This window comes from Streptomyces sp. NPDC047981 (genome assembly GCF_040653315.1).
GTDB lineage: Bacteria > Actinomycetota > Actinomycetes > Streptomycetales > Streptomycetaceae > Streptomyces.
Genome location: NZ_JBEZNQ010000065.1, coordinates 1 through 44,959, shown reverse-complemented (window position 1 = coordinate 44,959; position 44,959 = coordinate 1). Strand labels below are relative to the sequence as shown.

48 protein-coding genes and 1 tRNA gene are annotated in these 44,959 nt (G+C 69.2%); 22 read left to right on the top strand and 27 right to left on the bottom strand.

The window, feature by feature from the left end; genetic code table 11:
* Positions 1 to 150: 150 nt before the first annotated feature.
* Complete coding sequence (gene hppD / locus AB0E14_RS29955) at positions 151 to 1,296, bottom strand: 4-hydroxyphenylpyruvate dioxygenase (RefSeq protein ID WP_362425017.1); 1,146 nt, start codon at positions 1,294 to 1,296, stop codon at positions 151 to 153.
* Positions 1,297 to 1,417: 121 nt separating this feature from the next.
* Between hppD and AB0E14_RS29950 the strand changes: the two genes are divergently transcribed.
* From AB0E14_RS29950 to AB0E14_RS29935, 4 genes are all read left to right on the top strand, one after another.
* On the top strand, positions 1,418 to 1,894 hold the full coding sequence (locus AB0E14_RS29950; RefSeq protein WP_362011812.1) for an Lrp/AsnC family transcriptional regulator: 477 nt from the start codon (positions 1,418 to 1,420) through the stop codon (positions 1,892 to 1,894).
* Positions 1,895 to 1,979: 85 nt separating this feature from the next.
* Positions 1,980 to 2,606 (top strand): winged helix-turn-helix domain-containing protein, encoded by a 627-nt coding sequence (locus AB0E14_RS29945; protein ID WP_362425013.1) that lies wholly within the window; start codon positions 1,980 to 1,982, stop codon positions 2,604 to 2,606.
* A 44-nt stretch (positions 2,607 to 2,650) separates the two neighbouring features.
* Positions 2,651 to 2,854: a hypothetical protein gene (locus tag AB0E14_RS29940; RefSeq protein ID WP_362425010.1), complete on the top strand. Its 204-nt coding sequence runs from the start codon at positions 2,651 to 2,653 to the stop codon at positions 2,852 to 2,854.
* Positions 2,851 to 4,227, top strand: a complete 1,377-nt coding sequence (locus AB0E14_RS29935) for an MFS transporter (protein ID WP_362425007.1) — start codon at positions 2,851 to 2,853, stop codon at positions 4,225 to 4,227. Before AB0E14_RS29940 ends, AB0E14_RS29935 begins: the two co-directional genes overlap by 4 nt.
* Here the strand turns inward: AB0E14_RS29935 and AB0E14_RS29930 are convergent.
* On the bottom strand, positions 4,160 to 4,951 hold the full coding sequence (locus tag AB0E14_RS29930) for a S16 family serine protease (RefSeq protein WP_362425004.1): 792 nt from the start codon (positions 4,949 to 4,951) through the stop codon (positions 4,160 to 4,162). The two genes, AB0E14_RS29935 and AB0E14_RS29930, sit on opposite strands and share 68 nt — an antisense overlap.
* 9 nt (positions 4,952 to 4,960) lie before the next feature.
* A complete protein-coding gene (locus tag AB0E14_RS29925; RefSeq protein ID WP_362425001.1) occupies positions 4,961 to 6,109 on the bottom strand; it encodes a hypothetical protein in 1,149 nt (382 codons plus the stop codon).
* Positions 6,110 to 6,291: 182 nt separating this feature from the next.
* Here AB0E14_RS29925 and AB0E14_RS29920 point away from each other — a divergent pair, with 182 nt between their 5' ends.
* Entirely contained in the window at positions 6,292 to 7,260 is a 969-nt protein-coding gene (locus AB0E14_RS29920) for a winged helix-turn-helix domain-containing protein (protein WP_362424998.1), read from the top strand.
* A 77-nt stretch (positions 7,261 to 7,337) separates the two neighbouring features.
* Here the strand turns inward: AB0E14_RS29920 and AB0E14_RS29915 are convergent, their stop codons facing one another.
* The 5 genes from AB0E14_RS29915 to AB0E14_RS29895 form a co-directional block, all read right to left on the bottom strand.
* Positions 7,338 to 7,979 carry a helix-turn-helix domain-containing protein gene (locus AB0E14_RS29915; RefSeq protein ID WP_260229619.1) on the bottom strand — a complete coding sequence of 214 codons (642 nt, stop codon included), beginning with the start codon at positions 7,977 to 7,979 and terminating at the stop codon, positions 7,338 to 7,340.
* Between the two features lie 437 nt (positions 7,980 to 8,416).
* A complete protein-coding gene (locus AB0E14_RS29910) occupies positions 8,417 to 10,207 on the bottom strand; it encodes a DEAD/DEAH box helicase (protein ID WP_362424994.1) in 1,791 nt (596 codons plus the stop codon).
* Between the two features lie 121 nt (positions 10,208 to 10,328).
* On the bottom strand, positions 10,329 to 10,700 hold the full coding sequence (locus AB0E14_RS29905) for a Fic family protein (RefSeq protein WP_362424991.1): 372 nt from the start codon (positions 10,698 to 10,700) through the stop codon (positions 10,329 to 10,331).
* Positions 10,697 to 10,894, bottom strand: coding sequence for an Arc family DNA-binding protein (locus AB0E14_RS29900; RefSeq protein ID WP_362424988.1), 198 nt, complete (start codon positions 10,892 to 10,894; stop codon positions 10,697 to 10,699). The genes AB0E14_RS29905 and AB0E14_RS29900 overlap by 4 nt, the downstream gene beginning before the upstream one ends.
* A gap of 32 nt (positions 10,895 to 10,926) precedes the next feature.
* Positions 10,927 to 12,378, bottom strand: a complete 1,452-nt coding sequence (locus AB0E14_RS29895) for an MFS transporter (protein WP_362424985.1) — start codon at positions 12,376 to 12,378, stop codon at positions 10,927 to 10,929.
* 169 nt (positions 12,379 to 12,547) lie between these two features.
* Here AB0E14_RS29895 and AB0E14_RS29890 point away from each other — a divergent pair.
* A tRNA-Cys gene (locus tag AB0E14_RS29890) sits at positions 12,548 to 12,622 on the top strand.
* Between the two features lie 309 nt (positions 12,623 to 12,931).
* The gene (locus tag AB0E14_RS29885) at positions 12,932 to 13,894 is read left to right on the top strand and encodes a site-specific integrase (RefSeq protein ID WP_362424982.1); all 963 of its coding nucleotides are present in this window, start codon (positions 12,932 to 12,934) and stop codon (positions 13,892 to 13,894) included.
* An 83-nt stretch (positions 13,895 to 13,977) separates the two neighbouring features.
* Here AB0E14_RS29885 and AB0E14_RS29880 read toward each other — a convergent pair whose 3' ends face one another.
* Positions 13,978 to 14,397 carry a hypothetical protein gene (locus tag AB0E14_RS29880; protein WP_362424978.1) on the bottom strand — a complete coding sequence of 140 codons (420 nt, stop codon included), beginning with the start codon at positions 14,395 to 14,397 and terminating at the stop codon, positions 13,978 to 13,980.
* A gap of 226 nt (positions 14,398 to 14,623) precedes the next feature.
* Here AB0E14_RS29880 and AB0E14_RS29875 point away from each other — a divergent pair, with 226 nt between their 5' ends.
* From AB0E14_RS29875 to AB0E14_RS29855, 5 genes are all read left to right on the top strand, one after another.
* Complete coding sequence (locus AB0E14_RS29875) at positions 14,624 to 14,869, top strand: hypothetical protein (RefSeq protein WP_362424975.1); 246 nt, start codon at positions 14,624 to 14,626, stop codon at positions 14,867 to 14,869.
* A complete protein-coding gene (locus tag AB0E14_RS29870) occupies positions 14,838 to 15,362 on the top strand; it encodes a DUF6879 family protein (protein WP_362424972.1) in 525 nt (174 codons plus the stop codon). Before AB0E14_RS29875 ends, AB0E14_RS29870 begins: the two co-directional genes overlap by 32 nt.
* Before the next feature lie 27 nt (positions 15,363 to 15,389).
* Complete coding sequence (locus AB0E14_RS29865) at positions 15,390 to 16,241, top strand: helix-turn-helix transcriptional regulator (RefSeq protein ID WP_362424969.1); 852 nt, start codon at positions 15,390 to 15,392, stop codon at positions 16,239 to 16,241.
* A gap of 294 nt (positions 16,242 to 16,535) precedes the next feature.
* Positions 16,536 to 16,820 carry a hypothetical protein gene (locus AB0E14_RS29860; RefSeq protein WP_362424966.1) on the top strand — a complete coding sequence of 95 codons (285 nt, stop codon included), beginning with the start codon at positions 16,536 to 16,538 and terminating at the stop codon, positions 16,818 to 16,820.
* Positions 16,821 to 17,185: 365 nt separating this feature from the next.
* A complete protein-coding gene (locus AB0E14_RS29855; RefSeq protein WP_362424963.1) occupies positions 17,186 to 17,419 on the top strand; it encodes a hypothetical protein in 234 nt (77 codons plus the stop codon).
* A 209-nt stretch (positions 17,420 to 17,628) separates the two neighbouring features.
* Here AB0E14_RS29855 and AB0E14_RS29850 read toward each other — a convergent pair whose 3' ends face one another.
* On the bottom strand, positions 17,629 to 18,096 hold the full coding sequence (locus AB0E14_RS29850) for an HNH endonuclease (RefSeq protein WP_362424960.1): 468 nt from the start codon (positions 18,094 to 18,096) through the stop codon (positions 17,629 to 17,631).
* A gap of 148 nt (positions 18,097 to 18,244) precedes the next feature.
* Between AB0E14_RS29850 and AB0E14_RS29845 the strand changes: the two genes are divergently transcribed.
* The 5 genes from AB0E14_RS29845 (at position 18,245) to AB0E14_RS29825 (ending at position 21,453) form a co-directional block, all read left to right on the top strand.
* Positions 18,245 to 18,703 (top strand): hypothetical protein, encoded by a 459-nt coding sequence (locus tag AB0E14_RS29845; protein WP_362424956.1) that lies wholly within the window; start codon positions 18,245 to 18,247, stop codon positions 18,701 to 18,703.
* 475 nt (positions 18,704 to 19,178) lie between these two features.
* Positions 19,179 to 19,742 carry a hypothetical protein gene (locus AB0E14_RS29840; protein WP_362424953.1) on the top strand — a complete coding sequence of 188 codons (564 nt, stop codon included), beginning with the start codon at positions 19,179 to 19,181 and terminating at the stop codon, positions 19,740 to 19,742.
* An 88-nt stretch (positions 19,743 to 19,830) separates the two neighbouring features.
* Entirely contained in the window at positions 19,831 to 20,064 is a 234-nt protein-coding gene (locus tag AB0E14_RS29835) for a hypothetical protein (RefSeq protein WP_362424950.1), read from the top strand.
* Positions 20,061 to 20,372: a hypothetical protein gene (locus AB0E14_RS29830; protein ID WP_362424947.1), complete on the top strand. Its 312-nt coding sequence runs from the start codon at positions 20,061 to 20,063 to the stop codon at positions 20,370 to 20,372. The genes AB0E14_RS29835 and AB0E14_RS29830 overlap by 4 nt, the downstream gene beginning before the upstream one ends.
* 430 nt (positions 20,373 to 20,802) lie before the next feature.
* On the top strand, positions 20,803 to 21,453 hold the full coding sequence (locus AB0E14_RS29825; protein ID WP_362424944.1) for a hypothetical protein: 651 nt from the start codon (positions 20,803 to 20,805) through the stop codon (positions 21,451 to 21,453).
* Positions 21,454 to 21,638: 185 nt separating this feature from the next.
* Here the strand turns inward: AB0E14_RS29825 and AB0E14_RS29820 are convergent, their stop codons facing one another.
* The 3 genes from AB0E14_RS29820 to AB0E14_RS29810 form a co-directional block, all read right to left on the bottom strand.
* On the bottom strand, positions 21,639 to 21,989 hold the full coding sequence (locus AB0E14_RS29820; protein WP_362424941.1) for a hypothetical protein: 351 nt from the start codon (positions 21,987 to 21,989) through the stop codon (positions 21,639 to 21,641).
* Between the two features lie 61 nt (positions 21,990 to 22,050).
* Positions 22,051 to 22,203: a hypothetical protein gene (locus AB0E14_RS29815; protein ID WP_362424938.1), complete on the bottom strand. Its 153-nt coding sequence runs from the start codon at positions 22,201 to 22,203 to the stop codon at positions 22,051 to 22,053.
* 60 nt (positions 22,204 to 22,263) lie between these two features.
* On the bottom strand, positions 22,264 to 23,661 hold the full coding sequence (locus AB0E14_RS29810; protein WP_362424935.1) for a hypothetical protein: 1,398 nt from the start codon (positions 23,659 to 23,661) through the stop codon (positions 22,264 to 22,266).
* A 901-nt stretch (positions 23,662 to 24,562) separates the two neighbouring features.
* Between AB0E14_RS29810 and AB0E14_RS29805 the strand changes: the two genes are divergently transcribed.
* The 4 genes from AB0E14_RS29805 (at position 24,563) to AB0E14_RS29790 (ending at position 26,578) form a co-directional block, all read left to right on the top strand.
* The gene (locus tag AB0E14_RS29805; RefSeq protein ID WP_362424932.1) at positions 24,563 to 24,856 is read left to right on the top strand and encodes a hypothetical protein; all 294 of its coding nucleotides are present in this window, start codon (positions 24,563 to 24,565) and stop codon (positions 24,854 to 24,856) included.
* A gap of 88 nt (positions 24,857 to 24,944) precedes the next feature.
* Positions 24,945 to 25,202, top strand: a complete 258-nt coding sequence (locus AB0E14_RS29800; RefSeq protein ID WP_362424929.1) for a hypothetical protein — start codon at positions 24,945 to 24,947, stop codon at positions 25,200 to 25,202.
* A 31-nt stretch (positions 25,203 to 25,233) separates the two neighbouring features.
* Complete coding sequence (locus AB0E14_RS29795; protein WP_362424926.1) at positions 25,234 to 25,812, top strand: hypothetical protein; 579 nt, start codon at positions 25,234 to 25,236, stop codon at positions 25,810 to 25,812.
* A 379-nt stretch (positions 25,813 to 26,191) separates the two neighbouring features.
* Positions 26,192 to 26,578 carry a hypothetical protein gene (locus tag AB0E14_RS29790; protein WP_362424923.1) on the top strand — a complete coding sequence of 129 codons (387 nt, stop codon included), beginning with the start codon at positions 26,192 to 26,194 and terminating at the stop codon, positions 26,576 to 26,578.
* A gap of 68 nt (positions 26,579 to 26,646) precedes the next feature.
* Here AB0E14_RS29790 and AB0E14_RS29785 read toward each other — a convergent pair whose 3' ends face one another.
* The 14 genes from AB0E14_RS29785 to AB0E14_RS29720 form a co-directional block, all read right to left on the bottom strand.
* Positions 26,647 to 27,306 carry a hypothetical protein gene (locus AB0E14_RS29785; protein ID WP_362424920.1) on the bottom strand — a complete coding sequence of 220 codons (660 nt, stop codon included), beginning with the start codon at positions 27,304 to 27,306 and terminating at the stop codon, positions 26,647 to 26,649.
* Between the two features lie 4 nt (positions 27,307 to 27,310).
* Positions 27,311 to 27,943, bottom strand: coding sequence for a hypothetical protein (locus AB0E14_RS29780; protein WP_362424917.1), 633 nt, complete (start codon positions 27,941 to 27,943; stop codon positions 27,311 to 27,313).
* A 47-nt stretch (positions 27,944 to 27,990) separates the two neighbouring features.
* Positions 27,991 to 30,333, bottom strand: a complete 2,343-nt coding sequence (locus tag AB0E14_RS29775) for a hypothetical protein (protein ID WP_362424914.1) — start codon at positions 30,331 to 30,333, stop codon at positions 27,991 to 27,993.
* Between the two features lie 10 nt (positions 30,334 to 30,343).
* Entirely contained in the window at positions 30,344 to 30,709 is a 366-nt protein-coding gene (locus tag AB0E14_RS29770; RefSeq protein WP_362424911.1) for a hypothetical protein, read from the bottom strand.
* 158 nt (positions 30,710 to 30,867) lie between these two features.
* Positions 30,868 to 33,150, bottom strand: coding sequence for a molybdopterin cofactor-binding domain-containing protein (locus AB0E14_RS29765; RefSeq protein WP_362425021.1), 2,283 nt, complete (start codon positions 33,148 to 33,150; stop codon positions 30,868 to 30,870).
* Positions 33,151 to 33,185: 35 nt separating this feature from the next.
* On the bottom strand, positions 33,186 to 34,730 hold the full coding sequence (locus AB0E14_RS29760) for a 2Fe-2S iron-sulfur cluster-binding protein (RefSeq protein WP_362424908.1): 1,545 nt from the start codon (positions 34,728 to 34,730) through the stop codon (positions 33,186 to 33,188).
* Entirely contained in the window at positions 34,727 to 35,602 is an 876-nt protein-coding gene (locus AB0E14_RS29755) for an FAD binding domain-containing protein (RefSeq protein ID WP_362424905.1), read from the bottom strand. Before AB0E14_RS29755 ends, AB0E14_RS29760 begins: the two co-directional genes overlap by 4 nt.
* 225 nt (positions 35,603 to 35,827) lie before the next feature.
* The gene (locus AB0E14_RS29750) at positions 35,828 to 37,453 is read right to left on the bottom strand and encodes a beta-N-acetylhexosaminidase (protein WP_362424902.1); all 1,626 of its coding nucleotides are present in this window, start codon (positions 37,451 to 37,453) and stop codon (positions 35,828 to 35,830) included.
* 4 nt (positions 37,454 to 37,457) lie between these two features.
* Positions 37,458 to 38,309, bottom strand: a complete 852-nt coding sequence (locus tag AB0E14_RS29745; RefSeq protein ID WP_362424899.1) for a carbohydrate ABC transporter permease — start codon at positions 38,307 to 38,309, stop codon at positions 37,458 to 37,460.
* A complete protein-coding gene (locus tag AB0E14_RS29740; RefSeq protein WP_362424896.1) occupies positions 38,306 to 39,265 on the bottom strand; it encodes a sugar ABC transporter permease in 960 nt (319 codons plus the stop codon). Before AB0E14_RS29740 ends, AB0E14_RS29745 begins: the two co-directional genes overlap by 4 nt.
* A 5-nt stretch (positions 39,266 to 39,270) precedes the next feature.
* Complete coding sequence (locus AB0E14_RS29735) at positions 39,271 to 40,575, bottom strand: extracellular solute-binding protein (RefSeq protein WP_362424892.1); 1,305 nt, start codon at positions 40,573 to 40,575, stop codon at positions 39,271 to 39,273.
* A gap of 272 nt (positions 40,576 to 40,847) precedes the next feature.
* Positions 40,848 to 41,138 carry a DUF3039 domain-containing protein gene (locus AB0E14_RS29730; RefSeq protein ID WP_318106551.1) on the bottom strand — a complete coding sequence of 97 codons (291 nt, stop codon included), beginning with the start codon at positions 41,136 to 41,138 and terminating at the stop codon, positions 40,848 to 40,850.
* A 15-nt stretch (positions 41,139 to 41,153) separates the two neighbouring features.
* Positions 41,154 to 42,401 carry a transposase gene (locus tag AB0E14_RS29725; RefSeq protein WP_362424888.1) on the bottom strand — a complete coding sequence of 416 codons (1,248 nt, stop codon included), beginning with the start codon at positions 42,399 to 42,401 and terminating at the stop codon, positions 41,154 to 41,156.
* Positions 42,402 to 42,511: 110 nt separating this feature from the next.
* Positions 42,512 to 43,072, bottom strand: a complete 561-nt coding sequence (locus AB0E14_RS29720; protein WP_362424886.1) for a YqgE/AlgH family protein — start codon at positions 43,070 to 43,072, stop codon at positions 42,512 to 42,514.
* A 264-nt stretch (positions 43,073 to 43,336) separates the two neighbouring features.
* Between AB0E14_RS29720 and murA the strand changes: the two genes are divergently transcribed.
* The gene (gene murA / locus AB0E14_RS29715) at positions 43,337 to 44,677 is read left to right on the top strand and encodes a UDP-N-acetylglucosamine 1-carboxyvinyltransferase (protein ID WP_362424882.1); all 1,341 of its coding nucleotides are present in this window, start codon (positions 43,337 to 43,339) and stop codon (positions 44,675 to 44,677) included.
* Positions 44,678 to 44,959: the final 282 nt, after the last annotated feature.

The following is a 44,959-nucleotide window of genomic DNA, read 5'->3' as shown; positions in this document are numbered from 1 at the left end:
GGATCGGGATGCCGGTGGGGCAGTCCCAGTCGACGGCCCAGAACGTCTTCCTGCGGCCGCGCGGCCGGCACTGCTGCCACTTCTCCATGTGAGAGAGGCCGGCGGGGTGCGGGGTGTCCCCGGCCCGCCGGCTCTCGCGGAACTGCGGAACTACAGGTTGCCGCGCTTCTCCTGCTCGCGCTCGATCGCCTCGAAGAGGGCCTTGAAGTTGCCCTTGCCGAAGCCCATGGAGCCGTGGCGCTCGATCATCTCGAAGAAGACGGTCGGGCGGTCCTGGACCGGCTTGGTGAAGATCTGCAGCAGGTAGCCGTCCTCGTCGCGGTCGACGAGGATCTTCAGCTCGCGCAGGGTCTCCACGGGCACGCGGGTCTCGCCCGCCCACTCGCCGAGGGTGTCGTAGTACGAGTCCGGGGTGTCGAGGAACTGGACGCCCGCGGCGCGCATGGAGCGCACGGTCGCGACGATGTCGTTGGTGGCCAGGGCGATGTGCTGGACGCCCGCGCCGCCGTAGAACTCCAGGTACTCGTCGATCTGCGACTTCTTCTTCGCGATCGCCGGCTCGTTGATCGGGAACTTCACCTTGAGGGTGCCGTCGGCCACGACCTTGGACATCAGCGCCGAGTACTCGGTCGCGATGTCGTCGCCCACGAACTCCTTCATGTTCGTGAAGCCCATGACCTTGTTGTAGAAGCCGACCCAGTCGTTCATCTTGCCGAGCTCGACGTTGCCGACGCAGTGGTCGATGGCCTGGAAGGTGCGCTTGGCCGGCGGCTCGACGATCGGGGCGGCGGCAACGAAGCCCGGCAGGTAGGGGCCGTCGTAGCCGGAGCGCTCGACGAGGGTGTGGCGGGTCTTGCCGTACGTGGCGATGGCCGCGAGGACGACGGTGCCGTGCTCGTCCTTGACCTCGTGCGGCTCGGTGATGCCGGTGGCGCCGTGCTCGACGGCGTAGGCGTACGCGGCGCGGGCGTCGGGCACCTCGATCGCCAGGTCGACGACGCCGTCGCCGTGCTCGGCGACGTGCTCGGCGAGGAAGCGGCCCCAGTCGGTGGAGACCTTGATGACGGAGGTGAACACGAAGCGGGCGGCGCCGTTCGTCAGGACGTAACTCGCGGTCTCGCGGCTGCCGTTCTCCGGTCCGGAGTAGGCGACGAGCTTCATGCCGAAGGCGGTCGAGTAGTAGTGCGCGGCCTGCTTGGCGTTGCCGACGGCGAAGACGACCGCGTCCATTCCCTTCACGGGGAAGGGGTCGGCCTGCCGCGCGGTGGAGGGCGTGTGATCGATGGTCTCAGTCATGGGGGCAGAGTCCCGCCGATCGGCAAGCTGCGCAATAGTTCGCCGGAGCACTGGTCAATATGCACAGCACAGGGCCAGTATGAGCGGAAGAGTTGTACAGGATGACCATGAGGAGGTCGCCGTGGCGATCGATCATCTGGACGGCCGGCTGATCGTGCTCCTCGCACGCGAACCGAGGATCGGGGTCCTGGAGGCCTCACGCCGGCTCGGGGTGGCGCGCGGCACCGTACAGGCGCGGATGGACCGCCTCCAGGCGAACGGGGTGATCCGCGGTTTCGGCCCCCAGGTGGACCCGGCGGCGCTGGGGTACCCGGTGACGGCGTTCGCGACCCTGGAGATCAAGCAGGGGCAGGGGGCGGACGTGCGGGGGCACCTGGCGACCGTGCCCGAGGTGCTCGAACTGCACACGACGACCGGCCACGGCGACATGCTCTGCCGGCTGGTCGCCCGCTCCAACGCGGACCTCCAGCGGGTGATCGACCGGGTGGTCGGCTTCGAGGGGATCGTGCGGGCGTCGACGGCGATCGTGATGGAGAACCCGGTGCCGCTGCGGATCATCCCGCTGGTGGAGCAGGCGGCGGAGGACGGGGCGGAGTAGGCCGCTCACCTCACCCCGCAGGGTTGCAAAGAAGTGGTTGCAAAAACTCCTTGCAACCACTTCTTTGCATGTCTACGCTCATGTCATGCCCGAGCCCGAGCCCAAGAAGCAGCCCGACGAGCAGCAGCCCGCACCCCAGCCCGAGAAGCTCGACGTCCGTTCGCTCGACCCCCGCTCCCTGCGGGGGCTCGCCCACCCCCTGCGCATCCAGCTGCTGCGCAGCCTGCGCGCCCACGGCTCCGCCACCGCCTCTCAACTGGCCGAACGACTGGGCGAGTCCAGCGGAGCGACCAGCTACCACCTGCGCCAGCTCGCCGCCCACGGCTTCGTCGAGGACGACCCGACGCGGGGCAAGGGCCGGGAGCGCTGGTGGAAGTCCGCCCAGCAGGGCACGACGTTCGACGAGTCGCTGTACCGGAACCGGGACCCCGAGGTGCAGGGCGCGGTGGCGGTCTACCTGCACGAGATCGCGACCATCCACACCCAGGAGCTGAACACCTACCTCGGCACCCGGCACGAGTGGGACGAGGAGTGGCTCGGCGCCTCCGACATGAGCGACTTCACGCTGCGCCTCCCGCCCGCCGTACTGCGCGAACTCGACGAGAAGCTCCACGCACTCATCGAGAGCTACCGCACCTCCCCCGCCGCCGAGGACCCGGAAGCCCGTCGCGTACGCGTGCATCTGCACGCGTTCCCGCAGTCCGAGCACTGACACCAGCGGCCCACGCACCCACAGCCGGAAGGGATCACGAAGCCATGCACGCCGACGTCCACCTCCTGCTCCACGACCTCCGAGCCGCCGAACTCCACGACACCGCTACCGAATCCGGCAAGCACGCCCTCCCGGGCACCCCGATGCGCACCCGACTCGGCTGGACCCTGGTCGAGTTGGGGCTCCGCCTCGCCGTTCCCGGCGGCGGGCCGGTCACGGTCCGCCCGGCAGCCACCGTCGCCGCGTGAGCGGACGGGGGGAGCACCTGCAATCGTCCGGCCCGACGACCGACCGGGCGCCCCTGGCCACCGTCCTGGTCGCCAACGCCGTCTCCATCACCGGCAATTCGCTCACCCTCATCGGCGTCCCGTGGTTCGCGCTCGACACCACGGGCAGCCCCGGCAAGGCGGGTCTCGTCGCGTTCTGCGCGGCCGTCCCCGTCGTCGTCTCCGCGATCGTCGGCGGCCCGGTCATCGACCGGATCGGGCGCCGGCGGATCAGCGTCGCCTCCGACCTCGTCTGCGCGCTGGCGCTCGCCGCGATCCCGCTCCTGCACCGGGCGGGCCTGCTCCAGTTCTGGATGCTGTGCGCACTGATGGCCGTGACCGGCCTCTTCCACGCGCCCGGCGAGACCGCCCGCTCCGTCCTCGTCCCCACCCTGGCCCGGCGCGCCGGGACCCCGCTCACCCGCGCCGCGAGCCTCTACGACGCCGTGTCCAGGGGCGCCCGGATGACCGGCGCCGCCCTTGCGGGCCTGCTGGTCGCCTTCCTGGGCGCCGACGCCGTCCTGTACCTCGACGCCGTCACCTTCGGACTCTCCGCCCTGCTGGTCCTCGTCGGGCTGCGGGGCGTGCCGGAAGCCGATCCACTGTCCGCCCCGGCGCCGTTCTCCCTGGCCGGCTACCGCGCCGACCTCCGGGAGGGCTACACCTTCGTGCTGCGCTCCCGGCTGATCCTCGGCATCCTCGTCATGGTGATGGTCACCAACGGCCTGAACCAGGGCTGGAGTTCGGTGCTCCTTCCGGTCCATGCCAGGGAGAACCTCGGCGGTCCGGCCGCCCTCGGCCTGCTGGTCGCCGTGTTCGGCGGCTGCGCGCTGCTCGGCGCGCTCTTCTACGGGGCGGTGGGGCACCGTTTCCCGCGGCGCACCGTCTTCGCGGCGGGCTTCCTGCTGTGCGGCGCCCCTCCGTACGTCGCGGCCGCGCTCACCGACACCACGGCGCCACTGCTCGTGGTCCTCGCGGCGGGCGGCTTCGGGGCGGGGGTGCTCAACCCGATCCTGGCGACGGTGGCGTACGAGACGGTCCCGGACGAGCTGCGCAGCCGGGTCTCCGGGGTGAACACGGCCGCGGTGCTCCTGGCCACCCCGCTCGGCGGCCTGGTGGCGGGACAGCTGGTCGAGGGGGCCGGGCTGACGACGGCGCTCGTCGCCTTCGGTGGGATCTACTTCCTGGCCACCCTCGCCCCGATGGTCTTCCCGTCCTGGCGCGGCATGGACGCCCGTCCGGCCCCGCCCGGGAAGCGGGTCTCGCGGGAGGAGGAGGGGAAGGAGGTCAGCAGCTCGGAACCTTCGCGTCCTGCCCCTGCTCCAGCGCCCGGAGCGAGTCCACCGCCTCGCTGAGCGTGGTGACGGGGACGAGCCGCATCCCCTTGGGCAGCTCGGCCTGCGCGTCGGAGCACTCCGCCTGCGGTACGAGGAAGACGCTCGCCCCGTCGCGTGCCGCGGCCTGGGTCTTGAGCGAGACGCCGCCGACGGCGCCGACCCCGCCCTTCGGGTCGATCGTCCCCGTACCTGCGATGGTCCGCCCGCCGGTGAGCCGGCCGCCGGCCTGGGCGTCGAGCTTGTCGACGATCCCCAGGGAGAACATGAAGCCGGCGCTCGGCCCGCCGATGTCGGCGAGGTGGAGGGTGACCTTCACGTCCTTCGGGTCGAGCTTCAGATAGTTCAGGGCGGCCACCGTGGCGGCGTCCTGCGACTCCTTCATCTCACCGAGGTTGTGCTTCTCTACCTCGGCGTCCGACTTGCCGGGCGGGTAGACGGAGTCGCGGGGCAGCACGGCCTGGTCGGTCCGGAACCAGGCGTCCGCGATGTCGGCGAAGTCGTTGTCCACGCTCGGCCCGGTGGCCACGATCGTGGTCATCAGGAGCTTGCCCTCGGTCTCCTGCACGGGTGCGCCGCTGATCGTGATCACCGGCCGCCCGTCGACCGCGCCGAGCACGTCGGCGGTGGTTCCGGGCGAGGCGATGGCGAACGGCAGCGGCGCGAGCCCGACGACGGCGAAGAGCGCGGCGACGGGCAGGGCGCAGAGCGCGAGCGCACGGTGACGCGAGAGACTGGTGAGCACTCCCCCAATCTACTGGTCGGCCCCGACCGGCAGCCGACCCCCGAAGAACCCCCGCACCTGGCGACGCACCGCGCGCACGGCTGCCCCCGCCCCGACAGCGCCGACCAGCCGGACGCGGTCGGCCTCGGTCACGAGACCGGCGGCCCGGAGCTGGGGCACGAGGGCGGCATGGTCGCTGAAGACCTGGTGGTTCGCGTCGTCGAGCTGCCGCCTGCGGATCCGCAGGCCCGGGTGGGCGAGCAGCGCGCCCCAGGAGCGGTCGAGCCGCGCGTCACGGAAGCCGTCGGTGCCGAGCAGGAGCAGCGGCCGGTCGACCCCGTCGCTGGCCACCGGGAAGAGCGTGCCGTCGACCTGGTCCAGATAGCCCTCCAGGTTCACGGCGGCGGCGATCCGCCGGTCGTCGTGGAGGGCCTGCGCGGCCGTCGTGCCACCGGCGGAGTGCCCGTAGATCCCGACCCGCCCGAGGTCGAGGGCGCGTCCGAGCGGTCCTTCCAGGGTTCCGAGCCGGGCGAGGACGAACCGTAGGTCGGCGAGCCTGGTCTCGATCATGGTGCGGAACTGCGTGGCGTCGGGCGGGCGGACGAACACCGTCTCCCGCACCTTCCCGCGCCCCGGCCGCGCGCTCGGGAACTCCACCTGGCCGGCGTCGCCGGGGTGGTCGACACTCACGACGACCCAGCCGTGGCTGGCCAGCTCCTCGGCGAGGAAGGTGCCCATCGTGCGGGCCTCGCCGCCTCCGGGGCTGTAGAGCAGCACGGGCCGTCGGCCGGGCGCCACGGGGGCGCCCGGGTGGGTGTGGGTGAGGGTGGCGGCCCAGTCGACACCGGCGGACGGCAGCCCGTGGACGACGTGCGCGAGGAAGCCGAAGACCGGGGCCTCGCCCGGGGTCAGCTGCGGCGCGCGCGGGTATCCGCGCACGGTACGAGCGGGGTGGCGGACGGTGACCATGACCTCCCGTACGCCGATCTCGGGCACCCAGGGGTCGTTGCGGGACGGATCGACGAGGTGGAGCGTGGTGGCGCCGACGGGGTACGGGCCGGTGGGTGCGGGCAGCCGCAGGACGAGGTCGCGCGGGGCGGCTGCGTGGGCGGCGGCCGGAGGGAGGGCGGCGAGGGCTGCGGCGAGCAGTCCGGCGCGGGTGACGGTCCTTCGGGTCACGTGGGCACTTGAGGTCGCTCGGGTCGTTGGGGTAGCTCGGGTCGCTCGGGTCACTCGTGGCGATGTCATGCGGAGAGGCTGGCGCCGGGCGGTCGCCCCGGGCGAAGGTTGAGGCCCTGACCGAAAGGCTTGTGCGGTGATGCGGCGTGATGCGGCGGTGATGCAGTGGTGATGGCGCGTTGGTGATCCGAATCCGTTTCACGGCGGAGGACTTCGCCCGAGTCCGGTTCGCCGCGCGGCCGGCCCCGCTGCCGGAGCTGTACGCGGCCTTCCAGATGGTGTTCGGCGGCGGCGAGGAACTGCTCTTCGGCCGCTGGCGACGTCGGGTGCTGCGCTCCCTCCCCGACTCCGCGGCACCGCTCGGGGAGCTCGTCCCGGCGGGCGACCCTCCGCTGTTCCTGGACGTTCTGGGGGAGACCCTGGCCGACGGCCTCGACCTGGTGGAGGCCGCCCGGCCGGAGCTGGTGCGGTCGGAGCTGGAACGGGTCCACGCGGGCCGCCCGGCTCCGGGGTGGATCCGCGAGCTCCACGCCGGCGGGACGGGCGCACGGCGGGTGCTGCGCCACGCGCACCAGGCTGCCTTCGAGGCGGTCGTGGCACCGGCGTGGCCGCTGGTGCAGGACCTGCACCGGGCGGAGTTCACGCGCTACGCGCTCGCCGTCGCCGCACACGGTGTGGGCAGGGCCCTGCAGGATCTGGTCCCGGGCACGCGGGTGCGGGAGGCGACCTGGGAATGGCCGGCTCCGCGGGCGGCGGCCACGCGGGAGATCGCGCTGGACGGCCGGGGCCTCGTCCTCCTGCCGACCTTCCACTGGACGGGCGGGCCGCTGGTCCAGAACCTGCCGGACCGGCCCGTGGTGGTGACGTACGCGGCGGGCCCGGGCCTGCCGCTCACCCCGGACGCGGCGCCCGGCACGGACGCGGCCCTCGCGGCGGTCCTCGGCCGCACCCGCCTGGAACTCCTCCGTGCCCTCGCCGACGCCCACACGACGACGACCCTGGCCCGCCGCCTGGGCATCAGCAACGCCACGGCCTCGGCCCACGCCTCCGCGCTGCGCGGGGCGGGCCTGATCACGACGGTGCGGGCGGGCCGCGCGGTGGAACACCGCAGAACGCCCCTCGGCACGCTCGTGGCCGGAGAGGGCGGCTGACGGCGGAGGCGGGCCCCGGGGGCACCGCAGGGCGACCCCGCCCGCCTCACCGCGCCGGGCGCGGGCGCGGACGTGCCCTAGCGCAAGGCGTCGGCGACTTCCCTGGCGGCGTCGACGACGCGCGGGCCGACGCGCTCGGGGACCGCGTCCGCGAGCATGACGACGCCCACGCTGCCCTCGATGCCGGTGATGCCGACCAGCGGCGCCGCGGCCCCGCTCGCGCCCGCCTCCAGCTCGCCGTGGGTCAGCGTGAACCCGGGCTCGATGAGGCTGCCCTGCCGGGCCGCGAGGATGGCGCGGCCGGCCGCACCCCGGTCCAGCGGGTGCCGGAAGCCCGCGCGGTAGGCCACGTGGTAGTCGGTCCAGGTGGGTTCGACGACGGCGACCGCCAACGCCTCCGCCCCGTCGACGAGGGTGAGGTGGGCGGTGGCGCCTATGTCCTCGGCCAGCGAACGCAGCGCGGGCAGCGCTGCCTCGCGTACGAGCGGATGGACCTGGCGGCCGAGCCGCAGCACGCCGAGACCCACCCGGGCACGACCACCGAGGTCGCGTCGGACGAGGGCGTGCTGTTCGAGTGTGGCGAGCAGACGGTAGACGACGGTCCTGTTGACCCCGAGTCGGTTGGACAACTCGGTGACGGTCAGGCCGTGGTCGGTGTCGGCGAGCAGCTTGAGGACCCTGAGGCCCCGGTCGAGCGTCTGGGAGGTTTCCGCGGTCACGACGCCCTCTCCTTCGGAGTGAGTGACGGCGGTCCTTCAAACGAGAGCTGCGACACCGGTCCCGCGGCGACGCACGTCAGAGGCCGCCGGCAGGCCATGCGCACCGGCTGCGCTCCGCGGCGGCGCTGCCACGGGGCGTTTGCATTGCGGGGACAGTAGCGAGCCACTCCGCTCAGCGGAAGACCTCGTCCAGAATCCGGGCGCGGACGCCCCGACTAGGGCGGGTTCGGGGCGTACGTAGGCCCGTCGGGGGACTTCGGAGGACAAGATCGGCTTTGTCGTGCGTGCGATTCAGGCCAAGGGAGTGCGGGCGCGCGTCTCGTACGTACGGACAGGACGCGACGGCGAGGAGATACGGGAACACCACCAGAACCGGACCCGACGAGGCCACGCCCCCGCCACCACGCCCCCACCCACTCAGGCGGACGCCGCAGCGGTCACCGCATCCGGGTGGCCCACTCCTGCACCTTCTTGATCCGCTCGCGGAGCTGCCCGGCCGTGGCCTCGGCGCTCGGCGGGCCGCCGCAGACGCGCCGCAGCTCGGTGTGGATCACGCCGTGGGGCTTGCCGCTCTGGTGGACGTACGCGCCGACCATCGTGTTGAGCTGCTTCCGCAGCTCGAGGAGCTCCTTGTGGGAGACGACGGGCCGCCGCTCGGCCGGCAGCTCGAGGAGATCGGCCTCGGTGTCGGGCTTCTTGCGGCTGTGCGCGATCTGCCGGGCCTGCCGCTTCTGCAGCAGGAGCTGAACCTGGTCCGGCTCCAGCAGGCCCGGGATGCCGAGGTAGTCCTGCTCCTCCTCGCTGCCCGGGTGGGCCTGCATGCCGAACTCGGCGCCGTCGTAGAGGACGCGGTCGAAGACGGCGTCGGACTCCAGCGCCTCGAAGGGCAGCATGTCCTGCTCGCCGGTGTCCTCGTCCTGCTGCTTCTCGGCCTCCGCCATCTCCTTCTCGGACTCGGCGTACGGGTCCTCCTCGCCGTCCTTCTTCGGCTTGTCGAGGACGTGGTCGCGCTCGACCTCCATCTCGTTGGCGAAGCCGAGGAGGTTCGGGATCGTCGGAAGGAACACGGAGGCGGTCTCGCCACGTCTGCGCGAACGTACGAAGCGTCCGACGGCCTGGGCGAAGAAGAGCGGGGTCGAGATCGTCGTCGCGTACACACCCACCGCGAGCCGGGGGACGTCGACGCCCTCGGACACCATGCGGACGGCGACCATCCAGCGCTCGTTGTTCTCGCTGAACTCGTCGATCCGCTTGGAGGCGGCGGCCTCGTCGGAGAGGACGACGGTGGCCTTGGTGCCGGTGATCTCGCGGATCAGCTTGGCGTAGGCGCGGGCGGAGTCCTGGTCGGAGGCGATGACGAGGCCGCCGGCGTCGGGGATGCCCTTCCTTACCTCCGTCAGCCGCTGGTCGGCCGCGCGCAGGACGTTCGGCATCCAGTCGCCGCGCGGGTCGAGGGCGGTGCGCCAGGCCTGGGAGATGGCGTCCTTGGTCATGGGCTCGCCGAGGCGGGCGGCGATCTCGTCACCGGCCTTGGTGCGCCAGCGCATGTTGCCGCTGTAGGAGAGGAAGATGACGGGCCGGACGACCCCGTCGCCGAGGGCGTTCCCGTATCCGTAGGTGTAGTCGGCGGAGGACCGCCGGATGCCGTCGTTCCCCTCCTCGTACGTGACGAAGGGGATGGGGTTGGTGTCGGACCGGAAGGGCGTACCGGTCAGCGCGAGGCGCCGGGTCGCCGGGTCGAAGGCCTCCAGGCAGGCCTCGCCCCAGGACTTGGAGTCACCGGCGTGGTGGATCTCGTCGAGGATGACGAGGGTCTTGCGCTGCTCGCACCGGTTGCGGTGGAGCATGGGGCGCACGCCGACACCGGCGTAGGTGATGGCGACGCCGTGGTACTCCTTGCTGAGCGGCCCGGCGCTGTAGTCGGGGTCGAGCTTGATCCCTATCCGCGCGGCGGCCGCGGCCCACTGCTTCTTCAGGTGCTCGGTGGGGGCGACGACCGTGACCTGCTGCACGACGTGGTGGTGCAGCAGCCAGGACGCGAGGGTCAGCGCGAAGGTGGTCTTGCCTGCGCCGGGCGTCGCGACCGCGAGAAAGTCGCGCGGCTGCTCCTGGATGTACTTCTCCATCGCGCCCTGCTGCCAGGCACGCAGCTTGTTCGCGGTACCCCAGGGGGCCCGGCCGGGGAAGGCGGGAGAGAGGTGATGGGAGGAGGTGGCGGTGGTAGTCACGGTCTCCGGTTCGACGCTCGTCCAGATATGACAACCGGGCCACCTTACCGGTGTGACCGAAGCACCCAGAGGCAGACAAGGCCGTGACCTCGCCCGGTGCGGCGAGCGTCACAGCCTCGTCTCAGCGGGCGAACGTCGGCAGCTGTGCGGCGATCTTGGGGACGTCCAGTGCCCCTTGACACACGTCCAGGACGAACGCCTCAGCTTCGTCGACGTTGAAGCCGGGGTCCAGTGGATGCCCATTGATGTGCAGGAACACCCAGGTGGCATACCAGGCGATGCGCTTGTTCCCGTCCACCAGGCCATGGTTGCGGGCCAGGGACTCCATCAGGGCCGCGGCCTTCTGCCAGACGTCGGGGTAGGCGTCCTGACCGAACACGCTCGACTGCGGGCGCGCCAGAGCGGAGTCGAGGAGGCCGTAGTCACGCACCTCGTTCGCGCCCAGGCGCTCGGCGAGGTTCAGGAGCTCCGGCAGCGTGAGGTAGTACGTCACGCAAGCCTCCGGTTCAGCTCCCCGCTGGCCTTCAGCACGTGCTCGGCCGCCTCGTTGAAGAGCCGGGAGTGCTCGTTGATCGCCCGGATCACGGCGTCGTGCGCAAAGGACTGCATGCTGCGCCCCTCCGCCTCGGCGCGCTCACGCAGCGCGTCCAGCTCTTCCTCGGTGAACCTGACGTTGAGACCAGCCATGCACACATGGTACCGCGTGGTACCACACGGTGTCATCGCCTTTCCGACACCCTCAGCCGCGTAGCGACCCACGCCCCCGCCAGCGCCACCCCCGCCATCGGCAGGAACACGGCCGCGAAGGCCATGGGGTGGCCGGCGCCGCCCGTGGTGACCGCGTGTCCCACCGCGCCCCCGCCCAGTGCGGCGAACGCCGCGCCGCCCGCCGCGAGCAGCAGCACGTTGGAGAGGCCGTCCGAGATCTGGAGGGCGGCGGAGTTCGCGCCCGCCTCCTCCGGCGCGGAGAGCTTCAGGAGCAGCACGCTCGTGGAGGAGATCACCAGGCCCATGCCCAGGCAGCCCCACGCCCAGGCGAGGGCGACGATCCAGGCGGGCATCCAGGGGACGAGGACGGTCGGCGCGGTCGCGATGGCCGCCGCGACGAGCACCATGCCGACGACGACCGACCGCTCCCGGTACGGCTCCATCCACGGCCGGGCCTGGAGCCACGAACCGAGCGCCCAGGTCAGGCCGCCGAGGGCGAGCGAGAGACCGGCAAGGGTGGGGCTGAGGCCGCGCTGGGTGACGAGCATGAGCGGTACGAAGGACTCCGCCGCGATGAAGGACCCCGCCGCGATCCCGCGCAGCAGCACCACGGACGGCAGGCCCCGGGCCGCCCGGTAGGTCCCGTGCGGCAGCAGCCCGAGCACGGCCGGTACGAGCAGCGCCGCGCCCGCCGCGGCCGGGAGCAGCGAGAGCCAGCGCAGCTCCTGGCCGGCGTACTGCAGGAGCCCGGCGCCGGCGGAGATGCCGAGCGCGAGCCGGATGCGCCGCCGGTCGTACGGCGGGAGGGGCGCGGCGGGGTCGGCGGGCCCGGAGGCGGTACGACGTATGGCGGGCAGAGCGAGAGCGAGCGGAAAGACGACGAGGACGGGGATCCCCAGGAAGACCCACCGCCACCCCAGGTGCTCGGTGACGGTCCCGGAGGCGAGCGGTCCGACGACGGAGGGGACGACCCAGCTCGCGGCGAAGGCGGCCATGATGGCGGGCCGCAGCGCCTCCGCGTACGCGCGGCTCACGACCACGTACAGCGCGACGATGACGAGCCCGCCGCCGAGCCCCTGCACGGCCCGCCCGAGGATGAACAGCCACATCGTCCCGGCGGTCCCGGAGAGCACGAGCCCGGCCGCGAAGGAGCTGATGCCGACGGTGAGCGGCGCGAGGGGCCCGCTGCGGTCGGACCACTGCCCGGAGAGGACCATGGCGAAGAGGCTGGTGGTGAAGTACGCGGAGAAGCCGAAGGCGTACAGCCCGATGCCGTTCAGCTCGCGCGCCGCGACCGGCATGGCGGTCCCGACGGCGGTCGCCTCGAAGGCGATGAGCAGCACGACGGAGACGATGCCGACGCTGAGCGCCCGATGCTCCCGATCGAGCACGGAGCCGCCGCCCGGGGTGGGGACGGCGGTGGCGGGTGCGACGTCTGCGTCGCGGGGTTCGAGGGCGCTCATGCTCCCAGAGTAAGAGGCGTGACCCGGGATGACCCCTGTCCGGAGCAGGCACTCCCCTGGTCCCTTGGACCTACGACCATGAACGCGCCATGACAGTCATGTTGCACGCCAGCGGAATCCCTTGAGCCCCTCACCCCGCCCCGCCTACGGTCGTACTCGTGCACAACACGGCCGTGTGCCCGAGTGGTTCAGGGGCTCGCCTGCAAAGCGAGTTACGTCGGTTCGATTCCGATCACGGCCTCCACAAGATCTCTGACCTGCGCTTATGGTCGGACGACATGGCTTCCTGGCTCTGTGACTCCTATCCACACGGAGCTAGGCAAGTCGCTTGGACTAACAACGCTTGCCCAAGCTCCTCTGTCCCAAGGAGCCACGGGCCATGGCACGACCGCAACGTTCCACACCAAGCCCAGTACGGAAGAGCGCGCTACGTGCGCAGAGGCGCAGCGTCTCGCCGACAGAGAGCGAGAGCACACACGCGCACTCACAGAGCTCCGTACGTGCGCTCACGTCGCCTGAGGACGTACGTCACGCACTGCTCGCTGAGCTGCGCTTGCATCTGGAGACGACGACCAACAAGCACGGCCGACCGTTCCAGCGGAAGACGATCAACGCCTACGTGAACGCGGGCAAAGCACTCTCCGCGTGGATGACACAGGCTGGTGTGGAACGTCCCTTCACCGCCTGTGACGTGCAGCTTCTCAACCGCTTCTTTCGCTGGTGGTACGAGACCAAGGACGTACCGAAGAGCCAGGACGGCAATGGCGGCTACACGGGTGGGGTCAACACCACGCAGCGGAACCTCCGAGCGCTGTTCCTCTACATGGCTGAGGAGTACGACCACCTCAATCCATACCTCGATCCGAAGTTCCACCGGTACGCAGCTCCGCAGCTCGGGAAGCCCAAGACGCTGTCCGAGGAGTTCGTGAACGACTGCCTGGAAATCACCGGCAACGGCTCACCCAAGGTCCGCGACTTCCAGACGGTCCGCGATCACGCGATGATCCGCGTACTCACCGAGGGCCTGCGCTCGGACGAGCTTCTGAACCTGCGCGTCCAGGACCTCGACTTGCCGGGGCACACCCTGGTCGTGGTCCCGCTCAAGGGCGATCGCAACTCCACAGACGGCCGGGTCATCCCCTTGCAGCCCAAGACAGTGAAGGCGCTCACTCGATACCTGCGCGTCCGTACGGATCACGTACTGGGCAACCCGGAGAACCCCAACGCCTCTCCTCTTCTATGGCTCGGCACGCGATCACGTCGGCCTCTGCGGTACATGGCGCTGTACCGGATGGTGAAGAAGCGCGCGGCCGAGGCGGGCTACGACCCGACCGAGGTGTCTCCGCACTCGTTCTGTCACACCTGGGCCGACGACCTGCTGACCGCTGGAATCTCCGGCGAGAACGTCATGGCCGTACGTGGATGGAAGTCCCCCGCCATGCTCCGCAGGTACGGCGCGGACATGGCCTCTCAGCGCGCAGTGAACGCGGTCCACTCACTGGGCGACCGGTACTGACCTGCGGCTGAGCACTCGCCGGCATACACGCGAGCGGGGGGTGTGGAACATCCATCACCTACGTTCCACACCCACCCGCCGTGCTAGTCAGCCAGTGCCTTCCGGCACTCCTGCTCCATGGCCCGTACTACCTCGGGCCCGTTCAGTGCCTCGTGCTGGGCCTGGGCGGCATCGCGGTCAGCCTGGGGCAGGCTCGTGTTCTCGATCGTGGCCTTCAACTCGGTCAGCCGCTGAAAGTCCGTGACGGCGTTGGAGAGCCTGTCCCAGCTCCGGTCCGCTCGGGCTGCGCGCGCCGCACGATTTACTTCTTCGTCGAGGTCTTCCGCAACCTCGGCCCACTTCCCCGCGCTCCAGGTATCGGTCGCATTCCCCGAGCTGTCCTCGTCGGCCGACTCGGAGGCGTCGTTATAGCCCAGATTCTCGCAAGTCTGCCGAGCGTCGGCGCCAGCGGTCTCGCTCGGAGATGCGCACCCTGTCAGAACCAGTCCCATCACGAGGGCCACGCCAACTCTCGGCACACGCACCAGATCACCCCACCCTTACCGACATGCTCCCCAGCACGCGCACGGCACGACGCCGCTGCCAGGAGGGTAGCGACCTTTGGTAGGGCGCGTGCTCCCTCCGTCCAGCCCGCCGTCTCAGGCTGTCCGGAGACGGTCTTGACGCTGTCCTGCCAGGCGGGCGACGCTCATGCAACCGAACGCAACTGACTAGTCAGGAGTGAAGGTCATGGCTCTAAAGTTCTTCGGCAAGGACCCGAACAGCAACGGCGACAACTGCCCGAGTGTGTGGGTGGACGAGAAGTCGGCGGATCTCGTACTCCAGGGCTGGAAGGCCGACGAGGCGACGGAAGCGGAATGCTTGAAGGTGGGCAGCATCCCCGAGACCGAGGGCGTGTTCCGCATCCCGGCGAGCATGGTGGATCAGATCAGGAAGGCGTGCGATGAAGCCGAGCAGCGTGCCGCCGTTCAGTGAACTGATCGCGGGGTGCCAACGGTCGGCCGTCCACCTGGAGCTGCGTGACTGGTACGGCATAGCCTCGGAGGACGAGGACTTCGCCGAGTGGCGGGAGACGGGCGAGATCGGCCCCGCGTCTGCCGAGCGTAGCCGTGACTGGCTCGACCTGGTGCGCCAGGCCACGAGCCGTGGCGTCGTCATGCGCCGTGCCCGCATCGTGTCCGTGCCGGTCAGCGAGTACATCCGATACGAGCACGCCAGCACGTTCCTGAACGTCGAGGCCGGGGAGCTGATCCGCTGGCTCCCCCGCCCTGAGGCTGCGACGCTGGCACTGCCTGGTGCCGACTACTGGCTCTTCGACGACCGGCTGATCCGCTTCGGGCACTTCGCCGGGAACGGGGCGTTCGTGGGCCACGAGCTGAACGACGACCCAGAGGTGATCAAGCTCTGTGCCGACGCGTTCGAGTCGGTCTGGGAACGCGCCACACCACACGAGAGGTTCACGGTCTGACCCGCTCCAGCGGTTCGCCACCAGCTCATGCCTAGTTACCAGTCATCCAGTGTCGAGGCCGCGCGCAAGAACGTCGCCGCGCGTCTGCGAGAGGTCCGCCTGGACTCTGGACTCAAGGGTCATGAGCTGGCGGCGTACGCCGGGTGGAACAAGTCCAAGGTCTCTCGCATCGAGAACGCGATCACCCCACCGTCCGATGCGGACATCCGAGCTTGGTGCGCTGGGTGTGGTGCGGATGATCTAGCCCCGGACATCATCGCCGCCTCTCGCTCCGCTGACTCCATGTACCTGGAGTGGCGACGGCTCCAGCGCACGGGCCTGCGAAGGCTGCAAGAGTCCCGCGTCCCGCTGTACGAGCGGACGCAGCTCCACCGTGGGTATGCCTCGCACGTCGTACCGGGTCTGTTCCAGACGCCGGCCTACGCATCCGCCCTGCTCAGCACAGTTGGGCGGTTCCACCGAGCGCCCAAGGACACGGCAGAAGCCGTGGACGCTCGCATGGCACGAGCACGCGTGCTCCACGAGCAGGGACACCGTTTCGTGTTCCTCATCGAGGAGGCCGTACTGCGGTACCAGCTCGGAGACGCCGAGTGCATGGCCGGTCAGCTCGGACACCTGCTGTCGGTCATGTCGCTGCCCGCCGTGTCGCTCGGCGTGATCCCGTTCGCTGCCCGAGAGCGGGGCATGTGGACCGTCGAGACCTTCGACATCTTCGACGACGAGCGTGTCCATGTGGAACTCCTGACGGCTCAGGTGACGCTCACGGCGCCGGGCGAAGTGGCGATGTACGTAAGGGCCTTCGGGGACCTTCGAGAGATGGCCGTGTACGGCTCTGAGGCTCGCGCATGTGTGGCGGATGCCCTCGCTGCGCTGGGCTGAGAACTCGCGTGCAACTGCGTAGAACTCGCTTGGGCTGGCTCTCCCCAGCTTCCTAGCGTTGTCGTCACGGAGACGACGCGAGGAGCTGGCATGGCCAAGGCGAGCACGTCCACGAATCCCCCGGCATACGGGACGCACGATCGAGAGCCCGATCCCGTCGACAAGTGCGCCGGGTGTGCCGAGTTGGCCGACTTGCGTCGCTACGCCCGCCAGCGCAACGACTGGTCCACGGTCTCTGACTGCAACGTCCTTCTTCGCCGCCACCCACGGCACTGATCGCAGGGCGGCGACGGCATGAGCAGAAACCCTCGGCGGCGCAACAACCCCATCCGGATGTGCTCGGACTGCGAGTCCATCACTGATCAGCCGATCTTGATCCAGCGCATCGATCACCCGGACGGCCGGGGCTGGGGCCTGTACGCGTGCCTCACGTGTGCGCCCAAACACCTGAGCCCCGTAGGCGCGCGAAGCCTGTGGATCCTCCACGTGGCCGACTGCTGGGAGTGCAACAACGAGGCCGAGTGCACGATCAGCCAGGCTCTCCGCCAGGTGTTCGAGGCCGCGACGGAGCCATCGTGACCGCCCCGACACGACGGCAAGGCCAACGGGGTGGCCGAACGGGGTACGGCCTCAACGGTTCCAGACTTCCCGGCCTCATCGAGTGGCTGAACGACTTATCCACCCTCTGTGGCCTCTGCGTGGGCACACGGCTGATCTGGTGCTCTGACTGCGGCGGCTTCGCTGGGTGTGGCACGTGCCTCTTCAGGCTCAAGGTCGCTTGCCCTCAATGCTCGGGCGGCACGTCAGAGCAGTGGAGGCCGTGACCTCTGGCCACCGCTCCATAACGACTCTCCATGGAATCCGGCCGCTTCCCTACGGACGGCTGGCTCTCGCTTCCTACGTTCGTTCTGCCAGCACGACAACGCCCCTCCCAAGGAGTTCAGATGACCACGCCGCCCACTGCCACCGTTCGCCTCGACCACAGCGCTTGCAAGCACCCGCGCACGAAGGCCGGGCGGGCTGCGTGCCGCAAGGCTCGTGCCGCTGGCGAGGTCGGTCTCGCGGTAGTGGCCGAGAAGCCGACGGCAGCGAAGAAGGCCGCCGCCAAGCCTGCCGCTGCGAAGAAGTCCCCGGTGAAGGCCGAGACTCCCGCTCCGGCAGAGGGCGACGACGCCTGACGTTCCACACCCAACAGAGAAGCCCTTGATGCCCCCAGCGTCAGGGGCTTCTCGGTGTGCTTGCCGGCACTCGCTGACCTGCCGAAACGCTGTGCGCTCGCTAGGCGAGATCGGTGAGCGCGTGCGTGTCTTCTGTCGCGCTCGCTCTACTGGGAGCCGAGAGGCACTGTTCTGTAGCCCTAACACGCATGAGAGCGCGAGACGTTCGCTCACGTCGTGCGCGTCGAGTCGTCGGCCCGACCATGTCGGATGCGCTCACAAGCCCGGCACTCGCGATAGCCGCGCCGATCGATCCGCGTATTCTCTGCGGTGAACTCATGGCCTCGACGGCAGTGGGTCTTGGCCTGGTTCTGGTTGCCGTGAAAGCCGCCAGGGTGACGGCCCTTCGCAGCCTTGTCCCGGTTGTTGGCCTCGGCGTCACCGATGAACAGGTGGCTGGGGTTGCAGCACGGCGGATTGTCGCAGGTGTGGCACACGAAGATATCCGCTTCCAGAACATCACCCAGGGCCCATTCCACGAGCCAGCGGTGGGCTCTCTTCTTCCTGCCGCCGATCTGAAACTGGCCATATCCCTTGGCCGTGCGGTGACCTATCCAAGGCCAACAATCATCCGGCCCGGCAGACCTATCAACATCGAAAAGGAACACACCCAGAAGGCCATCGTTGGTTTTCGCCATAGAGCCACGATATCCGCCATTCTGCGGCATCACCCACGCTCGCGCGCCATATACACTTCCTTGCCATTTCGTCAATCATCTGAGACTTTTGAAATGCCAATCAGTTGGCATTGGCACGGAATCCGGGCGGCAGAACGGAGGGAAAGCCGTGGCTGAAAAGAAGCCAAGTAGGCCAAAGCCCCGAAAGCCTGGCGCTCCGCTGGGTGCAGGCAGCCTGAGCGCGGCCGAGCTGGACGTCGAGGCAGAGAAGGTCTACGCCCTCCACAAGAAGGGCCACTCAACTCTCACCATTGGCCGGGCCATGGGCCTGACCAAGGATGTGGTGGAACGCCGAATCGCTCGGGCCCGAAAGAACCTGCCGTCTGAGTCTGCGGACGACCTGCGCATCGACCGGGAGTCGTCGCTTTCCGACATGGTCCGCGAGGCTCACAAGAATCTGGCAAAGGCCGAGACAGTAGCCGAGCGGAACGCCTGTGTGCGCACCATTGCGGATCTGAACATGAAGCTGGCAAAGCTCCTTGGCCTTGAGGTTCCCGCAAAAGTCACGCTGGAAATGGAACAGGTCTTCACGAGCCAGCGTGACGGCGTGTGGGGCGGTGAGCTGTAATGCCCCTTCGCTCCCTCACTGAAGCCCGCCGACGCGCTCAGGCCGGTATGGAAATCTGTACCGCTCACGGGGCGAACTGCGAGAAGTACCCGGATCACCCAATTCTCCAGGAGAGAGACAGGCCGGATACGGAGCTGGCAGAAATGATCCGGCGCGGCCGCGAGAAACAAGGGGCCCAGGTGCAGGAATACGAGCCCCGACCTTGCAAGTCACGCAAGCTATCGGACGATGAGCTTCGCCAGCGCAGGGAATACGCGGACGAGGTTCGTATCGCACGGCAGAAGAAGCAGGCCCCGCCTCTCCCTCCGTGGGAGCCAGAGTTCGATCCCGAACTGGCCGAGAGGATCCACCGGCTTCGCCTTGAGAGCTGCCCCCAGTATCGCGGCCTCTACGGGCCCGAGGCGACAGAGCGGTACCGCCAAAACATACGTGAGGGATACGGCGATGCCGTCCCGGAATTCGAGGAGGAGTGACCATGGCAGACAGGCGCACTCACGAGATCATGGCCGCCTTCCGAGGCGGCGACATCCTGAACAACGAGATCCAGGACGAGGAGCCTCAGGGCGATGCGGCCTCGATCGAGATCAGGCGCCGCGCCGGGCTGCCGTCGCTCGCCGACGAGCGGCGCGCAGTCCAGACCCGCGTGCGCAACGAGCGTGAGGCCGAAGCGGCCAAGGCGCGGTTCGAGGCTCGCGTAGCCGAGAGGGCCCGAGCGGCACGCATCGACCGCGCTCAGGCTCGGGCGCAGATCGGCCGCGAAGATGCCGACCAGCGGCGGGAGGAAGAGCAGCGTGCCTCCCACGAGCAGATGGTGGAGAGTGGCCGCGCCGAGCGACGGCAGGAGCTCCAGGAGCTCACCGCGCCGTCTCGCGTGAAGTACGGACCCGACGGCAAGCCCGCCCCCGGCACGACCGTAAACGACCTGATCGCAGACGGAGCACGAGGCGACTCGACGGTCCGCAAGCTCAGGCTTGCTTGGGCCCCGCCCTCGTACGACGACCTGGTCGCTCTCGGACTCGTCGAGCCCAGCAACGGCTGAGCCGTCAGCCGGCCGTCTGCACCACACACCTATCCGACCGCGTAGAACCCGGTACGTCTTCGTGCCGTCAGTAGAAAGGCAGGCCCAAATGGCCACCATCTCGATGGACCTCCAGGACTTCAACTCCCTCATGGCGATGGGCACTGTCCGGCGCCGCGCGGTGTTCCTGGACCTCTACAACACCGGCCGCACCAAGGCGGGAGCGTCGACCGCGTCTGGCCCAGACAGCGTCATCGTCTCGCCGTCCAGCCCGAGTGCGACCGCCCAGCCCGAGAACACCGTCGTCACCCGGGTCAAGGCCGCGATTGCGGCGGCGTCATGAATGCCGCGCTGGACCTGGACGAGCAGGTCATCCGCTTCATCGAGCGGTCCCGCAAGGAAGACGGCGGGGTCTACTGGACTCGCGTGATCGGCGGGTTCACCGCTGTCGAGGGAGCGGACATCGAGGCCGCTCTGGCGCGACTGCACGACGCAGGCCGAGTCTGCTTCGTGGGGCGAGAGAAGACCTCTCGCCGCGTCTTCCTGACCGACGTGGTCTCAGCGCGCCCGAGCCGTCTCGACCACGAGGGCATGAACCGCCTCCTCGCGAGCCTGGACGACGACGGCTACGACGTGACCGCCACTACGTAGGCGGCAACACAGACCGGCTGGTGTGGGACAGGCCCGGGGGTTCTTCTACCCTCCTTTACCCCGCGCGGGACTATCCCCTGCCCCACACCAGCCACCAATTCCCGGATGGCCGGTCCGGGACAGAGGCCGAGTACCTGTAGCGCCGGTGGGTGTGGATCGCTACAGGCGCTCGGCCTCATCACAGACCGATTCCGCGGGAGGTGTTCCGTGCTCCTCTCATCGATCCGGACCACCGGCAGGTGAGTGATGGCCAAGAAGAGAAACAAGGCTCGTAGGCGACTCAGGGCCGAGCAGAAGCCGACTGAGCGGCGGACCCAGCAACGGCAGCCGCACGCAGACACGATGTGGCATGCCTTCATGAAGGCCGTGGTTGCCGATGGGCAACGTTGACGACAGTTCGGCGCTGTCGAACCATGCCACGGAGGCGCCAGTGCTGCGCGCCCTCCAGAAGAGTGGAGGCAAGACCCTCAAGAGCGTGGCCATCGACTTCTTCGAACTCGACACGGCGGCCGCCCTGGCATGTCTGGACCGGCTCACCGCGGCTGGGCAGTTAACGAGGATGACCGACCGGCGCGGATGGACGTCATGGCTCCCCGTAACGCCGTCCGCAGTGACCAGGGAGCGGCGGAGCGCGGCCAGGGCCGCGAAACAGCGTGAACGACGAATGGGTCTCGATGTAACTCACGCCTTCTGCGACCACGCCCTTACGAAGACGGATTCTGCTCTGTGCTTGGCCTCTATAGGTAAGGACGAGCTGGTAGCACGGAGCCGCAAGGGGCGCGGTCTGCCCCCTTTGCCTGAGGCAGAGTCCGAGCCAGTCGCACTCCCTGATCCCATCGAGATGCACCAGACGGCCGTCTCTAAGCCTGAGGCAGTCAGACAGCCGGGATACCTCGACAGCCAGTGGGCCGCGTACGTCGATGGACTAGAGCATGAGCTGACCGGGGTACAGACACGCGCCCGGCACGGCGTCTCGGTCGAAGTGATGCGAACCCAGCTGCTGGTGTTCGTCACGATGTACGGCTTGGCGCACTCGATCATCCGCAAGCCCGGCATGCTGTGCTTCCGCATCTTCCCGTAACCTCCCAGACCGGAGCCCCGTCTCACTTGCCTTGAGACGGGGCTCTTCTCTGGGATCGCTGTGTGCGCTTCTCGGGCGCTCTCACGTCTCGCTCGTACGTACTCGCCGGCGAGTGCGTCTGGGCTCCTGACAGGCGCGTTCTAGCGCCCTAACGCATCTGCTGAGTCGCTGAGTTCGACGCGCGCTCAGTCGCTGTCGTCGTCGCGCTCCAGCTCGGATAGAAGCCTCATCACGCTAGCTTCCATCTCTAGGCGGAGCTCGAACTTGTCGACGGCTTGCGTGACGGCGTCGACAGCCTCGTCCTCCAACTCCTCGTACTCGTCCTGGCAGTCCCCACACAGACCGGTCATCTGCCAGATCAGCCAGTAGAGCGCGTCCTCCTCGGGATCGCCGTCCTCAGACGTGTACACGACCTCCATGAGGTTTTCGCCGCAGCCGAAGGGCAGTGCCACACACCTCGACTCCCTCACGACGTCCTGTACCGAGTCTCCGGTCACGACGGCAACGAACTCTTCCAGAGTCACATGGTTGTTCACTTGGCCCTCGTCTCAGTCAGTGCCTGGTCCAGGCGGAGTTCGATTCGGGCCAGCGCTGCAGTCAGGCTGTCCGAGTGGTCATGGCTGCGCGGTACGCCTCCCGGCCGGACGCCTCGATCTTGGAGAAATCCAGGGTCGGTCGCGGCTGCGACTTCTTCCGCAGACGGGGGTCCGGCCGGTCTTGCACCTTGGAGAAGTCGATGGTCCTGGTCATGGCCCGCTCCTTGCACGTGAGTTGACGTGTTCAGCACGCTATTACTCCCTTTGCGGTTTATCAATTACCCGAAATCCACGAGATGAAGTCTTCTGACTTTTCTCCACCGACCTCGATCAGAGGGACATCCTTGAGCCGCTGGATCTGCTTCCTCGCGTTAGGCCCGGTGTACCCAAGCGCCTGCATCTTGGCTAGGTACTCGGCACGCGTGATCACACCCACGTCTCGAATTAGCTGGAGGGCGTCATTGCGCGCGCTCTTGCGCTGCGTCTGCTCCGTGACGCTCTCGTTCGCCTTTAGGGGTGCGTGAGCGGTGATTAGGACCTCGATGCGCTCAACGTCGCGCGTACTGTCCAGCACGACGTACGCGACTTCCTCACCGTCATCGAAAGGCACTTCACCGCTGTTGTCCTTGCGGAGCAGCAGAGCCGCATAACCCTTCGTGCCCTTCCGCGCCTTCCGCTCAGAGACCATCTGGTACTTCACGCCCTGGGTGTAGTGCTGCTTCCGACGCGAGCCGGACTCTCGCCTGTCGTTGCTGTTACCGATGTGGTCGATGGTCAGGCCGACGACGCTCGGGTTCACCGCCTGGTACGGGTAGAAGTACCGCTTGGCCATCTCATCCACGGCGGAGCCGTCGTTGTGCGTGTTCCGGCCCATGTGGGACAGGCAAGGATCCACAGCATCAATGACGACCAGACCGAAGAGTTCGGGCGTGGCCGGAGCTTCGTCGGGACGGTCGTAGGCGTGGAAGTACGTGGCGACCCTTGCCTCGTCCACACCCATCGCGCTCAGTCGTGCCCGGAGAGTGGAGCCGAGCATGGCTTCGAAGTTGAGCCAGGCCACATGCTCGCCACGCTCGATGAACTCTCGGGCGAGGGCCAGGGCCAACCAGGTCTTACCGGCCGATCGGTCGCCGAAGATGGAGTTCATGACGCCGCTATAGAACAGGTGGCTGATCTTGTCCGCGTTCTGCACCTCGCCGGCGTCTAGCTGCATCCCTGTGCCGCTATCGCTCTGGTCGTCATCAAACCAATCAGCTGAGCGACGACGAGCGGCCTCTCGGATGAGCGACGAAGAAGGACGCACCAGCACAACCTGGTGGTCGCGTGCACCCTCAAGGTAGACGGGGTCGATTGGGCGCCACAGCTCGACCTCGGGCAGGAATTCCCAGTCGTACAGCTCCTGCGCCATGGCCATCTCAATGGCGTTCGGGGGGTCGTTCTTGAACTCCTGCTCCAACCGGTTGCGGTCAGCTTCGAAGGCTGCCAACTCGCGGCAGTACCACTCGCGGACCTCTCTCGCCACCCACTGAGGTTCGGGCATGAACGGGAGGAGTTGCTCCGGGCTGGTGAAGCTCGTCCCCTCGTGAGTGAAGGGAAGTAGTGCGGAGAACTCCTCCAGCCACGTGGCCTGGTTCGGAGCTAGGTCGTCGTCACTCGGAGTGGTGTGGGACATGATCAGCCCTCGCTGCGCTTCTTCTGCGCATCGCGAGCCTGGTCCTCGCACTTGCGCCATTGATAGGGGGTCTGCTTGTGGCTGCATTCGGCGTGAAGCCGAGCCGCTCGGCACTTCCATCGCCCGGCGCGAGTGTCAGGGTGCTCGCACTTGGCGTGACGGGTATTCTTCCGCTCCATTACCCTCTTCCGTTTCTCTCGGATTTCCGTGACATCAATGTATTCGCACGGAAATCCGCACTGAAAGGTGAGCGCGGGCAGGCGGAAAATAGATTTCTGCGTGATATAGGTCACATCGAGATGCCCAATTCTCCAGTCGCGCACGCGTGCGCGTTAGCTGTTGATCGGCAGTGTTGTCTATGTCGAGTGCGCTCACTTACGTGAGCGCTCGTTCGAACAGCGTGACAAACGCTCTGTCACGCATCTGAACTGCGAAAACATGCGTGACAGTGCTTGTCTCGCTCTGTCACGTCACGCCTATTTGTCACGCACGATGGGCGTGACAGCGTGACGTGACAAAGGCGTCTGTCACGCATGTGAGTTGGGGCTGTTGTCACGCTTCTCGATCTTGAGGCGGGGAGCGTGCGACAGGGAGCGTGGGTGACGGGAGTGTGCCAGTGCGGGACGGCGAGCGGCAAGGCGAGTTGGAGCGCGGAGGAGATGTCCCGATTTGGCGTTAGTCCCTTTGAGGGATATTCGACAGCCGGCAGTTTGATGCCCGGGTGCGACAATGCGCAGCTCACGGGTTTGTGTGGCACGCCCCAATTACCAGGCGTACGGAGAAATGCGCGGAGGGTATTGGGCTTGGGCTTGCTCAACGGGCGGCCGGAGGGCCATGGTTCTGCCGTCGCCGGAAGCGCTCGGGAAAGGCTCGGGTAGCGGCGTCAATTGGAGGGTGAACCATGGCTCAGAAGCTGACCGATGACCGTATCTGGGAGACCGGAGAGACGCCGTTCTCGGCCTGCAAGTGGGATGAGTGGAAGCGGGGAGGGACGTGGGTTGCTCGCGAGAATGAAGACTTCGCCTGCTCGATAGAGGTGTTCATGGACGAGCTTGACCACCGTGCCCAAGTGGCGGGCCTGGATGTCGACATGATGGGCGAGGAGGCGACCGTGTACTTCCGATTCACCGGCCAGGCCGACGCGGGCAAGGAGAAGCCGACGACGCTCTCCCTGGACTTCTCCAAGGTTGCCTGAATCACGGCAAGTTGGACTGAAGCCGCAGAATCGCTGAGAGGATCAGGGGAGGAGCGCGGATGCGCTGAGCGAAGGGCTGGTGTGGAACATGGCGAACCCCAACTCCGCGAAGTACGGCCAGTACTACTGGCGGATCGACCTGACCAGCGGGGAGGTAGTACACGCCCACGCCGATGAGGTGGAGATCCAGGGCAGCGGGGCCCTCGTGCTCAGGAAGACAAGTGGGGAGGCCCCGTTGATCCTGCTGGCGTTCGCCTCGGGTGAGTGGAAGAACGTGCGGGCCGCGAGCGCCCTCGACGGGCACGCCATCTGCGTGGACCACTGGGACCAGCCCGAAGGCAAGTAACCCAAAAGCCGTCGAGAGGTAGGTACGGGGCATGAGCGGGCGCGCAGACGCCACAGGCGGGGTGCCGTTGGGTGCGGACATCGAAGTCATGATGGAGACGGCCTCGATTCGAGTGGTGCCGGTTCACGAGCGGTTCTGGAGTTTCTACGACGAGGACCAGCCGTACCCGGTGGTGACGGACGAGTCTCCCCGCGCGTTGCGGGACGTGGCGGAGGAGTTCGCCATGTACTTCAAACGGGAGACGCCGTTCGATGGGTACCCCTACTCGGCCAGGCCGGGTGACAACACATTCCCGATGAGCGTGGTCCTGATCCCGTATCGGAACTGGGTGAACAGCCCCCACTGTCCCGTGGTGGGTGCTGTGGGCGTCATCCCGGCGGGCAACGGGTTCTGGAGGGCCGAGAGCGATCACCTGGCGGCCGTCACGTGGGTATGGCTGCACCCGCACTTCCGGGGGAAGGGGCTCATGACCGCGGCGTGGAAGTTCATCCGGGAGCAGTGGCCGACGGCGACCCTGACAAGGCCGTTCACTCCGGCTGGCGCTCGGCTGCGGAAGGCCGTTGAAGGGAAGGACACGTTGCCCGGCGAGATGGCTCCACGGCGGCGCTGACGCTCACCGGTTGGTGTCGTGCGTAGGTCAGGGATAGGTCCGGGGAGCCGTGTTGTGGGCGCGTGTGAGTGGGTGGGGGCTTATCCCCCCGGAGGGCAACAGTCTGTTGACCATGTGACAGGCGCGCGCTCTGTGAGACGACCAGATTGGCCGCTCGTTTCAGGGCCGTCCACGTCTCCGTACGGCTCCGTTGGGCAAGTTGATAGCGATCCACTCACGCGTTGACCCAGGCTCTGCCAGCTCTCTAAGCTGCGCGTTTGTCACAGAGTCAGGGCCAAGTCGTCCGCTCGCCTGCAAAGCGAGTTACGTCGGTTCGATTCCGATCACGGCCTCCACAAGATCTTCACAAGCCCGTCCGGCCTGTGCCAGAGTCCGTGGCATGACTGACACAGGCACGCGGCGCCGCCTGGGCGCCCTCGTCGGAGCCGGCCTCTCCTGCGCGCTGCTGCCGGGCATCACGCTGAACGGCGACACGGCGGACGCGATCCTCGCCGTGGTCCTGACCGGCCTGGTGATCGCCACCCTGACCCAGCTCATCTACATAGGCCCGTCGGCCCCGGTCCCCCCGGCCCCCCTCCTGGCCTTCGCAGCGGCCGGCTTCCTCCAGGACGCCCTGATCTGGTGGCTCCTGTCCTGGCTGGGCACCGAAAGCGGCATGCTCGACGTGAACGGCCTCACCCCGATCCTCCTGGCCGCCCTGATCACCCGCGTCTCGATCCTGACACTGTCCCTGGCGGGCCGATCCACGGAACCGGCGACGGACTGACGGCGACGGGACTGACGGCGACTGACACGCGGGGCCGTCCCGCCGCCCCGGCCGTACGGCCCCGCCGTTCATTCGCCGGACTTCGGCGGAACGCCGGACGACAAACCGCTTCCCTCGCAGCCCAGTTCGGCAGCGACATCGCGAGCGGCGGCATTGGCCAGCGTGATCACCCGCACTCGGGGGTCATCTCCCCCAGGCTTCCCGCCTGTCGGCGCCTCCAGGCCGGCCCGGACCACGATCTCGTGCGCCGGAGCCTTCATGCGGCAGGTGAAGAAGACCGAGGCCGAGTTGTCGGACGCGTAGGCCCTTCCCCCGGAGGAGAAGTACGTCACGCCGTCACCGAACCTGGGATCATGCTCGGGAATCCCGGACTCCGGGCTGAGCAGGACGCGAAGGGACGCCTCCCCGCCTCCCTCGGCCGGCAGCAGCCAACAGTACGGGACGGCTTGTGCACGGGGCTTTCCGGTCTCCGAGCTCCGACCTTCGCGGGCAGCGGCGCGGAGACTCTCGATCGCCTTCTCCGGTTCGGAGAGTCTGCTGCTGAAGCGATCGGTGTCCATCACAGCCTTGAGCACGGCCGTTGAAGGGGCGTCCTTCGCGAATCCGCCGCACACCTCCGACGCCGTCGCCCCGGCGGGAGAGCCGTCGTCGCTCCCGGAGGAACAAGCCACCGCCGAAAGACCGAGAAGCGCGAGCGCGAACCCCGTCCGCGCACGGGAAGCCGCCATCACGTCACCTTCCGTCCATCGCACCCTGCGGCGTACGGGGCTTCATCACCGGCTTTTCGGGCAACCCCGCATCGTTCTCACAGCCCAGCTTCCTGACCACGGCAAGGGCAGCGGAATGGAGAACGATGAGGTTGGCCTCGCGGATGGCAACCGTGTCGGCGGGCTCGGGGCGCCCCACATCCAAGCTCCCCTGGATACGAGCTGGGCGCTCCCGAGAGGAGTTGAGCTGCGCACTCACACACTCGGTGAAGAGGAACGCCTTTCTGAAGCCAGCGTGCGCGTCGATGCCCATCTCGTACGGATGGGCATTGGCGATACGCTTGCCCATCATCAAGTCGGACGGGTCGTAGAGTCCGAACTCGATGGCCAGATCCTCACTTCCGGGATCGGCCTGCACCAGGCAGCGAGGGTCGTTCAGCGTTCGCCTGGCACCAGCCTCGTAGCCGGTCGCGATCTGCTCCGTGGTCCGCGTGAGCCAGGTATCCGTGTCATCGCTGAACTTCTTTGTGTTCAGAACTTTTTCGAGCGCCCGAGCAGCCGCTCCCGGCGAGATCGCGCCCTCACATTGCTCTTCAGCCGTGACCCTCGGCGGCGCTTCCCCACCACCGCATGCTGCCAGGAAGAAGGCCGCCAACACAGTGGAAGCCGACGCACGTCCCCTTGCCCTCATGCGCCCCACCCCCGTCACCCGGTCTCCGGGTCATTGCCCTGTTGGTTCTCTCGGGCGTTGCCCTGAAGGTAACCGTTCCCCAAGGACTCGATGAGCTCCTGCTTGAACTTCTCACTAACCTCATCACGGTGGTACATGACGAAGCGGTCCATAGGGGCCTCCGCGCTGTACCTGCCCGCGGTGTAGATGGAGGTCTTCTCCTCGCGGATCTTCCCTTCGGTCTCGTCCTTGTGTTCATCGACGGACTTGTCCGACCAGTCGCCGATCACCTGCCCCGCAAGCGTCTCGACCGCCCCCGTCCCGGTCTCGATCGCGAGCGGGACGATCACGGCCGCAGCACCCGCGGCCACAGCGGTCGCCGGAAGGAACGCCACGCCCGCCGCGACAGCTGCGGTCGTCCCGAACCCGATCCAGGCGGACTTCGCCTCCTGAGCCTTCTCGTAGTCCTCATGCGCCTTCATGCCACCAGCCTCGACCTGATCCGCACGCGACTGGTCCAACAGCCCCTGCATGGTTCCGCTGGTGTAGACGGCAGCCTGAGCACGCCCTTCGTTGATGTCGCCGTCAGGGCCGACCTGTGCCTCCAATACGCTGGTGGCATAGATCCTTTCCGCCGTGGAGATCGTCGCATAGGCGTCGGGATGCTGACCCAGTGCACTCAGGAACTCGACCGCGTTCCGGCGCCCGAATTCAGGGTGAGTCGCCAGGAGATCGCCCTCACCCTTGCCGGTCGGCGCGTAGACGTTCCCCGCATCGTTGTCGGCAAGCGCCCAGTTGAGGTCGTCGACGTACCCCGCACCCATGTTTCCGAGGCTGTCCGCCATCGCGGACTGCTTGCTCAGCAGCCCCGCATCGCTGTAGGTGGAGACGACGTCCTTCATGATGCCCGCCGTGGTCGCGTCGCGACCCAGCTTCGGGTCCGGATCGTCCCAGGCATGGCCGAGTGTCGCCGCCTCCAGTGCGTGCCCCAGGGCGTCGGGCATGAAGTCCGCCGATACCTTCACCTGGTCCGGGTGGCGCCCGTCGACGTCCGGCAAACCCTCGTACTTCTCGTTCGCGAAGAAGTCGAGATAGCTCTCGATGGGCTTGCCGTCCGCGTTCATACCCAGGTCGAGGTCACCACCAGGGGTGCCGTCCTCTTTGTACGCCGTCGGCTCGTCCGAGAAGAACAGCTTCGCGGCCTCCGGGCTGTGCCCCAGGGCCTCCAGCATCGGGATCATCGGGTCGTAGCCGGACCCGTTCACCCCGGAAGGGTTGAACGGGTTCTGCGCCCCGCTGAAGGTCTTGTTCTCGGCGAACCTTCTCGGGTCCGCGTGATGCAGTTGAGCGATATGTTCTGCGATCGGGTTGAGGAACTTCGGCTCGTAGTTGCCCGATCGCATGATGCCGCCGAGCAACTGGTAGCCGAATGGCGCGTTGTAGTCGTTCTTCGCCATCGGAACGCGCTCGGTGCCCAGTTTGCGCATCTCGGCGGACCAGCTCTCGGTCCACTTGTCTCCACCCTGGGTGGCCGCCGCGAGATTGATGCCGAGATTCTGCTGGAGTTCCTGCACATCCTTCAGCCGCTGCTCGTCCAGTTTCCCGAACTGGGAGGTGGAGGAGGACAGCTGGCCGAAGAACTCCAACGCGCCCTTCGGGCCGAGTCCGTTGTAGAAGGTCCTGGAGAACTCCTTGGACGTGCCGTTGTCCTTGAGCAGCTCGTTCAGACGCTCCAGCTCCGCGTGGGAGAGCTCTCGGCCCTTCCTGGCCAGGTCGAGGGCGCGGTGGGCCTCCTCGGCGTCGAGGCTCGTGTACCGAGGTGCGCTGAAGTCGTGCTTGTCGGTGGTGATGTTGGCCTTCAGAGCGTTGGCGCACGCCACGTCGGCGTCGTCGCAGGTCTCGACGACGGCGTCGATCCGCCGCTGCAGGGCGTGGACCGCCTCAGCCTCCCTGCGGACCAGGTCGGGATAGTCGGGGTCGTTACGGAGGTCGGGGTCCTTCATCTCCGCCACCGGGTTCCGGGGCTCGACCCTGCCGGTCGCCATGACGACCATCCGCTGCGCCGGCGCCTCCGTCTCCACGATCTTCTTGAGTTCGTCCTGGGCCTTCTTGAAGGCCTGGTACGCGTCCTCGAGGATCTTGTGGATGCCGGCGGCCGCCTTCGCCGCGTCCTCGAACTCCTTGGCCGTCTTCGCCACGAAGGGCTTGGTGACCTCCGCGTTCAGGCCGCGCCAGTAGTCGTCCTTGGCCTTCGCCGCCATGGTCGTACGGGCGTCCTCGGACAGCTTGTCCAGTTTGGCCTTCATCTCCGACCAGTCGTCGGCGGCGTCCTTCATCTTCGCGAGCGGGGCCCGGTAGACGTGGTCGAACGTCAGCATGTCCGCCCGCCTACTTGAAGTACCCGGTGATCGCGGAGACCGACAGCGAGGCTCTGATGTCCTCGTCGTCCTTCGCGTGCTGCGCCGCGCTGTGGTCCAGGTGGTTGGAGATATGGGCGCAGGCGTCCAGGAGCGTGTTCAGCTGGGAGCGCCAGGTCTCCTGGACCGTGGTCAGCGCGGCGCCCGTGCGGAAGCCCGTGCTCGACATGCCGGTCGCGGCGGCCTCGGTGGTCGTCCGGGCGTGGTTGCCGTCCTTCACGAGCCGGCCGTGCAGGGCGAAGGCCGCACCGCCGATCGCCCCCAGGGCGTCCTGGTTGACGCTGAGGTCGGCGGGGCCGCCGCTGCCGTTCTCGGACGGCAGCTGATTGAGTCGCATGTGCGAATCGCGGTCCGCCACGGCCCTCTTGAGCCCGCTCCACTCGGCCTCGAACGACACACGCGCCTCCCCCGTTGACACGAACAAGGCCCGTCACTCTAGCGAGGAGGCGGGGTCCGGCTCGTGGGCGGCGACGGGTTCCAGCCAGCAAACGTCCCCTACGCGCTCGGCGCCCCCACCGCCGCCTGGGGCCGGATCGGGAGGCGGTTGATCGGGCGGCCCGTGGCCGCGCGGACCGCGGAGGCCACCGCCGCCGGGGAGGTGACGACCGGGACCGCGCTCGCCGCCTTCGCGCCGAAGGGGGCCACCACGTCGCGTTCCTCGACGAGCCTGACGATCCGGATGTCCGGGGCGTCCAGGGCCGTCGGCAGGGCGTAGCCGGTGAGGTCCGGGTGGCGCAGGAGGCCGCGGGCCGTGCGGAGGTTCTCCGTGAGGGCCGCGCCCACGCCCTGGGTCACGCCCGCCTCGATACGGGCCGCCAGCTGGGCCGGGTTGAGCACGCGGCCCACGTCCTGGGCCACCGCCATCTCCACCACCCGTACCGAGCCCAGCTCGATGTCCACGTCCACCACCGCGCGGATCGCGCAGAACGCCAGGCCCACGAACGCGTCGCCCTGGCCGGACTCGTCCAGCGGCTCCGTCGGGTGGGGGCGGCACTGGGCCGTGGCCCAGAGCTCCTTGCCGTCCATCGCCTCGGTCACCGTGGTCGACAGGACACCGTCGTACGACGTGATCTTGCCGTCCGTGATCTGCAGCAGCTCCGTCGACATGCCGAACTTGTGGGCCAGCGGCTGGAGCAGTTGGGTGCGGACCATCTTCGCCGCGCGCTCGACCGCGCCGCCCGACACCCACGTGTGGCGGCCGTGCGTCGCCGGGCCCGCCGGCGGCTGGTCGGTGTCCACCGAGGCGACGTGGACCTCTTCCAGGCCCAGCGTCTCCTGGACGATCTGGCGTGCCAGGGTCGCGAAGCCCGAACCGGTGTCCACGGCCGCGCAGATGACCGTCGCCACGCCGTCCTGGACCTTCACCGTCGCCGTCGAGACCTCGTCCGCGCCCTCCGCACCCAGCATGTGCACCATGCCGAGGGCGTAGCCCACGCCCCGGCGCACCGCGCCCGGTTCGCCCGCGCCCTCCGGTCCGCCCGGCAGCAGCCAGTCCTCCTCCGGGGTGTCCATCGGGAGGGACGGGAGGGGGAAGTCACGGACCGAGGAGAGGAGTTCCGCCACCGGAGCCGGGCACGTCACCGTCTGGCCCGTCGGCAGGATGTCGCCCGTCGCAAGGACGTTCCGCAGCCGTACGTCCACCGGGTCCACGCCCAGCTTCGCCGCCAGCTTGTCCATCTGCGCCTCGTACGCCGCGCACACCTGCATCGCGCCCTCGCCCCGCACATGGCCGGACGGCGGGTTGTTCGTACGGACCGCCCAGCCCTCGATGAAGGCGTGCGGCACGACGTACGGGCCGCAGGCGAACGACACCGCGGCCGCCAGCGACTCCGCGGACGCGTCGGCGTACGCGCCGGCGTCCAGCAGGATCTGCGCCTCCACCTTCACCAGCCGGCCCTCCGCGTCCGCGTGGTGGCGGTAGCGCAGCAGCGTCGGGTGGCGGTGGGCGTGCCCGAGGAAGGACTCCTCGCGGGTCGCGGTGAGCTTGACCGGGCAGCCCGTGCGCAGGGCGAGGAGGCCCAGCGGGATCTGGAAGCCCGGGTCCTCGCGGTCGCCCGTCGCCCCGGGAACGCCCGTCACGACCACCTTGACCTGCTCGGGCGCCAGGCCGAAGCAGGCCGCCGCGAGGTCCCGGTCGGTGTGCGGGTCGGTGGAGGCCGTGTAGATCTCGACCCCGCCGTCGGGGCGCGGCACGGCGAGGCCGGCCTCCGCGCCGATGGGGGCCGGGTCCTGCCGTCCGATCCGGTACAGGCCCTCGACCACGACCTCGCCGGTCGCGTCCGCGTCCCCGAACCGCAGCGGGATGTGCCGGATCAGGTTCCCGTCGGGGTGCAGCGCCTCGGCCGCGAAGGCCTTCTCCGGGTCCGTGACCGGGTCGAGGACCTCGTACTCGACGGCGATGGCCGCCGCCGCGAGCCGGGCCGTGTCCGGATGGTCGGCGGCCACGGCCGCGATCGCCTCACCGTGGTGGCGGACCAGCTCGGAGGCGAAGACCGGGCGGTCGGCGACCGTCCTGCCGTACGTCGCGTCCCCGGGCACGTCGGCGTGGGTGACCACGGCCCGTACGCCCGGCAGGTCCGCCGCCGCGCTCGTGTCGATCGAGACGATCCGCGCGTGCGGGTGCGGCGAGCGCAGGATCGCCGCCCACAGCAGGCCCTCGGCCCACAGGTCGGAGGCGTACGGGAAGGTGCCCTCCGCCTTCGCCCGCGCGTCGGCCGACGGGAGGGAGGTGCCCAGGCCGTGGGGCGCCTCCTCCGGCAGCTCGAGGGAATCGACCACCGTGGGGGTGGGTGGCGCGGTGGTCGCGTCGCTGCTCACGCCATGCCTCCGTCGTGCGGGTGGGGAATCTGGTGCGGGATGCGCGCCTCGTCCGACGCCGAGGCCGAGGCCGAGGCCGAGGCCGCCGCCTGTGCCTGCGCCTGCGTCTCGCGCTCGGCGACGACCTCGCGCACGGCGTCGAGCACGCCCCGGTAGCCCGAGCACCGGCAGAGGTTGCCGCAGAGCGCCTGGCGGGTCTCCAGCTCGGTCGGAGCGTGGTTCCCCTCGAGCAGGTCGTGGACGGTCATGGCCATGCCCGGTACGCAGTACCCGCACTGGACGGCCCCGCAGCGCGCCAGGGCGCGCTGGACGTCCGAGGGTTCGCCGTCGGTGGCCAGGCCCTCGACCGTACGCACCTCGCTGCCGGCCGCCGTCGCCGCCGGCACCAGGCAGGACGCGACGAGCCGGCCGTCGACCTGGACGTTGCACGCGCCGCACTCGCCCTGCGAGCAGCCGTCCTTGGCACCCGCGAGGCCGAGCCGCTCACGCAGGACGTAGAGCAGCGACTCGCCGATCCACGACTCCGTCACGGGCCGGTCCGCGCCGTTCACCCGCAGGACGTACGAGATGTGCGGGTGCTCGTCGCTGTCCGCGCTGCTGCCCGTGGAAGGCGCGGGAACGGGCTCCTCGGCCGGGTGGTCCTCAGCCGGATGCTCCCCGGCCGGATGCTCCCCGGCCGGATGTTCCCCGGCCGGATGTTCCCCGGCCGACTGGTCCCCTGCCGACCGCTCCTCGCCCGGATGCTCTTCGAACGGACGGTCGTCGAGCGGATGGTCCCCCGCCCCGTGCTCCTCGGCCCCGTGCTCCTCAGCCCCGTGCGCCTCGGCCCCGTGCTCCTCAGCCCGGTGCTCCTCAGCCGGGTGCTCCTCGACCGGAAGGTCCTCGGGCCCCGCCGCCGGCTCCTCCTCGGCCTGCGCCTGAGCCGTCTCCGCCGTCTCCGGCTGCTGCACCGCCCACGGCGCCGGAGCACCGCCCGGCAGGGTCGCCGGAGCGCTGCTCGCGTACTGCGCCAGCATCGACGTCGTGTACTCGCCCGACTCCTCGAAGGCTTCGGCGCCCTCCGCCACGACCGGGATCGTCCACTGGCCCGTCGATCCGGAGTCGGTGAAGTTCCACTGGCCCGTCGCATGCGGGTCGGGCTCCCCCGGCGTCGGCGCCGCCGCGGCGTCCGGGAACGTCCACTCGGCCGTCGCCTGCGGGTCCCGCTCGGTCAGGGACTCGGGCAGGGACTCGGGCATGGGCTCGGCCAGGTGCTCGGGCAGGGGCTCCACGTGCTCCGCCGCCGTCGGCGTGTGCACCACCCACTGGCCCGTCGCCGCCGGGTCCGTCCCCGCAGCCGGGGTGAGCGGGGTCAGCGGCACGATCATCGGCGGTACGTAGCCGTGGCCGGGGGCCTCCAGCGGGACGCCGTCGAGCATGAACTCCGGGGGCAGGTGGACGAAGGCCGTGGCGTCGCCGTCGTACCCCTCGCTCTGCGGGATCGGCTCCCAGCCGCCCGCGTAGCCGTTGCCGTGCTGGTTCTCGTTCGGTTCGTTGCTCACGACAGCGCCCTCCCCAGTGCCCGTCGAGCCAGCGCGGCGACCGTGCGCCGCAGGTGCAGTACCGCAGGTGGCAGCTGCTCCTCGCCCGGCGGGTCCGGGATGCAGGCCGCCGCCACATACTCGCCGAAGGCCGTCAGCGCCTCCGGGGCGAGGCCCCGGTCGCCGTCCCAGTCGACCAGCGAGGCGATCCAGTGCTCGGCCTCCAGGGGCCGCAGCGGCATCGGGGCGATCGCGCCGACCGCGCAGCGCACGCCGCGCCGCGCCGGGTCGAGGACGACCGCGACGGAGGCGGTGGCGCGGGCCGGGCCGGTGCGGCCGGTGGCCTTGAGGAAGACCTGCGGGGCGTGCAGGAGGGGGACGCGGACGAACGCGACCAGCTCGCCGGGGGCCAGCAGGTCGCGGCCGGCGAGCAGGTGGGAGACCGGGATCTCGCGCGTGCCGAGCGGGCCGAGGACGACGAGGTCCGCCTCCAGGGCCGCCAGGACGGGCAGCGAGTCGCCCGTGGGCGCCGCGGTGACGATGTTGCCGCCGAGCGTGCCCGCGTTGCGGATCTGGGGCGGCCCGGCGGCGCGCGCGGCCGCGGCGAGGGCGGGGATGAGGGCGGCGAAGTCGGGGCGGCCCATCCGGGAGTGGGTGAGGCCGGCCCCGAGCAGGGCGTGGCCGTCCTGGTACTGCCAGCCGCGGATCTCGTTGATCCGGCCGAGGCCGACGAGGCCGGCCGGCCTGAGCTGCCCCTTGTTGACGGCGGCCATCAGGTCCGTGCCGCCCGCGACGGGCACGGCGGCGGGCATGGCGGTGAGCGCCGCCACGGCCTCGTCGAGCGAGGCCGGCAGCGTCACGGACTGCGCCGTCTGTGGTGCGTGCGTGGTCAACCCGCTGCCCCTTCCCGGTGTCCCCGGCGGTCCCCGACTCGTCCCCGGCTGCCCTGCCTGTGTGGCCGTACCGTACGTGCTCACAGGCTGATCGTGGCAACTCTGGCACATCTTCCGAGCCGTCCGACGCGAGGGTCCGCGAAGGACGGTTCCGTCCAGGAAGCCCCACGGGAGACGTTAACTTCCGTTTTGCCGCTCTTGGGTGACGTGGGGAAGCGAGGTGCCTCACACGTTCGGGGGCGCCCCCTCGATGGGCCTGCCGAGGACGCCGGGCCGCTGCTGCCAGGGGTGGGGTCCACCGGGCGGCCGGTAGTCGACGCCGAGGGCGTCCAGGCGCCGGTAGTGGGCGGCCATCCGGCGCTCGAAGGCGGCGAAGTCCCGCTCGGCCGGAGCGGGCAGGGCGGACCAGGCGACCTCGGCGAAGGCGGCGAGGCGCGGGAAGGTCTGGTAGTCGACCCGGGAGCGGTTCTCCATGACCTCGGTCCACACGTTGGCCTGGGTGCCCAGGACGTGGGCGGCGGCCTCGGCGCTCAGGCCCGGCGGGACGGGCTCGAAGCGATAGACGTCCTCCAGGGTCCGTACGTAACCGATGGGCATCGGCTCTTCCTCGCCCGCCGCCTGACGGTGGTCCAGGTACACCTGCTGCTCGGGGCACATGACGACGTCGTGGCCGGCCTCGGCGGCGGTGACGCCGCCCGCGTAGCCGCGCCAGGAGGAGACGGCGGCGCCGGGCGCGAGGCCGCCCTCCAGGATCTCGTCCCAGCCGATGAGGCGGCGGCCCCGGTCGGCGAGCCAGCGGTCGAAGTGGCGGATGAACCAGGACTGGAGCTCGTCCTCGTCGGCGAGGCCCAGCTCCTTGATGCGGGCCTGGGCCGTCGCGGACTCCTTCCACTGGTCCTTGGGGCACTCGTCGCCGCCGATGTGGACGAAGGTGGACGGGAAGAGGTCGAGGATCTCCTCGAAGACGCCCTCGTAGAAGCGCAGGGTGGCGTCGGTGGGGGCGAGGACGTTCGGGTTGACGCCCCAGGTGTCCCAGACGGTCAGCGCGCTCGTGTCGACGACGTCGGTGTTGCCGAGTTCGGGGTAGGCGGCGATGGCGGCCTGGGAGTGGCCGGGGATGTCGATCTCGGGGACGACGGTGATGTGCCGCTCGGCGGCGTACGCGACGATCTCGCGGATGTCGTCCTGGGTGTAGAAGCCGCCGTGCGGGGTCTCGTTCCAGAGCGGGGAGGCCCGGTGCCCCCACTTCGTACGGGCCCGCCAGGCGCCGACCTCGGTGAGGCGCGGGTGGCGCTTGATCTCGACGCGCCAGCCCTGGTCGTCGGTGAGGTGGAAGTGGAAGACGTTCAGCTTGTGCGCGGCCAGCAGGTCGAGCTGGCGCAGGATGTCGTCCTTGGGCAGGAAGTGCCGGGACACGTCGAGCATGAGCCCGCGCCAGCCGAACCGGGGGGCGTCGGTGACGACCTGGGTGTTCACGGACGCGACCGCGCCGGGGCGCGGGGCCCTGCGGAAGGCGTCGGGGCCGAGGAGCTGACGCAGTGTCTGGGCGCCCCAGAAGACGCCGGCCGGGTCGCCGCCCGCGATCTCGGCGCCGTCCGTCGTCACGGTCAGCCGGGACGCCTCCGGGCCCAGGGCGTCGTCGACGCGCAGCGACAGGCCGGCGGCGGAGCCCTCCGGCGCGGGCGGCAGCGGCAGGCCGAAGGCGGCGCCGAGGGCGGCGCGCAGCCAGCGCTCGGTCGACTCGGTGCCGGGCGCGGCCGTCAGGGACGTACGGGAGTCCAGTACCAGGGCGTCGCTGTGGGGTCCCTCGACCTTCGAGGGCGCCGGAACGAGGTCCTTGAAGTCGGTCATGACGTCAGTCCTTCACCGCCCCGCCGAGTCCGGAGACCAGGCGGCGCTGTACGAGTACGAAGAAGACGAGCACCGGGATGGTCATCACGGTCGATCCCGCCATGATGCCTCCCCAGTCGTTCTCGTCGGGCTTGAAGAAGACGAGCAGCGCCATCGGGAGGGTGGACTGCGAGGTGTCGCTGATGAGGAAGGACTTCGCGAACAGGAAGTCGTTCCAGGTGGAGATGAACGAGAAGACGCTCGTCGCCACGAGACCCGGGAAGACCAGCGGGAAGAGGATCTGCCAGAGGAAGCGGGTACGGCTCGCGCCGTCGATCGCGGCCTGTTCCTCCAGCGCTTCGGGCACCGCCTTGACGAAGCCGCGGAGCATCCAGATCGCGAACGGCAGCGAGAAGGCGATGTGCGGCAGGATCAGCGAGCCGAGCGTGTTGAGCTGCCCGAAGTCCCGCATCAGGAAGAAGAGCGGGATGGTCAGCGCCTCGATCGGCACCATCTGCGCGACGAGGAACATGATCAGCAGCGTGGTGCGGAAGCGGAACCGGAACCGGGTGACGGCGGTCGCCGCGAGGAAGGCGATGAGCGCGGAGGCGAGGACGACCGCGCAGGCGACGGTCAGGGAGTTGAGGAAGTACCGGCCGAAGTCCTGCTGTTCGAAGACGCGCCGGAAGGAGTCGAGGGACGGGGAGAGGGTCCACGGCCGCGGCCGGGTCGACTGGATCTCGCCGGCCGGTTTGAAGGCCGAGAGGACCATCCAGTACAGCGGGAAGGCGACGACGACGGCGACGAGCAGGGCGGTCGCCTCGGCGGCGAGGCGCCCGGGCCGGCGTATCGGGATCCGGGTACGAAGGCTGCTCACAGTTCTTCCCCCTGGCGGCGCAGCAGTCGGAGGTACACCAGCGTCACCGCGAGCAGGATCAGCAGCATGACGACGCCGATCGCCGAGCCCAGGCTGTACTGGGAGGAGGCGAAGGCCTTCTGGTACGCGTACACGTTGAGGACGAGGTTCTGGCCGGCGATGCCGCCGCCGTTGGTCATGACGTAGATCTGGGTGAAGACCTTGAAGTCCCAGATGATCGACTGGATCGTGACGACGACCAGGATCGGCCGGAGCATCGGCGCGGTGACCGAGCGCCAGATCCGCCACTGCGAGGCGCCGTCGAGGGCCGCGGCCTCCAGGACCTCGCCGGGGATGGCCTTGATGCCCGCGTAGACGGTGACCATCACGAACGGGAACGAGCACCAGACGACCTCGAAGAGGACGAGCGCGAAGGCGCTGTAGCGCCCGTACGTCCAGGAGAAGTCGCCGAGCCCGAGCAGCCGGTTGACCGGGCCGAAGTCGGGGTCGAAGAGGAAGACCCAGACCGTGGAGCCGGTGACGGCGGGGGTGGCCCAGGCGCCGAGTGCGGCGAGCATCAGCGCGAGCCGGGGCACGGCCCGTACGCGGGTCAGGAGCACCGCGAGCGCGCAGCCCACCGCGAGGGTGGTGACGACGCAGGCGGCGGCAAAGAGGACGGTGGCGAGGAGGACCTGCCAGAACTGCGGGTCGCCGAAGAGGGTGGCGTAGTTGCCGAAGCCCTGGAAGGAGGTCGGCTCGCCGCCGCTGACCTGGGCCTGGGTGTACTCCAGGAAGGAGATGAGCCCGAGCTGGTAGATGGGGTAGAGCAGCAGCCCGCCGAGGACGACGAGGGCGGGGAGCAGATAGAGCCAGGGGGTCCAGCCGGAGCCGCCCCTGGGGTGCCGGGGGCGGCGGGGCGGGCGGACGGCGGGCGCGGTCGGCGCCCCGGGCGTCTTGGGTGCGGTGGTCAGGGTCATGCCGGTCAGCCCGCGGCCGCGAACGCCGCGTCCATCTTCTTCGCGGCCTCGTCGGAGGCCGTCTTCACGTCCTTACGGCCGCTGACGATCTCCTGGAACATCGTCGGCAGCACCAGCGAGGCGTCGATCTGGCCCCAGCCGGGCGAGGCGGGGACGAACTTCGCGCCGGCGCCGAGGGTGTCGATGAAGGGCTTCACGAAGGGCTGCTTCTCGGCGGCCTTCGCCCGGACGTCGGTGTAGGTGGGCAGGAAGCCCATCGCGTCGAAGAGCTTGCCCTGGGTCTCCTTGCCGGTCAGCGACTTCATCAGGTCGACGGCGAGGGTGCGGTGCGAACTGCTCTTCATCAGGCCGATGTTGTTGCCGCCCGCGAAGGCCGGGGCGATGGAGCCGGGGGTCAGGCCGGGCAGCGGGACGACGGCGTACTTGCCCTTGACGGCGCCGGCCTCGATCGCGGCGTGGCTGAAGTCGCCGCCGATGGCCATGGCGGCCTTGCCGGAGGCGAAGGCGGTGACGGTGGCGTTGCCGCCCATCTGGGCGCACTTGGCGGCCGGGCAGTTGTCGTCGCCGAAGAGGGAGGTGTAGGTGGTGATGCCGGTGCGGGCGGCCTCGCTGTTGATGGCCGAGGTGTACGCGGTGCCGTTCTGCGTGGCGAGTTCGCCGCCGTTGGCCCAGATGAACGGCATGGCGCCGTAGGTGTAGGCGCCGCCGACGGCGAGCCCATAGAGCTCGGGCTTGGCCTTGCGCACCTTCTTCGCGGTCGCGATCAGTTCGGCCTGGGTCTTGGGGGCGGCGAGGCCGAGGTCCTTGAAGACGTCGGTGCGGTAGTAGAGCGCGCGGACGCCGACGAAGAGGGGCGCGCCGTAGACCTTGCCGTCGACGGTGACGGAGGCCCTGGCGGTGGCGTCGGTGTCCTTGGCCTGGTCCCAGGCGCCGAACTCGGCGCTGATGTCGGCGAGTCCGCCGTCCTTCACATAGCCGGCGGTGTCGGTGTTGCCGTACTCGATGAGGTCGGGCGCGGACTTCGGGTCGTTGAAGGCGGCCTTGACGCGCTGGGCGCGGGTCTCGACGGGGATGTACTCGACCTCCACCTTCGCGCCCTTGTTGCGCTGTTCGAAGGCGGCGACGGCCTCGTCGACGACCTTCTTCTTGGGCGCGTTGTCGACCTCCTGGAAGAGCCAGACGCGCAGGGTGCCGCTCTTCTCGTCGCTCGCGGCCTTGCCGTCGGAGGTCTGCGGGGCGCAGCCGGTGGCGACGAGTCCGGCGAGGACGAGGGCGGTGACGGGGGCGGAGAAACGAGCAGGAAGCTTCATGGCGGATCCCCTCCGAATGCGTTGCAACATACGCAACGGGCGTTTCGTGCTGCACAACACGCGTGAGGTTAGGGGCGGACCAACTCCCGGACAAGTGGTCTCAACCACTCTGTGACCGGCCGACGCACCCCGTGCAACGCGCGCCCCCCTCGCACAAGCCCCCGGACACGCGAACGGCCCCCGGCGCGCGCACCGAAGTGCGCGCACCGGGGGCCGTCCCGACGACCTGACCCGTAACCCGGCGAACGGCCCCCCAGGACCGTCCCGCAGGCCTACTTCTTGTCCTTGCCGCCCTTGTCCTTGTCGCCACCGCCGGCGCCCATGGACTCGTAGATCTCCTTGCACATGGGGCAGACCGGGTACTTCTTGGGGTCGCGCCCCGGAACCCAGACCTTCCCGCACAGCGCCACCACGGGAGTGCCGTCGAGGGCGCTCGCCATGATCTTGTCCTTCTGGACGTAATGGGCGTAGCGCTCGTGGTCGCCGTCACCGTGGGACACCTGCGGCGTCGGCTCGACGAGGGTTCCCGTACCTGCCCCGCGCTCGGGCTCGAGAGTGCTCATGGGACCCAAGGGTAATCAACCGCCCGCCATGGAAGCGACAGGGCTTGCACGACGGGCATCGAGCGGTTCGACACGCCGCATGCGTCCAGCTCCCCTCAGGCCTGAGGAGGCAGGGGCCGCTGATGGGGCCCCGCGTCGCCACAGCTCCAGGCCTCTGGCCCGGATGTTGCGGGAGCCGTTCCGATCCGCGTGATCAACGAATCCGCAGGACCGGCACGCGAAACGGGCCTGGGAGACCCGGTTCGCCTTGTCGACATGGCCGCACTCGGCACAGGTGCGAGAGGTGTACGCCGGATCCACGTACACCACGGGCACTCCGGCACGGCGGGCCTTGTACGCGATGAACCCTTCGAGCTGAGCGAAGGACCAGGAGTGGAAGGTGACCCGTTGGGGCTTGCGAAGCCGTACCCGCTCGCGGATGCCCGTGAGGTCCTCCAGGGCGATCCCACGACCGGTGCGTTCAGCCTCGGTCACGATCCTCTTCGCGATCTTGTGGTTGATGTCCTTCGCTCGCCGCGCCTCCTTGCGCCGGCGACGCCGTGCTCGACGCTTGGCAGACTTCGTGTTCCTTTGCTGGAGCTTCCGCCTCAGCCGACGATCGCGGGCACGCAGGCGGTTCAACTGCCGCCCCGCCATGACCTCGCCGTCCGAGGTGGTGGCGATGTTCACGATCCCCAGGTCCACACCGAGGAAGTCGTCCGGCTGATCGTTGAGCTCCGCTTCGGGCACGTCACACGTGGCGACCAGGAACCAGGAGCCGTCCCGACAGAGCAGGTCCGACTCGCCTCGACGATGTAGGGCCAGCTTCTGCAACTGTGCGGGGCTCCCCGAGAACGCGACGTTCTTCAGCCGCCCCTTGATGGTCCAGATGGACACAGTGCCTGCGTCGATACGCCAGGACAGCATGCGATCGTCGTACGGCTGAGCCCCGTCGAGGCGGAAGCGGATCGGACGCTGCGTGGCCTGACGGTAGCGCCGTGATGCCTGATGCCCGAGGTTGCCCGCCCGCGCGTTCGCCCACAGCGCCGCGTACGCGTCGCACACCTTCTTGATGACGTGCTGCGCGGCCTGCGCTCCCAGCCCCCACCGATCCTTGACCTGCGCGTAGACAAGCTTGCGCAGCGAGAAGTTCTTGAACTCCCCCGTCTCGAAAGCGATCTTGCCGACCCAGGAGGCAGCGTCATTGCAGGCACTCAGCGTCACGGCGAGCGCCGACGCCTGCTCGGGCGTCGGTTCCAGCTTGACCTGCACAGTCACCTTCATCGGTGATCACGCTATCCAGCGACTCGCACACCTGGTCCGGATTCGCTCAAGCACCCCGCATCCAGCGACTTCCCGCTCACGTGTTCGCATCGCCACCACGTGCTGCGCCGTCAGTTGAGCGAAGGGTCGTCCGGGTACGTCGCCACGATCGCGAGGTCGCTGCGCTGGCGGCGGAGGACCTCGCGCCAGAGGGATTCCGGGCGCGGGGAGGAGACGTCGCCGGGTTCGGACTCGACGACGTACCAGGCGCCGTCGCCCAGCTCCGTCTCCAGCTGGCCCGGGCCCCAGCCCGCGTAGCCGGCGAAGATCCGCAGGGAGCCGAGGGCCGGGCCGAGGAGTTCGGGCGGGGTCTCCAGGTCGACCAGCCCGATCGCGCCGAACACCCGGCGCCAGCCGAGCGGGCCCTCGTCGCCGGGGATCACCGCCACGCCGAGCGCCGCGTCCAGGGAGACGGGACCGCCCTGGAAGACCACGCCCGGTTCACCCGCGAGGTCGGCCCAGGGGGCGAGGATGTCGCCGACGGTGACCGGCGTCGGTCTGTTCAGGACCACGCCGAGGGAGCCCTCGTCGTCGTGGTCGAGGAGGAGCACCACCGCACGGTCGAAGTTGGGGTCGGCCAGGGCGGGGGTGGCGACGAGCAGCCGTCCTGTGAGCGAGGACACCTCGGTCATGCGACACATGATCCCGCATCTTCCGGCTCCGCGGGGGCCGAAGGGCGCACTGCGGACAGACCGGCGAGCCTCGCAGTTCAGAGGGGTCGCCGAAACCCCGTACGGACACAAACGGACGGTGACGCTCCGCAAGATCGTGTGAACGGAGCGTGTTGTGCCGTATTCATTACATCTGCGAGGCCCCCTTGGGCTTCCAAGACGGGGGTACACGAGCCTTACCCTTTTCCCTGGCCCCTTGCCCGACCTCTCCGGAACGCGAGATTCATGACCGGCACAGACGATGTACTGCTTGTCCACGGCGGAACCCCGCTTGAGGGCGAGATCCGCGTCCGCGGCGCGAAGAACCTCGTGCCCAAGGCGATGGTCGCCGCCCTGCTCGGCAGCGGGCCGAGCCGGCTGCGCAATGTGCCCGACATCCGTGACGTCCGCGTGGTCCGCGGGCTTCTCCAGCTGCACGGAGTGACGGTCCGCCCCGGCGAGGAGCCGGGCGAGCTCGTCCTCGACCCGACGCACGTCGAGTCCGCCAACGTGGCTGACATCGATGCCCACGCCGGTTCGTCGCGGATCCCGATCCTCTTCTGCGGCCCGCTCCTGCACCGCCTCGGCCACGCGTTCATCCCGGGCCTGGGCGGCTGCGACATCGGCGGCCGGCCGATCGACTTCCACTTCGACGTGCTGCGCCAGTTCGGCGCGACGATCGAGAAGCGGGACGACGGCCAGTACCTGGAGGCCCCGCAGCGGCTGCGCGGCACCAAGATCCGGCTGCCGTATCCCTCGGTCGGCTCGACCGAGCAGGTGCTGCTGACCGCCGTCCTGGCGGAGGGCGTCACCGAGCTCTCCAACGCGGCCGTGGAGCCCGAGATCGAGGACCTGATCTGCGTCCTGCAGAAAATGGGCGCGATCATCTCCATGGACACCGACCGGACCATCCGGATCACCGGTGTCGACAAGCTCGACGGCTACACCCACCGCGCGCTCCCGGACCGCCTGGAGGCGGCGTCCTGGGCGTCGGCGGCGCTGGCGACCGAGGGCAACATCTACGTCCGCGGCGCGCAGCAGCGGTCGATGATGACCTTCCTCAACACCTACCGGAAGGTGGGTGGCGCCTTCGAGATCGACGACGAGGGCATCCGCTTCTGGCACCCGGGCGGCTCGCTCAACGCGATCGCCCTGGAGACGGACGTGCACCCCGGCTTCCAGACCGACTGGCAGCAGCCGCTGGTGGTGGCCCTGACGCAGGCCGCGGGCCTCTCCATCGTCCACGAGACGGTGTACGAGTCCCGGCTCGGCTTCACCTCGGCCCTGAACCAGATGGGCGCGCACATCCAGCTGTACCGCGAGTGCCTGGGCGGCTCGGACTGCCGCTTCGGCCAGCGCAACTTCCTGCACTCGGCGGTCGTGTCGGGCCCGACGAAGCTCCAGGGCTCCGACCTGGTCATCCCGGACCTCCGCGGCGGCTTCTCGTACCTGATCGCGGCCCTCGCGGCCCAGGGCACGTCCCGGGTCCACGGCATCGACCTGATCAACCGCGGCTACGAGAACTTCATGGAGAAGCTCGTCGAGCTGGGCGCGAAGGTCGAGCTCCCGGGCAGCGCGCTGGTGTGACGCTCCACGACACGGGCTCCTGGCTCCCGCCGGCCCCCTGCTGGGGGTCCGGGGGTCGTCCCCCGTGCAGGCACAGCATGGAGAAGCTCGTCGAGCTGGGCGCGAAGGTCGAGCTGCCGGGCAGCGCGCTCGTGTAGCTCGGGCGGCTCCCACCCGTGTACGGGCGCGCGCGTCGCCCGTACACGGGCGAACAGAAGGGGGGGGCCCCCCCCGGGGGGGGGGGGGGGCCGCGGGGGGGTGGGGGCCCCCGGCAGGGCCCCGGGGGCGGACAAGGAGGAGTGG

What these genes read in the sequence shown, in the direction of transcription:
- AB0E14_RS29725 (WP_362424888.1), bottom strand. Translation starts at nt 42,401, where the DNA reads ATGAAGGTGACTGTGCAGGTCAAGCTGGAACCGACGCCCGAGCAGGCG.
- AB0E14_RS29795 (WP_362424926.1), top strand. Translation starts at nt 25,234, where the DNA reads ATGAGCGGGCGCGCAGACGCCACAGGCGGGGTGCCGTTGGGTGCGGAC.
- AB0E14_RS29895 (WP_362424985.1), bottom strand. Translation starts at nt 12,378, where the DNA reads ATGAGCGCCCTCGAACCCCGCGACGCAGACGTCGCACCCGCCACCGCC.
- AB0E14_RS29940 (WP_362425010.1), top strand. Translation starts at nt 2,651, where the DNA reads ATGCACGCCGACGTCCACCTCCTGCTCCACGACCTCCGAGCCGCCGAA.
- AB0E14_RS29720 (WP_362424886.1), bottom strand. Translation starts at nt 43,072, where the DNA reads ATGACCGAGGTGTCCTCGCTCACAGGACGGCTGCTCGTCGCCACCCCC.
- AB0E14_RS29800 (WP_362424929.1), top strand. Translation starts at nt 24,945, where the DNA reads ATGGCGAACCCCAACTCCGCGAAGTACGGCCAGTACTACTGGCGGATC.
- AB0E14_RS29775 (WP_362424914.1), bottom strand. Translation starts at nt 30,333, where the DNA reads ATGCTGACGTTCGACCACGTCTACCGGGCCCCGCTCGCGAAGATGAAG.
- AB0E14_RS29770 (WP_362424911.1), bottom strand. Translation starts at nt 30,709, where the DNA reads ATGCGACTCAATCAGCTGCCGTCCGAGAACGGCAGCGGCGGCCCCGCC.
- AB0E14_RS29875 (WP_362424975.1), top strand. Translation starts at nt 14,624, where the DNA reads ATGGCTCTAAAGTTCTTCGGCAAGGACCCGAACAGCAACGGCGACAAC.
- AB0E14_RS29730 (WP_318106551.1), bottom strand. Translation starts at nt 41,138, where the DNA reads ATGAGCACTCTCGAGCCCGAGCGCGGGGCAGGTACGGGAACCCTCGTC.
- AB0E14_RS29740 (WP_362424896.1), bottom strand. Translation starts at nt 39,265, where the DNA reads ATGACCCTGACCACCGCACCCAAGACGCCCGGGGCGCCGACCGCGCCC.
- AB0E14_RS29860 (WP_362424966.1), top strand. Translation starts at nt 16,536, where the DNA reads ATGAGCAGAAACCCTCGGCGGCGCAACAACCCCATCCGGATGTGCTCG.
- hppD (WP_362425017.1), bottom strand. Translation starts at nt 1,296, where the DNA reads ATGACTGAGACCATCGATCACACGCCCTCCACCGCGCGGCAGGCCGAC.
- AB0E14_RS29830 (WP_362424947.1), top strand. Translation starts at nt 20,061, where the DNA reads ATGAATGCCGCGCTGGACCTGGACGAGCAGGTCATCCGCTTCATCGAG.
- AB0E14_RS29805 (WP_362424932.1), top strand. Translation starts at nt 24,563, where the DNA reads ATGGCTCAGAAGCTGACCGATGACCGTATCTGGGAGACCGGAGAGACG.
- AB0E14_RS29790 (WP_362424923.1), top strand. Translation starts at nt 26,192, where the DNA reads ATGACTGACACAGGCACGCGGCGCCGCCTGGGCGCCCTCGTCGGAGCC.
- AB0E14_RS29945 (WP_362425013.1), top strand. Translation starts at nt 1,980, where the DNA reads ATGCCCGAGCCCGAGCCCAAGAAGCAGCCCGACGAGCAGCAGCCCGCA.
- AB0E14_RS29815 (WP_362424938.1), bottom strand. Translation starts at nt 22,203, where the DNA reads ATGACCAGGACCATCGACTTCTCCAAGGTGCAAGACCGGCCGGACCCC.
- AB0E14_RS29850 (WP_362424960.1), bottom strand. Translation starts at nt 18,096, where the DNA reads ATGGCGAAAACCAACGATGGCCTTCTGGGTGTGTTCCTTTTCGATGTT.
- AB0E14_RS29735 (WP_362424892.1), bottom strand. Translation starts at nt 40,575, where the DNA reads ATGAAGCTTCCTGCTCGTTTCTCCGCCCCCGTCACCGCCCTCGTCCTC.
- AB0E14_RS29785 (WP_362424920.1), bottom strand. Translation starts at nt 27,306, where the DNA reads ATGGCGGCTTCCCGTGCGCGGACGGGGTTCGCGCTCGCGCTTCTCGGT.
- AB0E14_RS29750 (WP_362424902.1), bottom strand. Translation starts at nt 37,453, where the DNA reads ATGACCGACTTCAAGGACCTCGTTCCGGCGCCCTCGAAGGTCGAGGGA.
- AB0E14_RS29840 (WP_362424953.1), top strand. Translation starts at nt 19,179, where the DNA reads ATGGCAGACAGGCGCACTCACGAGATCATGGCCGCCTTCCGAGGCGGC.
- AB0E14_RS29855 (WP_362424963.1), top strand. Translation starts at nt 17,186, where the DNA reads ATGACCACGCCGCCCACTGCCACCGTTCGCCTCGACCACAGCGCTTGC.
- AB0E14_RS29810 (WP_362424935.1), bottom strand. Translation starts at nt 23,661, where the DNA reads ATGTCCCACACCACTCCGAGTGACGACGACCTAGCTCCGAACCAGGCC.
- murA (WP_362424882.1), top strand. Translation starts at nt 43,337, where the DNA reads ATGACCGGCACAGACGATGTACTGCTTGTCCACGGCGGAACCCCGCTT.
- AB0E14_RS29835 (WP_362424950.1), top strand. Translation starts at nt 19,831, where the DNA reads ATGGCCACCATCTCGATGGACCTCCAGGACTTCAACTCCCTCATGGCG.
- AB0E14_RS29900 (WP_362424988.1), bottom strand. Translation starts at nt 10,894, where the DNA reads ATGGCTGGTCTCAACGTCAGGTTCACCGAGGAAGAGCTGGACGCGCTG.
- AB0E14_RS29865 (WP_362424969.1), top strand. Translation starts at nt 15,390, where the DNA reads ATGCCTAGTTACCAGTCATCCAGTGTCGAGGCCGCGCGCAAGAACGTC.
- AB0E14_RS29870 (WP_362424972.1), top strand. Translation starts at nt 14,838, where the DNA reads ATGAAGCCGAGCAGCGTGCCGCCGTTCAGTGAACTGATCGCGGGGTGC.